We start from the raw sequence: 57,671 nt of genomic DNA on the forward strand, positions 1-57,671 counted from the left end.
CTCCCCGTTGGCCCAATGAATTGAGCCAACAAGCAGTAGGTTTGGAAGTTATTAACCTAAGTTAATTAACCCCAGATTGCGTTTTTAGAACCACGGTATGCAACACGCTCACGGAAGATTGCAGAAACAATTTCAGCATCACCCGCTAATAGCGACTTAGTTGCACACAGTTCGGCACACATAGGTAGCTTGCCTTCTGCAACACGGTTTGCACCGTACTTCTGACGCTCTGCATCAGAATGGTTCTCTTCAGGACCACCAGCACAGAAAGTACACTTGTCCATCTTACCGCGAGCACCGAATGCGCCGCCTTGAGGGAACTGAGGCGCACCAAATGGGCAAGCATATAGACAGTAGCCACAACCGATACAAGTATCTTTGTCGTGCAGTACAATGCCGTCTTCGGTCTTGTAGAAACAGTTTGCAGGACAAACAGCCATACAAGGTGCATCGCTACAGTGCATACATGCTACTGAGATAGACGCTTCGCCTTTCTCACCATCATTGATAGTCACTACGCGACGACGTTGGATTCCCCACTCAAGAGCAGAGTCGTTTTCGTTCTTACATGCTGTGACACAACCGTTACACTCGATGCAGCGCTTGGTATCACATAAAAATTTCATTGTAGCCATTCTGGCAATTCTCCTAGCTAATTCTGCAATTACGCTTTAACGATCTGACAAAGCGATGCCTTGGTTTCCTGCATCTGAGTCACAGGGTCATAACCATAAGTCAATGCAGTGTTAGCTGATTCACCGATAACGTAAGGAACAGTGCCTTCTGGGTAGTTAGGCGCAAGGCTTTCACCGTGCATCTCACCCGCGAAGTGGTAAGGCATCCAAGTTACACCAGGCTTAACGCGTGGAGTGACCATAGCCTTGATCTTAATACGACCACCTTCAGCACCCTCTAGCCATACTGTGTCGCCATCGCGGATTGCGCGATCTGCCGCATCAGCAGGGTTCATTTCAACAAACATCTCTTGTTGAAGTTCAGCCAACCATGGGTTTGAGCGAGACTCTTCACCACCACCTTCATACTCAACTAGACGACCAGAAGTCAGACCTAGTGGGTACTTAGCTGCCGTGTCTTTCTCTTGGATTGACTTGTACAGCGTTGGTAGACGATGAACTTGCATGTCGTCATATGTTGGGTACTTAGACACAAGATCACGACGTGGCGTGTAAAGCGGCTCACGGTGAACAGGTACTTGGTCAGGGAAAGTCCAAACAATACAACGCGCTTTAGCGTTACCGTATGGGATACAACCGTGCTTCATAGCCACACGCTGAATACCACCAGAGATATCAGTCTTCCAGTTTCTGCCTTCTGCTTCAGCTTTTTCTTCAGCAGTTAGGTCGTCCCACCAGCCAAGCTGCTTAAGCATGTCAGCGGTGAATTCTGGGTAACCGTCTTGGATTTCGGCGCCTTTAGAGAAGCTGCCTTCAGCAAGTAAGTTCTCACCTTTGTACTCAACACCGTAACGAGCACGGAAGTTACCGCCACCCTCAAGCACATGCTTGTGTGTGTTATACAGGATTTGAGTACCAGGATGCTTCTGCTCTGGAGTACCCCAACAAGGCCAAGGTAGACCGTAAGTGTCACCTTTAGCAGGACCGCCTGCAGCTTCAAGCGTCTTATTGCTGAAGGTACCCCAGTTTTGGGTGTGTAGCTTCAAACGCTCAGGGCTTTGACCTGACATACCAATGGTCCACATACCGCGGTTAATTTCGCGAGTAATGTCTTCAATCACTAATACGTCGTTAGCATCTTTTGCGATACGCTTAGTGTATTCATCAGCAAAACCAAGCTTTTGAGATAGACGGTACATGATCTCAAGGTCAGTTTTAGATTCGAATAATGGCTCGATTACCTTTTCACGCCACTGCTGACTACGGCCAGAGTTAGATACAGAACCTTCAGTTTCAAACTGAGTCGCTGCAGGTAGCAGGTAAACGCCATTTTGACGACGATGCATAACACCTGCCATTGTAGGGAAAGGATCCACAACAACTACAGTGTCCATCTTGTCTAGTGCTTCACGTACATCGCGCTGACGTGTTTCAGTGTTAACTGATTGGCCCCAGAAGAATGCCATACGAACGCGATCTTTCTGCGCTAGTTTTTCAGGCGTTTCTAAAACACCATCATGCCAGCGAGAACAAGGAATACCAGGAGTGTTCATCGGAACACGGCCTAAGTACTCGTTTTGGTCGAAGCGGTTTTTAACCCAATCGAACTCTAGATCCCAAACGTGGCTCCAGTGCTTCCAAGAACCGGTCTTAAGACCGTAGTAACCAGGAAGAGTATCGAATAGTAGGCCTAAGTCAGTTGCGCCCTGTACGTTATCGTGACCACGGAAGATGTTTGTTCCGCCGCCTTTAACGCCCATGTTACCTAGCGCTAATTGCAAGATACAGTAAGCACGAGTGTTAGCATTACCTACGTGATGCTGAGTACCACCCATACACCAAACAACTGTACCAGGACGGTTATCAGCCATCATCTTAGCGGCTTGGTAAACTTCTTCTTCGCTACAACCTGTGATGTTCGCCACTTCTTTAGGTGGGAACTTCTTCACTTCTTCGCGAATTGATTCCATTTCGAATACACGTTGCTCGATAAATGTCTTATCTTCCCAACCGTTTTCGAAGATATGCCAAAGCATACCGTAGATGAATGGAATATCAGTACCCGGACGTAGACCACAATGTAGGTCAGCGTGCGCTGCTGTGCGAGAGAAACGTGGATCAACAACAATGATCTTAGCGTTGTTTTTCTCTTTCGCGATCAAGATATGCTGCATGGCAACTGGATGCGCTTCAGCCGGGTTTGCCCCGATGAAGAAGATTGCGTTCGCATTCTGGATATCGTTGAAAGAGTTGGTTTGCGCACCGTAACCCCAAGTGTTAGCAACACCGGCTACCGTGGTAGAGTGACAAATACGTGCTGAGTGATCGACGTTGTTGGTGCCCCACATAGCCGCAAATTTACGGTACATGTAACAGCCTTCGTTCGAGAACTTAGCGCTACCCATAAAGTAAAGTGAATCAGGACCTGACTCTTTACGGATATCTAGCATCTGGTCGCCAACTTCGTTTAAAGCTTGCTCCCAAGATAGTTTCTTCCACTTGCCATCAACAAGTTTCATTGGGTACTTAAGACGCTTCTCACCGTGACCATGTTCACGTAGTGCAGCACCTTTAGCACAGTGACCGCCCGCATTGAATGGGTGATCGAAAGCTGGTTCTTGACCTGTCCATACGCCATTTTGTACTTCAGCATATAAACCACAACCGACAGCACAAGCACTACAAATAGTACGCTTGATCTCAGTTGGCGCATCATGTGGGATATCTTTGGCTTCTGCTTTACGCATCATGCCTGTACCCAGCAGAGAAGCTGCAGCAATACCACCAGATGTGATACCAGCGTGCTTCATAAATTGACGACGGCTAATACCTAGAGTTTTTTTCTCTACGGTAGGTGCCGCGTTGGATTTGCGAGTTAATTGCATCGCTTAAATTCTCCTAAACTAGCCGCGTAAGCTATTGTAATAACTACGAACGTGCGCAGTTTCTTGATAGCCATTTGCACTCTTAGTGCTGACAGTGTTTTCACTTGCTTGAGCTACACTCACGCCTGTTGCGGCGATTGCGACACCTGCGGTGCCACCAATGGTGAGCGCTTTCAGCAAAGATCTGCGGTTCAGATCAGGCTGTTGCTTCTTCATCTTTACTCCTGGTAGAACGGAATACTCTGGTTATATATCAAGGTGCTTTATATTTTTTGCCACGTCTGCCGCGTTAACAGCATGTTAATAAGTGACCTTAAAAAATGGACCATATCCATCGATAAAAAACACCCAACAAATTGCCCGCTAAATATAAAGAAAAATGTTGTTATAAAAGTTGATCTAAACAGGGTAAAAACGGCGGATATGAGCAGATTTACTAAGAAGTGTTAAGCAGAACATGTTTGTCAAAAGCAGGCTGATAAACGGCGCTAAAGTTGACGCTTTAGTAGTGCAAAAAATGTTTAACAAAATGTAACAACTACAGCAGGTTATTAAGCATTGTCAACTGAGAATGATTAGCAATTAACAGCCTGTCAACTCATCTTATGGTGTCAGAAAACAGACAAACTTTAACGCTAAATATAGCTTGGAGTTGTTCACTTAAAAAAACTAAAAATAGTTGATGATTAAGCGGCGATAAATCGAGTGATTTTTGGGTGAGTTTTTCGCGCAAATACTTCGACTTGGCAGGTACCATTATCATTCAAGGAAAATCCAATTTTTACAGCGTTAAAAACAAAAATGCCTCGACACTGTCGAGGCATTTTTATCAACGAGCTCTAATTAATCTTTATAGACAATTGAGTTGTTCTCTTTGATTTCATCGTACCAAACATTGTGGTGCTGGGCAGCCCAGTTTTCATCACAATAACCAGATACCATACACTCCATACCACCTTCACTCAGTACCGTTGCCATCCAAATATGAACGATAGTAAATGCAATGATAATGATGGCACTAATCGAATGTATCAGTAGTGCAGCCATTGAAGCTTCACGTGGCAGATCAAGACCAGGTAATACCAGCATTAACCCTGAAGCGGCAATAAATAAGCCGAATATAGTTAATGACCAGAACCACATTTTCTCACCGGCGTTAGCAAATCCACTATCAGGATGTTGACCTTTAAATGGCCCGAAATTGATGTAACCACCAACGACGAGGAACCACTTTAAGTCATACATTTTGAAGGTTTGCATTGGCATCCATTTAACAACACATAAGACCCAAGACACTATAAATAGTGGTCCAGCCCAGTCATGTATTGTTTTACTACCGTAAATCAGTGCAGCCCAAAAGCCTTCTCCGATATACGGTTGCAATACATATTTGCCTAACATGATATTTAAACCTGTAAATATCAGTACCATGCAAGATGATGCCATCACCCAATGGATCCAAAGGTCGGCTTTAGTCCAACGCAGAACCATTTTGCCTGAAAAGCCTTTGCTAAGCTTTGAAGGACCATTTACTAGGTAGAAAAATAGAAACGCAACAAATACACCAACAACGGTTATTGCCATAACTGGAGTTAAATACTGGTTTCTAACATCTTTACCTTGGTTACCAACAACGTTGATCAGTACACCTGGCTCAATACCTTGAGCCGTGGTAAATCCTGAGTCACCCGCTTTTACCGCGCGCCAAAGATCAGCTTCGCTGGTTTTACCCGCTTGCTGTTGGCTATTTTGATCATCCGCTGCTATTGCTGATGCACTCAATCCCAGCCCCATCGATAGTACGAGAGGGATAACTAGCATTGCGAACAAGCTGCGCAGTGATTTCATAGACATATTCACTCCTTAATTGGGCTATGCACCAAAGTGCATAACCCTATTCAGCCCTAGCCAGTCGTTGGGGTGTAACCCCATATCGCACCAGGGTTTCCTCTAGCAGCAATACGCTCACGGTAGATATCAGATACCACACCAGCATCACCCGCTAGCAGTGCTTTGGTTGAACAAAGCTCTGCACACATAGGTAATTTACCTTCGGCGATTCGGTTAGCACCGTACTTCTGGCGCTCAGCATCTGAATGAGTCTCTTCTGGGCCACCGGCACAGAATGTACACTTATCCATTTTACCGCGGCTACCAAATGCTGTTTTCTTAGGGAACTGCGGCGCTCCGAAAGGACATGCGTAGAAGCAGTAACCACAACCGATACAAGTATCTTTATCGTGCAGGACAATGCCATCTTCTGTGCGGTAGAAACAATCTGCAGGACAGACTGCCATACAAGGTGCATCAGTACAGTGCATACAAGCCACTGAAATTGACGCTTCACCCGGCTCACCATCATTGATAGTGACTACGCGTCGACGTTGAATACCCCACTCTAGAGCGGCATCGTTTTCGTTTTTACAAGCAGTGACACAACCGTTACACTCGATGCAGCGTTTGGTGTCACACAAGAATTTCATGACTGCCATAATGGCTTATCTCCTCATCAAGTTAATTAGGCTTTGCTGATCTGACACAAGCTAGACTTAGTCTCTTGCATCTGAGTCACCACGTCATAACCGTAAGTCATTACAGTATTGGCTGCTTCGCCAATAACGTAAGGAATTGTACCTTCTGGGTAGTTCTTCTCTAGGCTCTTACCTTCGAATACACCCGCGAAGTGGTATGGCATGAAACATTCACCAGCGATAACTCGTGGAGTTACCATCGCCTTAACTGTGATTTTTGCCCCTTCAGGACTGTGAACGAACACATCATCACCATCACGTAAACCGCGATCAGCTGCATCGGCAGGGTTGATCTCGATAAACATCTCTTGCTGCAGTTCAGCAAGCCATGGGTTACAACGCGTTTCTTCACCACCACCTTCGTACTCAACTAAACGACCCGTTGTTACTGCAAGTGGGAAGTCCTTAGCAAAGTCTACGTCTTGAATAGACTTATAAAGGGTTGGTAGACGTGCAACCATACGATCTTCGTACGTTGGGTATTTAGAGACTAAATCACGACGCGGCGTATAAAGTGGTTCACGATGCAGCGGAATATCATCAGGGAAGTTCCATACGATACAACGCGCTTTTGCGTTACCGTAAGGCATACAACCATGCTTGATTGCCACACGCTGAATACCACCAGAAACATCTGTTTTCCAGTTTTTACCTTCAGCGTCAACTTTCTCTTCTGCAGTTAGATCATCCCACCAACCAAGTTGCTTAAGCATCTTGTCGGTAAACTCAGGATAACCGTCTTGGATTTCACTGCCCTTCGAGTAAGAGCCTTCAGCCAGAATGTTAGTTCCGTTATGCTCAACACCATAACGTGCACGGAAGTTACCACCACCGTTTTTAACTTCACGACCAGTACGGTACAAGATCTGCGAACCAGGATGTTTCATCTCTGGCGTGCCCCAACAAGGCCAAGGTAAACCGTAAGTTTCACCTCGTGCAGGGCCACCCGGAGCTTCAAGCGATTTAATATCGAAAGTGCCCCAGTTTTCTTGGTGCATCTTCAAGCGCTCAGGACTTTGACCTGTGTAACCAATTGTCCACATACCACGGTTGAATTCGCGGGTCATATCTTCAATCAATGGCTCGTCGCCATTCACTTTAATATTCTTGCAGAATTGACCTTCAATGCCCCATTTCTTCGCCAGCTTGTACATGATCACATGGTCAGGCTTAGATTCGAATAGTGGCTCAATGACCTGCGAGCGCCATTGCAGAGAGCGGTTAGATGCTGAAACAGATCCGTAAGTTTCGAACTGTGTTGATGCAGGCAGTAAGTAAACACCATCAGTACGCTCGTGCATTACACCCGCCATAGTAGGGAACGGATCAACCACCACCACGGTGTCCATCTTGTTCAATGCTTCACGCACTTCACGGCCACGAGTTTCAGTGTTAACAGATTGGCCCCAGAAGAACGACATACGAATGTTATCTTTCTGGGCAATCTTAGATTTGTCTTCAAGTACACCATCATGCCAACGTGAACATGGGATACCCGTAGAGGTCATTGGATCTTGGCCTAAACGCTGCTCCTGATCAAAGCGGTTTTTAACCCAATCATAATCTAGGTCCCAAACTTTACACCAGTGCTTCCAAGAGCCAGTCTTCAAGCCGTAATAACCAGGTAATGTATCAAACAATAGACCGAAGTCCGTTGCACCCTGTACGTTATCGTGACCACGGAAAATGTTGGTACCACCACCAGACACACCCATGTTACCAAGGGCTAGCTGCAAGATGCAGTATGAACGGGTGTTGGCGTTACCGACGTGATGCTGAGTACCACCCATACACCAAACAATGGTACCAGGCTTAGTTTCAGCTAATAGTTTAGCTACGCGGTACATCTGCTCTTTTGGTACACCAGCAACATTTTCAACTTCAGCAGGATCATACTTCTTAACTTCTTCGCGAATACGTTCCATGCCGTAAACACGTTGGGCAATAAATGACTGATCTTCCCAACCATTTTCAAAAATATGCCAAAGCAAACCGTAAATGAAAGGAATATCCGTACCAGGACGAATATGCACGAACTCATCAGACTTAGCTGCAGTTCGGGTGAATCGAGGGTCGACAACGATGACTTTCGCGCCGCGCTCTTTACCTTCCAAAATATGTTGCATAGCGACAGGGTGTGCTTCACACGGGTTAGACCCGATGAACAACATCGCTTTAGAATTACGCATATCATTGAAAGAGTTGGTTTGCGCACCATAGCCCCAAGTGTTTGCAACACCAGCTACAGTGGTAGAGTGACAAATTCGTGCAGAGTGATCGACATTGTTAGTGCCCCACATAGCTGCAAATTTGCGGTACATATAAGCTTGTTCGTTTGAAAACTTTGCACTTCCCATGAAGAAAATTGAGTCAGGACCTGATTCCTTACGGATATCTAGTGCCTTTTGGCCAACTTCTTCAATGGCTTGATCCCATGAAAGACGCTTCCACTTTCCGCCTTCAAGCTTCATTGGATACTTAAGACGTTTCTCACCATGGCCATGCTCACGCAGCGCCGCGCCTTTGGCACAGTGTCCACCTGCATTGAATGGATGGTCAAATGCTGGCTCTTGCCCAGTCCAAACACCATTTTGCACTTCAGCATAAATACCACAACCCACTGAACAGTGAGAACAGATAGTACGTTTAACTTCAGTTGGGGCATCGAACGGAACATCTTTTGCTTCTGCTTTACGCATCATTCCAGCGCCAAGCATTGATGCCGCTGCAATACCACCTGTCGCGAGGCTCGCAGACTTGAGGAATTGGCGGCGGTTTAAACCTAAGACAGCCTTACTACTTGCAGCTGCTTGGTCTGTTTTGCGGGTTAATCGCATCACACACTCTCCTTTAATTATTGACTACGTCGCGCTTACTTACTGCGTAACGAGGCGTAATAACTACGAACATGATCGGACTCTTGGTAGCCATCGCCTTTAGCAGCGGGGGCAACTTCAGGTGTCGCTGCCATTGCTTGACCACTCGCTGTCGCTACAACGCCTGCGGCGCTGCCGATAGCCAATGCTTTTAGCAATTGACGACGACCCATGTCGGAAGCTTGCTTCTTCATAGTGTCTCCTTTGGATTACAGATATTGAGATGAATGGTCTAGGTAACTAAACGTATCACTCGATTAAATTAGGGATAACTCCCTGTTTTTGTCTACGCCTGCCAAGCTAATTGCTCAACAGGCGTAAATACTGGCAACACTAACAAAAGCTTAAGAGGCTAACTCGTTAGTGCTTGGCTCAACTTTTTCCGCTTCACTGCCTGGGCAATTCACTGGAATATTCAAACTTAACTGTTCAAATTCATTGGCTTCGATAACAAAAAATTCTTTTGCAAGTTCAGCAACCGTGGCATAAAACGCCGCACTTGGTGTTTTTGCTAATGAATCACAAAAACGGGCTATCCAACTGCCCATATGACGCTGATAAAAAGCTAATTGGCGGTAACCAGGGGCTTCTAAAATCAAGGTGCCCATCACTTCGCATAATGCAGCAACGTGATCTTCAGGCTCTTTGACTTCCTCTTCGCGTTCGAAACCAAGCTGCATAAGGTCATTACGTAACAAAGCCAATGGCTTATCCATCAATGAGCCTGTCATGAACCAGCTACCGTATGGCAGGATTTCACCGCTGCCCACGCCAAGGAAGATATTGAAATATTCATCCTCTAGTTGTTCTGAAGTGAATTGCTCTGCTGCCAACTTGAGTCCAACCCAAGCTTTAGTCATGTCACTGTCATCGTTAGCGTCAATATCCAAACCTGCTAAGAACTGCAATAACTCGGTGCTTGGCTGGCGACGTAATAGTGCCGCTAATAACTGATAAATATCGGCTCTTAGCTGGTCATTCTCTGAAACTTCTCTTACTAATTCGGTCATGGCTAAACTCTTATCGCAGTTGCTTTTCAGGATCTTGAAGTATGTCTTCAAACATGTCTTTTACTCGACAGTCGCCACACATTTTTAAACGCTCTGTATTGGCACTGAAGGCACTGTGGGTTCCTACCACTTCTAACATCCGCTTGATCATCGATTGCGTTGCGAACGGTGTGCCGCAACTAATACATTCAAACGGGGCTTCCTCATGTAGGGTTTGACGCTCTTGGCGAGCAGCTTTATCGAAATTAACCTGTGGGGTTAAGCTGATGACCTTTTCAGGACAACCTGCCTCACATAAACCACATTGCACGCAGTCTTGTTCAACAAAGTGTAGTGCAGGTAAATCACCACCGTCGGTTAACGCACCAGTAGGGCAAGTCGCGACACAAGACATACACAAGGTGCAACTCTCAGTATTAACACTGACTCGGCCATAAGGGATATTGCTTTGAGACAAACAAGTATCGACTGATGCCGCTTGCTCATTAAGGTGGTCGACAGCGGCGAAAATGGTTTCACGCTTAGTCGTCGCGTTAAATTCTGCCGGTACAATCACTGGCCAGCTTGCACTCGTGGTGAGTAGCTCAGCAAGCTCATCTGCACCCGCTTCTGTTAGGTGGTTTTCGGTGATTAAACTAATGCGACGCGGCTGACCCATCTCATCGAGAATGTCATTGGCTAATGCAAGTTCACCATTAAGCATCTGCGTCAATGTTGGCGCTGTTGCGTCAGTATTGAGGATCAGGATTTGACGTGCGCCCCAAGCAAGAGACGACATCCAATGATCGATGCTAGCAACAGTAATCTCTTCCAACTCTACAGGAATGATATCGCCTGCTAATTGCTCAGTGACTAGCTCGGCACCTTTACCAATATCATGGAATAGCACCACTGGAGCTACTTGCGCTTGAGAGCGGAAGCGTGTCACTAATTTATTAAGGTAGGTGTGCATCGACTGTGGAGTCGGCAGGTCATAACTGATTGCGCCAGTTGGGCAAGCATTAGTACAACTACCTGCACCATGACAAAGGTATGGATCAATTTCGATTTTCTTTTCTACGCTGGCAATCGCATCTGCTGGGCAGAAGTTCAAACAACGATTACAACCTTCGTTACCATTGCGACTATGAGCACAGATCTCGCTATTGACCTTTACATAGCGCGGCTTGTCGAACTCACCTATAAGATCAGGCAGTTGTGTCAATGCTTCTGCTAGTTTTGCTTCATCTTGGCCAACGTAAAAGTAGCCTGGTGGGAGCATCTCTAAGTTAATGCATGGGCTCATGCTTAAATCGAGGATAAGATCAAAGTGCGCCTTTCGAATCGCCACAACACTTAAATCAGCATTACTGTCTTCGTTTTCGACTTTAACCTGAAATTGACCTAGGAAGCCTTTGATCTCGATAAGCTTATTGTAGAAGCTCTCAACATCTTCAGCCGCATTCATGACTTGCTCAAGATGAGCTTCATCTTGGCTGGTGATGGCTTCATTAGCCAAGATGGCACACTGGCCCATATGGGACAATTTGTCGGCTGCTAAACGAGCCAAATCTTCTGGCCCGATTACGAGCACATTGCCCTCGGTGGTGTAGCTTACGGTCGGTGGAATTAGGTTTTGGATAACCTGGGTTCCAGCAAGGACCTGTTGTCGAACTTCTTTGAGTCCAACTTGCGTTTCACGATTGCTCACATTGCGTTCCTGAACAGTTCTTTGGCTGTTTCTGTACGTAGAGTCGCTGTTTATTATATTGCGCTAAATTAATGCGCCAGCTTTACCTTAAGTACAGCAATTCACATACCAAATTTGTGGAATTAAAAGCACTCTATAGTGACGTTAAACAACTTTGTTATTAATGTCGTCATGGTGCTCTGGTTCATTTTGGGACAGTTGCTCATCATCCCCGTCCAAAATGTCCGATACCATTTCGGTATCGTTAACAGCTTCAACTTGAACAGTTTCTTCGGTACTGGTCATCTCATCTGACTCTAGTGCCAAAGCTTCTTCGTTCTCCTCCTCATCGTCTTTTTCTTTAACAACATGGCGGAATACTTTCTTTGCGAGTTCAGCCGATACTTCAGCAGATAGTTTAGGCTGATTACTGTAATCGAGGGCATATTCGAGCAAACCATCGATCTCGCTATAATGTGGTTGCTTCCAAAGGGCCTTCAACGCCGCAGACTTAGCCGCAGGGTCAACATTCGCGCCCATAAAGCTGGCAAAGCTGCCACCGACTTCAATTTTTTCCGGATCAGGTAAATCCTCTGCCGTTAGCAGCTGCGCCTCATCAGATTCAACAACTTCAGCAGTGGTATTTTCTGCTGCAGAAGTTGGCTGAATTACGGCATCTTCTGTTTCGAGCTGTGTCTCAACTGCAACAGAAGTTTCTATATCAGCTTCAGCTTCCTGCTCAACCTTTTGTCGACGCAAATTCCAGCGCGACAGTAAGCCACTCATGAGTTACCTGCTAAATGATTAGTGCTAGGACCTTCATTTTTGCGACGATTCACATGCTTCTGACGACGATGCGCTCTAATTTCAACTTCACCATGGCGAGTTATAAAGGCTTCAATCCAGCAAGCAATCGCTTGTGGCATAGGAATGTTGAGCACAGGGGTATCACCCTCTAGGCAGCCCGCTGCGACATTTTGGTCGGCAGAGATAGCAGCAGGGATCCAATCACCAGCAAGGTTTTCGTCACAAACGATGTATAACATGGCGTTATCCATGTCGATGTTGATACGGTAGCTACCGCGCTCGTCTTTATGCAGCTCAAGCAAGACAAGTTTTGCACCTTCTGGTGCGGCGTGGGTTGCAGGAAGCATTTGGTCAACTTCCCACGTTACTGAGGTCCATCTTCCGACTTGCTTCTCAATCTTTTTAAGAGAAACGTACATTGGCCATTGGCTTTCGGTATGTTGCATTCAGTCTCCGTCTTGCCTGAGGTGGCTGCCTGGTTGGCAGTCCAACTAAATAGTTACCCTCTAGTAAAGCAATATGTGTGCCACACAATATCAATATAATAATTTGAACTAGATCAACTATTCCCACCAAAGATTAGGACATTTTGTCTAAAACGCAATCTACAATAGGACATAAAAGGGCGACACCAACCCCATAAGTGTGATCTGTAGCTAACTTATATCCCTCTAAAATTAGGTACAGATATTGCTTACTAATCACGGTAACTAAAATTCCATAACTGATGACGGGTCCTATGACAGCAAACAAAAGCAACCCAACTTTAATTAAAACCGACACCGAAGTACCGCTAACAATTGCGGTTAAAGCCGTCAATGAGAAAGGCGAACAGGTTGATAAATTTATTGCTTGTGAGCGCCCATTAACTGTTTATTTAAACTGGCGCCCAATCGTAACCTTAATGACCTTGGGGGCTAGAGCTGAAGCTTTATCATTGGGTTACCTTAAAAATCAGGGCTTTATATCAGACTTAAGTCAGCTCGAATCAGTGATTGTCGACTGGGATGTTAACTCGGCTGCGATTTTAACCAGTGAAAAGACCGATGACTTAGATGAAAAACTATCAGAAAAAACCGTCACCTCAGGCTGTGGTCAAGGGACGGTTTATGGTGGCTTCATGGCCGGTCTCGATGAGATAAACCTACCGACACCTCAAATAAAGCAAAGCATGATCTATAGCCTACTCAAAAACATCAGTGCTTATAACGAAACCTATAAAAATGCCGGAGCAGTGCATGGTTGTGGTTTATGCCAAGGTGATCAAATCAAAGGCTTCGTTGAAGATGTGGGTCGCCATAATGCGGTCGATACACTGGCTGGCGAGATGTGGTTAAATCAAGATATTGGCCACAACAAACTGTTTTACACCACTGGGCGACTCACTTCTGAGATGGTCATTAAAGTCGCTAAAATGGGCATTCCAGTACTCCTTTCCCGTAGCGGCGCCACCCAGATGGGGCTTGAGCTGGCACAGAAACTTGGGATTACTATGATTGCACGTGCTAAAGGCCGTCATTTCTTGGTTTATAACGGCGCAGAGAATATTGAATTCGATGCTATTTAGTCATTCGCGTCAACAAGCTAAGACGATTTTTTGCCACAAGGATTCAAAATGACTGAGCCTACAGAGCTTATCTACATGAGTGCCAGACAGGTATCTGAGTATTTAGATCTGAATGAGAAAAAAGTTTATTCAATGGCCAATGACCGTATTTTACCTGCGACCAAAATCACTGGTAAATGGTTGTTCCCTAAAATATTAATCGACCGCTGGGTAATGGATTCTTGCCATAGCGGTATGCTCTCCGATCGTATGCATATTACCGGTAGTGACGACCCTCTGTTATCCATGCTAGTTGCGCGCATGATGTCACAAGTCGGTAAGAGTGAACTGATTAGCTATAGCTCTACTGGCTCTCGCTTAGGCTTAGATCTACTTTCTCGCGGCTATGCCGATGTGTGTACACTGCATTGGGGCAGTGTTGAAGAGCGTGGCGTACGTCACCCTGCATTACTGCAGGGATATGCAAACCACCAACAATGGGTAATGGTGCATGGCTATACCCGTAAACAAGGTCTGATGATGCGCGCCGATATGCATCATCGCTGCCAAGAGTTGGACAAAATATCCCAACAGTCTTGGCGCTGGGTAGCAAGACAAGCTGGTGCGGGTAGTCAGCAGCATTTAGAACAATGGTTAATGAAGCAGGGCGCGACATTTGACCAATTAAACTCAAGTTTAGTTGCTCAAAGTGAACGCGAATTGGCTGGATACATCGCTCGTAATGACGCTGATATTGGGTTTGGTTGCCAGTCTGTAGCCCTTGAAAGTGGCTTGAGCTTCGTGCCATTAGTAACAGAGTCTTTTGACTTTGTTATGCCACAAGGGATCTACTTTAGACGTCAGCTGCAGCGGTTATTCAACTTACTCGCTGAGCCCCAATCACAGCAACTGGCGGCAACATTAGGTGGTTACGACTTAACAGACTGCGGAAAAATTCTTTGGAATGGACAAGCATAAGCCATCAGGCTAAAACATTAAAATGGCTTACAAGCTGTGCCTTGGTGAAACACCATTTGCCATACATCTTTATGTTTGCGCCAGATTGAGCTTCGCATAGAAAAGCTAGTGATGTTTTCATCTGCTTTTTTTAATTTAGCACGATAGAGAACCTGACAAACACCTTCATTCAGCTCTCTAACTTCAAAGTGGCTGGTTTCAATTAATGGAGCCCTTTCATCTGGCAGGCGTGATAACACTTCACGCTTGCCAAAGCTGCATCCTGAAGCGGCAAACTCCAAAAAGTCATCACTGATCAAGCGCTCTAATTCTGCCCGAGACGATCTCACCTCCGGCTTTTGCAAATACAGCTCTAGTTCAACCAGTAAGTTTTCCAACTTGAAGTTCATAATGCTACCCAGACGACTAAAATAACTGCGCTTCGAGCCAGTTGCGCGCCAATCCCCATACATTGAACACAAAAGTCACTGAATTGATAACAGATATTACCCATTAAGCAAATAATCCATTCAAGTCAGTTATATTGCTATGAGTTTAGGATAAGATTTAAAAAAATTGAAATCATTCAGCCAGTTATTTTGGCAGTCCGTTGCAATATTGAGAAGACTGCGGCGCTCTGCTAACGCAACTCACGGTATTTTTGCCATAACAGCTGCTGCTCTGCCGTTAAAAAAGTCCAAGCTAAAATACGGGTGATTTTGTTGCCTTGGTGCATATCAATCACCTTCACCTCATGGGCTTTTAGTTTCTGCAACATCGCTTGCGCGGGCTGTAAATTTTCTTTTTTAGAAACTAAAGTGGTGAACCATAAACATTGGCTAGCAAATAATTGGCTTTCGTTAATCATGTTATGAAGAAACTGCCTTTCACCGCCATCACACCAAAGCTCTGCTTTTTGGCCGCCAAAGTTAAGGACTGCAGTATCTATATTGGTTGGTTTCGTTGCCCCTTTTTGACCCGATTTAGCGGCACGATTGGCCGCCAAATTAGTCAGTTTTCTCGCTGTGCCTGCATTGGCTTCGGCAAGCGATGCATGAAAAGGTGGATTACACAAAGTGACATCAAAACGATCGTCTGGGTTGATAATCCCACTAAATACATGTTGTGGATTACTTTGTAATCGGCAGCGTAATTTACGACTTATTTTAGGGTTTCGAGCAAATATCTGCTGTGCATTCTCTATGGCTACAGGGTCAACATCACTACCGACAAATTGCCAACCATATGATTGGACTCCAAGTAACGGATAGATGACGTTTGCACCAGTGCCAATATCTAATGCGCTAATTTTATTTCCTTTAGGGATCTGGCTTTTAGAGGATTTCTTTACTGCTAAAAGATCTGCAATATGGTGTATGTAATCGGCGCGCCCCGGGATCGGCGGACACAGGAAGCCCTGCGGAATATCCCAGTAGTCAACGCCATAATGATAGGTAAGCAAGGCGGCATTAAGCGCTTTTACTGCATTAGGAGAGGAAAAGTCTATCGACAGGTTGCCAAAATCATTTGGCTTAACAAACGGCTTAAGTTCATTATAGCTGTCAATAAGCGCCTCAAAGTCATAACCCGCATTATGGAGATTACGAGGGTGCATTCCCTTATTTAGGGTTGCTGCCGCTGTAACTGGAATATTTGGGTTCCGATTATTGTCTGTTTTATTCATGTTCACTCAGCGCAATGCATTGGCTATGACAAGGTAGATAATTGAAGCTTCAATCTGGGTATTCGATCCTTTAAAGGGAGCCACCGATAGTCGTTATTAATACCGATATAAAGCTCATTAAGCTCCCAATGTAGGGTGGAGAGATTAATCGTACAGATATTTAGTAAATAGCAGGTTCACCACCAGCTCTTTACCGGTTTCTTGCTCTAACAGGCGATTGACCATTTGATAGCATTCGCGCCTAATCTCCTCTTTACCTGTTAGTGATTTCACCTTGTCTTCAGTTTGATTGCCTAAAATCTCTACGATTGCAGCACGCAGCAGAGGATCATGCCTTTCTAAACTAACCAAATCTTCTGGCTTTTTAACCATTAACTCAACACTAAGTCTAACATAGCCTAGCTTGTTTCGATTCGAGATATAGTTAGTGACGATTTCAGGCTCGAAACCATAATAGGCGTACTCCTCTAGCGGCTTTTCGTCTGCGGCAAATAGGCTGAAACTGCTACTCAGGCCTAAGAGTAATATCGCAATAAATGTTCTCATTTGAAAAATGACTCCGTCGTCAACAAAAGATGAGATAGCTTCTCAATCAGTTTTCTTATCAAGTCTTGCCATCAGTTCAAGCCAGCAACGGCTATCTGAGTCGGCATTCACATGCTAGACTGCTTCGGTTCTAGCATTGTACCGAGAATTAGATGACTGTGACTAGGTTAAGCTTTCCTTATGGTGAATCAATTAATTGGATTTCACCAGACAAAATGACCAACTTGCCCTCCCCACCTTTTAAAGACTGGCTATTAAGCAGCGGCAGTTTAACCAAAAGGCTAAAAACACAATGCCAAGTGTTTGAAGTAAAAGTGCTTGGTGAAGACACATTATCACCACTGACCGATGAATACCCAACACAGCAACAGGTCTGGATCCGAGAAGTATTATTAGTACTTGATGGCGTACCTTGGATTTTTGCTAGAACGCTTATCCCTGGTCGCTTACTGGAAATAAAACAGCAAGAGTTTTTGGGTTTGGGTGTCAGACCGCTCGGAGAGTTACTTTATTCAAAAGATGAGTTCACGCCAGGAAAAATAGAAGTCGCACATTTTGAAGCTTGTAGCAAAATAGCTAAACTCGCGGAATCGCTAGATCAAGACGTCAGCAGTGAACTTTGGGGGCGTCGACGTTATTTCGAGCATGCTCAAGAGCAGCTGATTGTCAGTGAGATATTCCTTCCAGCAGCTCAGCAAGCCATTACAGCACTCGCTCAATAACCACATGGAACCAATATGGCGCTACTGTTAACAATAGCGCCAGAGCTTACTGTCTAGCGTTGCTGACGGCGATAGCCGGCAAACACGCACAAAAGCAAGAGTGACAAGCTTCCTAAACTCCCCCCACCGGAGCCTGAACTGCTCTTTTGGATGGTTGTTTCCGCAGTAGCGGCAACATTTATGACCGCTGTCATAACACCGCTTTGACCTTGTTCATCAGTCACAGTCAGTGTCACGGTATAACTTCCAGCAGTATAAGTATGTGATGGGGACGCGGCAGTGCTGGTTGCTCCATCGCCAAATTGCCATAGATAGCTAAGCTCGCCACTTCCACCAGATGACGTATTGTTAAATGCGACCGATAAATCACTCGCAGTAAACGTGAATCCAACCTCAAGAGATGCTTGCACAATAACCGTTGTGCTATTAGTGAATTCAGTGCCGTTGCCATCAGTCACGGTAAGTGTCACTAAATAACTACCAGCATTGGCATATGTATAACTAGGCGCGGCGATAGTACTACCAGCATTATCGACGCCAAAATCCCATGCGTATTGATAATTCCCATCCCCGCCACTGACATTGGCAGTAAAGGAAACCTGGCCTCCCTGCTGATTTTGAGAAATAGTCGCACTAAGTTCTTCCGGAGCGACTGCCATACCTTTGTAGCTGAACTTCACCATAGCAGTGCTGCTATCTTCAGCTTGTGCCATCACTTCCATTGAAATGCCAAGCTCAGTCAGCACCATTCCTGATTCTGGTTGCAGCGGTGCCGAATAATCGGTGGAATCTTCAAACAGTTTATGTCCTGACAAATGTTCATCTTCTATCGTTCCGAAGCTATAAAAAGACTGATTAAACAAACTAAATGCCGCATCACGAACTTGCACTTCAGTGCCTAAATTACCAATTAAATTTTGGTCAGCATCCACCACGCCAATCAAGCTATAGCCTGCATGTTTGCTAACTTCATTACTGTTGTAATCTTCATTTTCAAACCAGAGTAATACGCCGGGATCGTAGCGCTGGCTGAGTAAACCTTTATCTACCCCCTGCTGACTTCGTAATTGCACGATGTAACGGCGATCTTTACCGGGTCTAGTATCAGTAACACGTAAAAAGCCTGCATATACTGTGTCGGTAGCATTTTCAGCACCGTCAAACAGCACTTGAGTCTCAGCCTGATTAATGCTGATATCATCAATCACAATGCCATAGTCACCAACAGCCTGATCCGTCACGTAGTTGATAGAGAGTCGTACAGTGCGGCCGGCATATGGACTAAGGTCATATTCCAACTCAACCCAGCTCTCACTCCCCTCTGCTGCCGCGAGAGCACTCGACTTTCCAGTGATAATATTACGTGCGGAGTTTTGCGGATTACTTGCTTTGGTGTAATTACCAGCCAATGCAGTACCATCAACCATTACCTGAGCATAGTCATAATCAAGCTCTATATTCCAATGCGCCTTCATCAGCAATGTTAACGGGGTTACCGCCGGCAGAACCACATCAAATGACATTGCATGATTGATCATGTCGCCCTGTTCTGAATAGAATTGATACTCGCCGTTGTAGGGCGGTGTGAATGCTAATGGCGCAGCTGGAACAGCCATAGAGATCTGGTTGACCTGCTCATGATTTACCGCTTCAACTAGCGCAACATCCAGTCCGCTTGAATCTAAGGTGCTGAGTTGTACTTTTTGCTCTGAAACCCAATTACCTTGATATCGCTCTTGTAAATACGAACGTGCATAGGGACTAAACCCGGTAGGCTCAGTACCTCTTATTGCCCCACCCCAACTGCCCGAAGCCATCACAGACCAATAACCGACAGGCGAACCCTTGCCTTCACCGCTGATATCGTATTCATCTGGCAAGCCTAGGTCATGGCCAAACTCATGGACACAGACACCAAGAGCAGCATCGATGGGTTGAATGGTGTAGCTACTGAGCATCATGCTACTACCAGGAATGGTAAAAGGATTAATCGATGCACGGTGGGACCAAATAGCATCGGCACCTAACATACCGCCACCTGTTTCCTCACCAATACTCGAGTGAAATATCATCACATGGTCAATGGCGCCATCTGGCTCATCAAAGTTGCCGTTACCATTGATATCATAGGGATCTTCAATGTCATAAGTTGCCAACTCACTACTACTCATCTGTGCGATCGCTGCAGTTACAGCCTCTTTCACTAAATCAAGCGCGCCAAGGTCATTGTCAGTACTGTCATTACCGCCATATGTCGCCGCGTTACTTGCGGCGCGGTACCAACCTTTGACATCGCCTGTAAAAAAGAAGCTCCCGCCAGATTCAGCTTGATAATATTCATAACCCGTCATCAATGTTTGCCCAGACGGTCCGGCGTAACCGTTAGTCGAGAACAACAAATTTTTATAATGCTCTGCCGGATAAGCGCTGTAATACATCGAGGTATCGCTACTACTTAGACCGTTATCATCATGAGGGAGATCGGGGAAATCAACCAGGACAGCTAATACCTTAACCGTTTTATTAGTAATCGATTGAGCTTGCGGTGCGGCAAAACTGACAAGTTTATTAGTTGGTTTACCTTTTGCTGCACGTGCAGCTTCAAAGCTGGCTTCTTGTAAAGATATCCTTTTAGGCCCTTTCGAGCGAGCAATGAACGCTTCAACAGCCTGTTCTTTTTCTGTACTAGAGGCGTTACTGGCGACCTCACCTCGTTTGATAAGCCAATAGAGCACTCGCTCTTTATCAACGATATTGGCATCAGCCGTTATGCTATTCAACGGTGCGGCTAAGGCGATATTCATCATAAAGAAGCTACTAACAAGAAAGCTAATAATGACACTTTTTCGGACTAAAACTTTCATGTTATCGACTCCATTTGTTGCGATTTATAACGGCCTGCTCAGCGCAATAAAGACAAAACCTTAACACCCCATCAACAATCAGACCGCATTATTGCGCAATAGTTTTCAACTTTATTTATCTATTTCGCCATACCTTATGCCAGCAAAGGCTTACAACATAGAACAGCCACCCAAAATAAAGTGTGAAATGGTTAGGGGCTATACGTTTGTATTGCGCAAATGGATTAACCACTCAGGTATAACCATGGTTTATCAACAAGTGAATATTGGTCCCACGCTCATCAACGGTCTCTGTAATACTATTGCGTTTGCTTCAACCAAGTGTCGTAGATCAGCAATAGTACCGATGCTGACCAACTGAAATTAGTGCAATGCAGGCCTTCGCCGGTGATTGGGTTATAGTTTTCTCGGATAGGGCTTTGACCAATAATACCCTCTCCCTCTGTGACTAATTGCAATGCTAATGAATGCGCCTGCTCGTGATAGCCGTAGCGTGCAATACCTTGTAAACCAAACAGTGCTTGATCTAACCAAACGGGACCTCGCCAGTATTGCGCTGCGGCAAAATTAGGACTATCTACACTAACGGTTGGGAATGGAATTTTACTGCCAAACTCATTAGCAGTGAGATGTCGCTCAACCATGATTTTAGCTTGTGCTTTGGAAGCTACACCCGCCCATAAAGGCAACCAGCCTTCAACGCCTTTACCCTTGTCGATCATCAGCTCGCTGCCTGTCGCACTATAGCGAATATCATAGAAGAAGCCCGACTCTGGATCATACATTTGCATTTGGATCTGCTTGGCTAGCCGCTCTGCCTCAACATCCCACTTTTGGATATCAGCATTACGCTCAAGTACTTCAGCCATCTGTTGTAAAAAACGCTTTTCAGCATACAAATATGCATTCAGGTCAACAGACTCTTGCGATACAGAGTAGCCCACTAACTCGCCAGCTTGATGGTTTTGCCAAACCTGTAAGCTAGTGTCCGCATCAAATCTCGGCGCATTATCCATGCCAGACTCCCATGCCGCCGCCTCGATAATCGCCTCCACATTTAGTGAGCCATCTTCATTAATGTGAGCAGGGTGAAGATTAGCGCCATACTCCGCTAATCCGTTATCATTATTATCGCGATTTCGATACCACCACTGGTGATAAGCAACCAGTTTAGGGTACATAGTTTTAATGAAATCAATATCATCATCTTGTTGATAAATTTGCCATACCGCCCAGGCAGCTAATGGAGGCTTGCCATTACGTTCGTTCCAGTTGCCACCTTCACCACCTCGCTGTGGATCTTTATTATAGAAAATGGCATCGGGAAGGTTGCCAGCATCTTGCGGTCGCTCTTCATCTTGTTCTGTAAATTGATAATCAAACATCGCCAGTACGTTCGATTTGGCCAATTCTGGCTCAAACCTAGCGACAGCAACGGCCTGCTTCCAAGTATCCCACGCCCAAACGCCGTTAAACCACTTATAAGTAATTGACGGGGTTATACCATCGTGCAACAAAGCACCAGCTGGGCTACGCCAATTATGTATGATGGTTTGCATGCTCTTAACTGCAAGTTGACGAGCAGTTTTGTCGCCACCATCAATTAGCTTATCCAATCTGTCCTGCCAACGGCGCTTATTGTCCGCAAGCTGCTGTGTTATCAAGCTCCAATCTGGCTCGCCGTGAGCTTTTTCCTCTTCGCCAGTATGGAAGTAACGTTGTGCACTTTTGAATAGATGAGATTTTTGAGCGGGGATCGTGACTGGCTCTGCGATAGCTAAGTATCCTGACTGGGCATTGACTCTTATCGACATGTCACGGTCAAACCACAATTGATACTGTGCATCAGCCAATTGCATACGCCAAGTTTGCATTACAGGTTTAAAATGCCAACTCACATGGTTATCAGTTGTTTCTACCTCTGCGATAAGTGATTGCTGTGGTTGCTCAGGGTGGCTAGCAAAAGGCTGGCCTCGCCACACGAGCTGCCATTGTTGCTCACGATTTGAAAGGTTGGTTAGCTCAGTCATCACTGTGGCGGTGCGGTTATCGCTATAATTGAGTGTTAAACTGACTTTCTTATCAGACCAAATATAGGTCTGCATTAATCCATCAGGCTGGCTGTGTATATCGATACTCGTCGCACTATCAAAAGAGATGAACTCATCTGTAGTTACATTAATCAACTGCAATCTCTGCAAGCTGTCACTCAGGTGTAAACTATATTCTTGGGCAATGAATAGCGGACCAGTAAAGCTGCCGTAGTAATCAGCAGTATTAGGTAGATGAAAGCCATGCCAAGCACCTTGATCAACATATACTGAGCCTATGTTGAGGTTTTTCTTGTTATCTCTTTGCTCCATTGAAGTTGGCACACCTTGATAGGGCAGCAAATTATGATAGTCGGTGGAATCGATTGAAGTCAGACTAGCAGCACAAAGAAACAGACAAGTAAGCATAATTATTATTGTTTTTGAATATTATATTCAGAGTATTACAGTCTAATAATTGTTCTGCAACATTTGTATCTTGGGTTAGTTTGATCGCGGGTGATTGAAATGGCCTATGACCACATCAATCACTCTGGTTTAGCTGTTATAGTGCTTTCATGTAGCTTGCTACGCCATCTAGGAACATCTGCACCGAAATCATCACCAGTACCATTCCCATTAAGCGCTCAACAGCTGTTAGCCCTTTCTCACCTAATACTTTAGTAAAGACTTTATAAAACAGCAAAATAATAGCACTCATTCCCCACGCAGCAAGCAGAGCGACAGTCCAGTCCATCATACGAGTACCGTCGGTGTGAGCCAGCAAGATAAGCGCTGCAAGTACTGATGGTCCCGCCATCAGAGGGATTGCCATCGGCACAATGAAAGGTTCTTCTCCTGCTGCTAAACCAACAACGCCACCAGGTTGCGGGAAAATCATCCGTATCGCGATTAAAAATAGTATGATACCGCCAGCAATACTGACAGACTCTGAGCGCAGGTTCAGAAAGTTAAGTATCGCTTCACCAGCAAACAGAAATAGCAGCATGATGACTAACGCAAATAAAAGTTCGCGGATCAATACCCGTCGACGCTTTTTCGGCTCTATATGACGTAGTATAGAGGCGAAAATAGGCAAGTTACCTAAGGGGTCCATAATTAGAAACAGCATGACGGCGGCAGAGAAAGTATCCATAGATGAAAGGATGCCTAGTTACTTGAGTTAAGTGAATATTCTATTATGTTTTACAACAAAGCTAACAAAAAGTTATAAAATATTTGCACTTGCTCCTAATCCGCTCACAATTAACATGAATTTATCAGTAGCAAGATATCAATGTAAATTCAGCTTATCGCTCTGCCAATTAACCTTAACACTGGTATACTATGTCGCTTTTTTCGCTCTCGCGGTTTGAATTGGAATCTCCATGCTGTATCTCTTAGCTAGCTGTATCGCACTACTATTAGGGCCTTTGTTTTACCGATTTTTCTCATCGGGGACAGGGTTACAAAAGGGCCTAGACGGATTTATTTTCGTTTCTCTGGGTGGCTTGGTGCTGATCCATATTTTGCCAGAGTTACTTGAACATGGCGGATTTCTAGCGATTGTGTTTGTGATTATTGGGATCTGGGGCCCGACCCTCAGCGAGCGCTTATTTCATCGCTACTCAGAAGTGACCCACAATTTAACCCTTATCCTCGGTATTGGCGGCTTGCTACTGCACACGATCACCGATGGTGGGGCGATGATTTTAGCCCAGCAAGATGGTAATTCACCGTTGCTCGCACTCGGTATTATTCTGCACAGATTACCCGTAGGTGTCGCGATTTGGTGGTTATTGAAACCGCAAGTCGGTAGCCGCTGGGCAATGGTCGTTTTAGCTGGGATGATGCTATTAACCGGAGTCGGTTATTTTGCCGGCGAGCAGCTGCTATCTCACTTAAGTCTTGAAAATACAGTTTATCTGCAGGCCTTTGTCACCGGTTCAATTTTACATGTTGTGTTGCATCAGCCCCATGGTCACCCCAACACTGATAAGCAAGGTCAATTTGAGTATCAAGCCGGTATTGGCAGCTTACTCGGCATCGGCTTGTTGTTTTTACTATTGATGATGGATTCTGGCGGCCATGATCATCACAATCATAGTCATTCAACTGAGCATCTATTGGATTGGATGCTGACTATCGCCCCCATCCTACTGCTTAGTTATGCTGTTGCCAGTCTTAGGTTTCACTTTGGCTTATCGCCACAAAATAGCTCGCTAGGCCAACGCTGGCTGCAGCGGTTATTAGGTCCAGAAGCTATCATCATCACCGGCCTGTTGCTCGGGCCTACTTTTGCACTGATTCAAGCCGTTGCCGTACTCTTGATAGGTGCACTGCTGACCATGAGTAAAGTCGAGCCAACTGACCCACATGACTCGCTACCAAGTTCAGCCATTCGTTTTGGTTTTGCCCACCTAGTGGATAGAAGCGCTCCTTGGATTGTGTTGAGCCTCATTTTAGCTAACCTAATCGGCCACCCTGCCGTGCCTTTATCTAGCCCAGTAGTGCAGGTTATAGTGCTACTTTTGGTCTTTTTACCAATGCGTTTTTGTAACCTAGGCGCAGCAGTGCTATCACTTTCTTTGGCCTATAGCGGCTGGACAACAACCGCGGTAATGCTGCCATTGATTGCAGCTCCCATTATTAATTTTGCACAATTAAAACTGATGAACTGGCCACAAAGAGCGGCACTTTTGCTGCTGCTATTGGCACTCTTAGCTATTATCGAGTGGATTCATCCGCAATGGCAAGCACTTGGGCACTTACCCAACATGATTAACACGATAAGTCTTTGGGTAGTTGCTATTCTGTTTGCTGCCAGCTTACTGCGCCTCGGACCACGTAAGTTCATGAGCCGCTTAATGCTACACAAAGCCAAACCACATACTCACGATCACACTCATGAGCATGGCCACCACCATTAGGGTATACGACACAGAGTAGCCATTTACTATCAGCATCAATATTGAGCGAAGTCGCACATATAAACGCCTTCACAACCACTAAATTGCTAACCGCTTAATAGCTTTTCCTACTAATGAGTATTAGTCTGTATTTATCACTCTATTTGGACTTGGCTTATGTGCATTCTATTTGTCGCTTTAAAAGCACACGCTGAATACCCACTGATTATTTGCGCCAATCGAGATGAGTTTCATCACCGCCCTACAGAGGCCGCTCATTTTTGGGATGATAGTAACCAACTACTTGCAGGCAAAGATCTTGAAGCTGGCGGAACTTGGCTTGGTGTCAACCAACAAGGTTCTGTTGCCGGGCTAACCAATATCCGTGACCCAGAACTGATCCAGTCCGATATGAAAAGTCGCGGCGAGCTAGCCATAAAAGCGCTATCTAGCGGTGGATTAGATGAAGCATGGTTGCAGCGATATAGCCCTTTCTATAACCCATTCAACTTGCTCTTTGGTGATGAAAAAGCGCTTTTCTGTTTCGACAGTCGACTAAGGCTTTACTCGCAATTGAGCCCTGGATTTCATTCAATCAGTAATGGCGCCCTTGATGATATTTGGCCAAAGATGGCGCGAGGGAGTCAAGCAATCGAATCCCACATTACTACCAACAAGGAACCTAATGTCGAAGCCTTACTGGCAATCATGACCGATGGCACACAAGCCCCCGATGATGAGTTGCCGCAGACGGGTGTCAGCTTAGAGTGGGAGCGGCACTTATCCTCAATCTACATTCAACACCAAGAATACGGCACCCGTTCAACCACCATCATAATGAAAGACAATCAGGGAAAAGTGCATTTTGCAGAGGTGCGCTATGACGGTAAGGGCAGAAACCTAGGCCGTGACGACTTTACTATTCAGCCAAAGCATATTGGCACAGCGCATTTAACCTAATCAGAAGTATGGTCATGGGTTATCACCCAGCGATCATCTATCTTCTCTACTAACAGAGTGAACACACCATTTGGATTGTCTTTAGCACGCTCAAGAGACCAGCGGCCAACCACGATTGCTGCGTAGTTGCTGAGCATCTTAGTCTCTTTAATGGTGAACGTTAGATGGCCTAACGTCGCCTTATCTGGGTAATGCTTTTTGTAAGCAGCCAGTGTTTCTTCCCAGCCATAACGGAACTTGCCATTAGAGACGAAACGCATCTGTTCGCTGTTCCAATACCCTTGCATATAGGCATCGAGATCACCGCGATTCCATGCTGCTTGCTGCTGCTCTAATATGCTTGCAATATCATCAGTTGGTACTGCATTTGCACTAAATGCTACGCATAACAGTAAAGCGCTAATTCCTTTTTTAAACATGGCTCTCTCCACACTCAGGTGATTGCGTGTACTATACCCAATTATACATCTAAGATCTTGTTACCAATTATGCAAGCTCATTGGTAAAAGTCACAGAAAACAATAATACTTATAAAAATAGCTGGGCGGTTTTAATTATATGTTTCAATCATTTTGCAAAGGTTTGCTAAAACTTAGCGGCTGGAAAATAGCCGGCACACTGCCAACCGATCATCAATATGTTGCCATCGTAGGCCCACACACCAGTAACTGGGATTTTATCATTGGCGTTATTGCCCGTGGCGCACTAGGCGCAAAAATAAACTTTCTTGGTAAGCATCAACTTTTCATTGCACCATGGGGCTGGTTCTTCCGCGCCATCGGTGGCACGCCAGTAGACAGATCTAAAAACAACAACCTAGTAGATGCTGTCGTTGATTTATTTAAATCTAACTCTCACTTTAGTTTAGCACTTGCACCAGAGGGCACTCGAAGCCCAGTCACTCGCTGGAAAACGGGGTTTTACCATATAGCCAGCAAAGCTCAGGTACCAATCATCACCGTCGGGCTCGATTTTGCTAATAAAACGGTCGTTATACCACAAGGCATGCAGACCACAGATAACATCCAACATGACATGGAGCATATCATCGAGTTTTACCGCTCTATTAAAGGTCGCCACCCCAAAGTCATTCCCGACTTTAAAGGTTAATACCAATCCCTATGAGCTTAATTGCTTAAAGCTAAATAGCCCGTTATAGTGCAGCCAGTTTTTAGGACGTGTTGATCTTTCGAGCTTGATTTTTGTTCGAATTCAATGCTTCTAGTACAAGGCTTGAGCGATGAAGCTTAGCTGGCTAAGTGAAAAGCTCATAACACCGTAATAGAAGCATTGAATCGACCCCGAAGGGCCGCGTTTCTTGACTATTTTTACTGTGTTGTAGACTATTTGTGGAGAATAGCTAAACGGCATAGCCTCCGCCTTGTCAAAATAGCCAATAAACTGCGGCAAAAACAACCGTGAAAGATCAACACGTCCTAGGCACTGTATAAAATATTATGAGCATTGATACTTGGCTGCTGTACCTCTTCGCCATTTTACTGATTGCCATCTCCCCAGGCACTATGGCTGTTTTGTCGATGGGCCATGGTATTCATTACGGTAAAAGCCGTAGTGTCGCGACCGCTTTTGGCAGCGTAACTTCAGCACTAATTCTAATGATGGCATCAGCTGCAGGCTTAGGCGCCCTATTAAATGCTACTGAATATGGATTTACTATATTGAAATGGTGTGGCGGAGCCTATTTATTATTTCTTGGGGTAAAATTGCTACTCACGAAAGCAGATGGACAAGGGTTAAAGCTCGAACGTACTAAGGGAACGGGTCAACCTTTTCAATTGTTTAAACAAGCCTTTTTAGTGGGGATCAGTAATCCTAAAGATCTACTTTTTTTTGCAGCTCTGTTTCCACAGTTCATCGATATCACTGCTCCACAAGGCCCACAATTAGCCATTCTTGCAATCACCTGGGCCGTGGTCGATTTTAGTTTTGTAATGATTTATGCCTGTATGGCAAATGTGCTCGCGCCGACACTAAAATCGAGTAATAAGCTACATTGGTTTGATCGCACTAGCGGCGGAGTGTTTATCACTCTCGCCGCCATTTTGCTGATCCGTTAATCCGTTAATCCGTTAATCCGTTACAATATAAAGCCAATGTAACCTTGCAGTACTATCAGGTTAACGATATCGATAAAGAAAGCCCCCACAATCGGCACCACCATAAAAGCTTGTGGTGAAGGACCATTTCGAGAAACCAGTGCCCCCATATTCATCACAGCAGTGGGGGTTGCGCCCATGCCAAAACCACAATGCCCACCAGCAATAACCGCAGCGTCATAATTTGAGCCCATCAACCTAAAGGTGACGAAATAGGCAAAGAACGCCAAAACAATGGTTTGTACTAACAAAATAATAAGCAATGGAATCGCTAGATCAAATATCTCCCACAGCTTTAAGCTCATCAATGCCATAGCTAAAAAGAGTGCCAGAGATACAGTACCCAGAATATCGACACATTCACTATTGGTCTTATACCCTCTCGTCAGTTCGGTCAGGTTGGTGATTATCACGCCGAGAAACAATGCGTAAACAAAGTCAGGCATTTTTAGCCAGCCAATATCAAAGGTTGCTACCAAGTCTCCAACCCAGCGAGCGCCAGCGACACAAAGTAGTAAGATAAATAAGGTTTCCAGCACGCTCTTAGCTGTTACACGGTCTTCTTCTAGTTGGTCATAAGTCACCAGATCGGGATGATCTTTATGGTGGTTACCACCTATACCATAAGATGATTCAAGCTTATGTTTATCAATAAGTCTTTGCGCGACCGGGCCGCCTATGATGCCGCCCATCACTAAACCAAATGTTGCCGCGGCCATGGCAAACTCTAACGTACTCATGCCGTAATTTTCAGCAAAGGTCTGTGACCATGCAGCGCCAGTACCGTGGCCGCCAGACAGCGTAATAGAACCTGCGACAAGCCCCATTAAGGGCTCTAACCCCAAAGCCGTTGCTAAACTTACGCCAACAGCATTTTGAATAACAATGTAAACGGAAGCGATGCCAAGAAAAATGAACACCTTCTTGCCGCCTTTTGCTAACAGCTTATAGCTTGCCGCCAAACCTACCGTACTAAAAAACATTAGCATTAAGGTATTTTGCATCGGCAAAGAAAACTTAAGGGTAATATTCTGAAAATGTAGCAAGGTGGTAATAGCGGCGACCACTAACCCACCTATGATAGGCTCTGGGATATTGTACTTTTTAAAGAAGCCAACATGGCGATTTACGCTATGCCCAATAAATAGTACAAGAATCGCCACTAAAAATGATTCCAGCTCTCCGATTGAATATACGGTATTCATAACACTCCTATCCGTTACTTCGGCTTTAGCTCACAACGCTAAAGCAAAAATTAGCCGGCTATTCTGGCATATCTATTAGGGCAATTAATATTAGCTGCGTCCGAATTATGACTATCGATTGTAATAAAGTTACCGAGTTGCACGATAATCAACCTATTCGACGACTATTGATGCGCCCTCTTGCGCTGCTAACGTTGCTAAACGCTCTCTTTCTGCTTTAGAAACGTACTTAGGCTTATTCGCAGTATTGAGTTTCGCATTGGCTTTTTTGACTTTGCTCATATGTTTCTTGGTGATTTTTTTAGTGCGGTTCATAGATTCTTTACTTTTGAGAGAGGAGCCAGTTAAAGATTATAGTTTAAAGACAACTAACACGAGGAAGAGTGACAAGCTTATTAACTATTAATCTCCAGTCTAACTTAAAGAGCTCGCTGCCATGCAATAAGGCAAAACAGCCAGCCCTCTAGTGATATCAAGCTATTGGTTAGCCATGATATTTTCGATTATTTTGGTAGTCGAAATACCATCTTCAAAACACAAAATTTTAACCAATCCGCCAGCGGCAATAACTTCTTTACCTCCAGCAATATCTTCAATTTTATAGTCGCCCCCCTTAACCAGCAGGTCAGGTAATAAACGAGCAATCACTCGTTGTGGCGTGTCTTCACTAAACGGTAGCACCCAGTCCACAGATGCAAGGCCTGCTAACACGGCCATACGACGACCCACAGGGTTTACCGGGCGACCATCACCCTTCAAACGTCTGACAGACTCGTCATCATTAACTGCAACGATCAACCTATCGCCTTGGGCTTGCGCCTCTTGTAAATAGCTCACATGACCTGCATGTAAAATATCAAAGCAGCCGTTGGTCATCACTACGCGCTCACCGCGTAATCGAGTTTGCTCAAGTGCGTACATCAGCTGATCTTCAGTCACAACCCCAAAGCCTGTCTCGCTATGATGATTATCAGACAATGATTCGATAAGCTCAATGCGGCTCACCGTCGAAGTGCCGAGCTTAGCAACCACAATACCTGCAGCAGTGTTAGCGATAGCACACGCTTCGGCCATAGTACTTCCTGCGGCCAATGACGTCGCTAGTGCAGAAATAACCGTATCCCCAGCGCCAGTGACATCGTGCACTTCCCGAGCAACCGTAGGAATATGCAACTCTTTATTTTCAGCGGTAATCAACGTCATTCCCTGCTCAGAGCGAGTGACTAACAACGCTTCCAAATCAAACTCTTCAAGCAATTTATGTGCTTTTTCAACCAAATCAGCTTCACTGGCTACAGTTCCTGCAACTAACTCAAATTCATGCAGGTTTGGAGTAAGCAGTGTTGCGCCACGGTATTTAGAAAAGTCACTCCCCTTTGGGTCGACTAACACTTTGACCCCTTGAGACTTTGCCTGCTGAATAAAATCTAGCGGCTCGATCAAAGCGCCTTTGGCATAATCGGATAAAATAACCACATCAACATCAGCCAAAGAATTTGCAGCACTATCTAACAACGCCTGACTATCTGCTTGCTGGTAAGGTTCTTCAAAATCGAGACGAATCAGCTGTTGGCTACGCGACATCACCCGTAATTTAGTGATGGTCGGTTTATCTGCAACCACGTGCCATTTAGGCTCAACACCCAAAGCTTGAATGCCGGTCGTTAACGCTGCAGCAGTTTCGTCTTCACCAACAATACCCGCTAAAGAGACTTGGCCACCCAAGGTTGCAATATTTAGTGCTACGTTTGCCGCTCCACCAGGACGGTCTTCTAATTGGTTAATGCGCACAACAGGCACTGGCGCTTCTGGCGAAATACGTCCAGTCGGACCCGTCCAATAGCGGTCAAGCATCACATCACCGACCACAAGAACTTTAGCTTTTTCAAATGCTGGCAGAGAATCTTTCATAACACTCATTACTTTTACAAAATATTAGTCCTTAATTGTACCTAACTTTAGTTCGAGCTGTTACTTTATCTACGTAACTTTCTTGTTGGGGCACTTTTTATTTTTATGGCTTCTCTACACAAAACATCATCCCGAACAGCCCGCTTACTACTAAAACTGATATAATCAGCAGTTAAAGTCAGATTAATTTGACCCTAAAGCCATCTGTGTTAAAAATACTGAAGAGCGCAGAACAAGTTAACCCAATAGTGCGAAGTGATAATGAAGAGAATCCTGGTTTTTAGACATGATAAAATTGGTGACTTTGTACTGCTTTGGCCAGCATTGAGCTTACTCAAAAATGCACTGCCCAATGCCAGTATTGAAGTATTTGTAGCACCAGAATTGAAAAAGTTTGCACTCGCTTGTCCCTACATAGATCATGTTATTGTAGACAATGGAGACGATCGTGCATTACGTAAAGAGATCGCCGAGCGACAGTATGATGCTGCTCTGGTTTCATTATCACAATTTCGTATTTATAAGATCATCCGCAACTTACCTATTCCTTACGTTCTTGCACCAAAACATAACTGGTACCAATACTTTTATAAAAACCGTACCGATGCGCAATATAAAGTAGGAGAAGGCTGCTGGCGTGGTGGCTGTATGTTGGTCGAACACTTTTTAACTAGCCATAACTTAGCAGTGCCTGCGCTTCCTCAACAATATTGGGACGTAAGTGCAGAACGCGCCCACTGGCAGCAATATTATGGTAAACAAAAGGGTGAAAAACTCATTTTTGTTCACCCAGGTACTGGTGGCTCTTCTGGCAGTTTACCTCCAGCGGATTTCGTAAACCTACTTGAATTAGTCGCTAAGGCTACAGAGCAAGACTGTAAGTTTGTGCTAACGTATAACGGCGATGAAATTGTCCTAGCTCAAGCTATTCATGAGCAACTTTCTGAAAAAGGGGTGAGCGTGATCATGGCTCAGCCTTTGAAGGATCTCACCGATTTTGCAAAGTCGATTGTAGCAGCGGATATGTTTATGGCGGGTTCGACAGGTCCTTTACATATTGCTGGATTACACAATGTTCCCACAGTAGGCTTTTACGCCAACCGCGGCTCACAGCCTGTTGTTCGCTGGCAAACACTGAGTCAAAGCCATAAACGCTTGGCCTTTACTCCGCCCAAAGGGAAAAAAACAGGCCGCAACATGAGCCTAATCGACTTTAACAGCACAGCGAAAACCATCGCGGAATTTTTAAACTCTGACAACACATAACAGATACCTTGGACTGCGATACCCAGTGAGGTGTCGCCCAGAATGTGGAAATGAATATGATAGTAGTAACAGGCGCAGCAGGATTTATCGGTAGTAATTTAGTCAAAGCCCTTAACGATATGGGCCGTAATGACATTATTGCCGTGGATGATTTAACCGATGGTACAAAAATGTTCAACTTGGCGGATTGTGAAATCGCTGATTATTTAGATAAAGATCAATTCCTTGAACAGGTAACCGCAGGTCAGTTCGACGGCAAAATTGAAGTTATTTTCCATCAAGGAGCATGCTCATCCACCACCGAGTGGGATGGCAAGTTCATGATGAGCAATAACTATGAATACTCCAAAACACTGCTGCAGTTTTGTGATAGAACAAAATGCCAATATATCTATGCTAGCTCAGCTTCAGTCTATGGCGGTAGCGAGAAATTTATCGAGCAAAGAGACTTAGAAAAGCCACTCAATGTTTACGCTTACTCTAAGTTCTTGTTTGACCAATATGTACGTCAACAGAAGCCTAATTGCCAAGTTGCAGGTCTCAGATATTTCAACGTTTATGGTCCAAGAGAGCAGCACAAAGGCGGTATGGCCAGTGTGGCTTTCCATTTCAATAACCAGCTCAATGCTAACGGGATCTGCCGTTTATTTGAGGGTGTCGACGGTTATGAAAATGGCCAACAACTACGTGATTTTGTATACGTAGAAGATGTTGTCAAAGTTAACCTATGGTTGTGGCAGAATCCTGAGGTTTCAGGAATATTTAACTGCGGAACAGGCCAAGCACAAAGTTTCAATGACGTAGCAAATGCTGTTATCGATCACCACGGCAAGGGCAGCATAGAATACATTCCGTTCCCGGATAAACTGAAAGGTGCATATCAAAGCTACACCCAAGCAGACCTAACAAAGTTACGGGCTGCCGGTTACAGCGCTAAGTTTAAGACTGTTGAGCAAGCTGTTCCCGAGTATTTATCTTGGTTAGCGACACAGCATTTTATTGGTGAGTAACCCTTTAGTTAAAGCCAAGAGTTAACAATTTACCCTTCACATTAAATATTCAACTAGAAATGGCCAGCATTGTCCTGGCCATTTATAAAGAGACACGGTGCATTATGTCCAAAAAAGTTTTAGTTGTAGGTGTTTTCGACCTATTCCACAGAGGCCATGTAGAGTTTCTCAAAAAAGCAGCCACTTTTGGTGATGAATTGATCATCTTGATCAATGGTGATGAGATGACTGAAAAGTATAAACGTCGTCCTATATACTCAGAGCAAGACAGAGCTGCAATATTACTGTCAATGGCTTGCGTTTCTATAGTGGAAGTCACCAACAGCTTTGATGTGAAGCCATATCTAGAAAAACATAACATTGATGTCATCGTACACGGTGATGATTGGGAGCATAGCTCTTATTTGGCGCAGATCCGTTGTACTGAAGAATATTTATTACAGCAAGATATTGAAGTCGCCTATACAGAATATCACTCCTCTGTAAGTACTAGCGCACTACTGAAACGCATTAAGGAATCTTAATTGCTAAATTCAATTGGAAAGCTCAGTACACGCCAGCTAGAATTTCCAGCTCAGCTTGTTGTAAGTTCAAATGCCATCTCTAAGTCTGAAGACTTGTTTCAGCAGCTTATTGCTGAAAAAACGCTCATAGCATTAGACGAAGGCGTTCGACAGCTTGCTGAAAAGTCTCTTGGGCTACTTGAGCATCCAAATTGTATTGTACACGCAGTTAAAGCTGCTGATTATGCAAGCATTAGTGAAATTGATATCTTATGTGCTCAGCAGCAAGTCAAAACCATTATTGCATTTGGTGGCGGTAAAGTTTTAGATGTATGCAAACGGCTAGCAACCCTAAGAAAAATTAGCTTAGTTGTTATTCCGACAGCGTTATCCAGCGACTGCATATCCTCTCCAGTTGCCGTCATTTTCGACGACAATGGCAAGAAATTAAGCTTACCCGCAGCAATTCCTAACTTCATTCTTGTTGATACCGATATATGCTCGCAAGCGCCACTAAGATTAACTCAGGCAGGGGTTGGCGATCTACTTTCGAATTATAGCGCTCTGTTGGACATGGAATACGCTAAGGAGCAGACAGAAATTGATGGCTTCTCTTTTCTATTAGCTAAGTCAGCAGCAAATGAAATTCTCTATATGGAGCAGAAACCTCTCAATACACCAACAGTCATTAAGCAGCTAGCTGAAGGGTTGATATTGTCTGGTTTAGCTATGGGATTCTCAGGAGATTCGCGCCCGTGTTCTGGTGCAGAGCATTTAATCAGCCATGCTATAGACTATCTTCAGTTAGGGAATGGTTTACACGGTGAGCAGGTCGCTTTAGGCACTAAGTACTGCCATTATCTAAGACAACAATTACACCTAACAACCCTTCCCGCTCAAGTTATCGCCACCTTAGATGGTTTCAATATTAACAGTTCGCCTGCGGCATTAGGGATAAGCAAAGCTGAGTTTTTCGAAGCACTAAAAATCGCCCCGACGATGCGTAAAGGCCGTGTAACGTTTCTGGAAAAACTCGAGGATATTCCGTTAGCGACACTAGAAAAAGCTTATTCTCTAGCGTTTACCGATTAACTCAATAGAAAATCGACAATTCGCTTGCTGCATTGACCGTCAACTTTTCCGGCTAGTTCATAAGTGTATTGAGCGCGTTGCTGCGCAAATGATTCAGGTTCTGCAATCTGTTGATCGACAACCGCTTTAAGTTTTTTATAAGACTTAGCATGCTTGGCCACGGCGGCATAACGGTATAGATCTTCATCCATTCGCTTATTAAAGCGAAATTTGAAGATACCGCGATAACTCCAACGCAGATGATAAAAATCACACCACACTACAGGCTTGTCCAGCGCGGCAAACTCAAATAGTGCTGAAGAAGCATCACTGATCAGCAGGTCTGCACTGGCCATAAATGGCAATAAGTTGGTCTGTTCTGCCGTCGCTAAATATGCATTATCAAAAGTCGCCCAATGCAATAAGAGCTTTTTCTGCTTCTTATAAGCGGGTTTACTTAAGGAGAAATAATGCGGTTTCAATAAGATATTATATTCAGCAAACTCTGCCGGCCAATTAGCGGCCATCTTTTCAATACTGCTAGGGTAGAAAGTCGGTGCATAGAGCAACGTGGGTTTAGCAGGATCTAAACCTAGTTTTTCGAGGTCGATACCCGCTTCAATTCCTTGCACAATGGGATCGAGTTTGGCATACCCGGTATCGATAAACTGCTTGTCAGGAAACATTGATTGTAATCGGTTTAAGCGATATTCACCTTCCACAAAACGTACATCAAAGTCTGAATCAGACACTGTGTAATATACCGATTTTGGCCCGATACCATGCTGCATGAGCGCTGTACCGCAAACGCCTTTGAGCTTTTTATCACCATCAAACGTGTTACCAAACACCACCCATTTAGGCTTTTGCTCTAAATAATACGCTAATGCTTGCTCTTGATTATCTACCCAAGTGACAGAGAGCTGATATTCCTTAACTAAGGCATCAAGAGCAGCTTGCTGCTCATCACTACGATAGATAACAAAATGAACAAGCTCGCCCCGTGCTTGCAATTCATGCATCACAGGTAAGTATTGCGGTAAATAGTATGGATGCAGCGCGTCAAAGCAAATCAAAAGTAAGCCTTCAATTTAAGGTCGTATTACGGCCGTAAAGCACGGTTCAATTCTAACAATAATACCATATTCCAATGTTGAAACTATATCAGAGACGGCATCGCTGCCAGTAAATAAAGGTTATAAGTATAAAAAGCTCACATTTGTAGCCAATATTAGCTGGGATATTTTTCAAAGCCAGTAAATTCAAGGTATGCTAAGCCGACTAAAAATAGGAACAATTATTAATATGGCTATCATCACTTCCGATCAATTTGCACAATGCCAGCGCATGCTATTCATGTCGCCTGTAGCATTAGGGGATTTCCTCTATTTAAAGACGTTTCTTGTCGCATTGAAGCAACAGTATCCACATATAACGCTGGATATTTGGTTGGATGATAATCGCTGTAATAGTGATGAGTGGCGCTTGTCGCGCAGTAAAATACTGCAGCAATGGATGGAGGCGGAAGGGGCTTTCAACCTTACCTATGGCTGCACAGATTCACCGCAAGCGATGCAGGCGAACACAGAGAAGGCCAAAAAGCAAAACTACGACATCATCTTTTGCCATACCGTGAGCAAAAGTCGGCAATACTCCCAACTTGCTCGAGAAATATCTCCAACTGCTTTTGTTGTTTCCAGTATCCCTAAAAAAGCGTCTTTTGGCCTACTGAATGCTTGGTTTTTCCGCCATTCAAATGCAACATTTGTTATGCAAGAGGCCTTATTACCAGCATCCCACCATATCACTGATCGCTATCAGTTGATTTTCAACACTGTAACGGGACTATCAGTAACTGCCACAGAGATCATGCCCAACATGGTTATTCCTGAAACCATTTTACCTGTGACAACAAGTTGGCTCGAACATCATTTTAATAATCCCCAACGACAAGGTAAGCTATTATTTGTTAATCACCTGTCTACCAATGTAAAAAAAGACTGGCCTATCAATTACCTTTTTGAACTAATAGAGAAAATCGCTGAGGCAGATAACAGCCAGCGCTTTATTATTAACACCACCCCTGAAAGCTATGCAGAAGTAAAAGCAGCGACTCAAGGGTTCACCGACAAAACGGCACTGCAAGTAGCTGTATTTACGGTAGACAAGCACTTTTTTGAGTTGCCATCTCTTATTGCGAAAGCAGACTTCGTCATTACTGTTGATACTGCCATCTTGCACTTTGCTTTTGCAGCTCAGCGACCATTACTTGCCATGATGCGCCAGAAAAAGCCTTACTGGGCTCCACCTGAGTCAAACACATCTCATGTGATGTATGCCACTGACGGTAAGGGCCATATTGCTGATATTTCCGTTAGTCGCGTTTATGAAAAATATACTCAAATGATTAGCAATTGCTAACAACAAAGGTAGCCTTAATGAAGAAAGCCATTTTTACGCTCGCTATTGGCGACAACCCTATGTACCGCGCAGCAGTCGAGAGCTTTAAGGCTTATGGGAAACGTATTGGAGCTGATGTCATTGTTTCTGATGAGCTTCACTACCCTATCAATGTGCATAATCCTAAATTCGACGCGAGTCCAGCTTGGTCTGAAAAGCTACATATTGCTGAAGTACTAAAAGAGTACGATCGTGTGCTTTATTTGGATGCCGATATTATTGTGACACCTTGGGCGCGAGATATTTTTGCCCAGTACCCAGACAAAGATACCGTCTACATGTTTAATGAAGGTCGCCACAGAGATCGCGCAGCGCAAGCGGAACAGATTAACCAAGTGCTCGGTGAAGTTAGCTGGCCAAAAGAAGATGGGTTAACCGTTTATTATAATTCGGGGATGTTCTTAGTGTCTAAAGAAACCGGCTTATTTGACAACGCAGGTATCGAAGAGATGCAAGCGATATGTAATCAAGTTAAGTTTTATGACCAAACCTACATCAACTATTTAATCAGACGAGATGCCATTAAAAGTGTCGGTGTTGAATCAGGATTCAACCGCATGATGTTACTGGGTTATGATGATTACAAGAAAGCTGATTTCATTCACTATTCAGGCCGCGGCTACCGACAAAAAGTCCCTATGCGCGAATTGAAGTACATCATCGATTACTGTGATATGTACAAAGACAGTTTGACGGCAGCTGAAATCCTTGAGTATAAAAAACAGGCTTGGCACTGGTACATGTTAAAGCAGCAACGAAAAACTAAATTACCAATCCCTCTGCTCAGTTTTGTATTTGGATTGATACACCCAAGTCATAAATACTAACGAACGATTGTTATGTTGATATAATTAAGGAGAGCAATGCTCTCCTTGTTATCAAATAATAAAAACTATCAATTGCTTTTCTTACTATTGCGCAACAACACTACGCTCGCTCATAAATTCAGTAATCACTTCCATCGCAATATCTAAGCCATTGGTCGATTCACACTGCATCAAAGCATGGTCTAGCTGCTGGGCGCTCTCAGGTTGAATAAGATCAAGCAGTGTTGAAGCCATCTCATCAGCTGTCACACGACTGCTCACCGTCAGCCCCCTGTCTTGGCACACTTTAACCCTATAATTCTGATCTTTAGCGACTGCCGCCGATACCGTTGGTTTTTTCAGTGCTATCGCCTGTAAAAGTGTATCTCCACCACTTAGCACTGCAGCTTTAGAAGCATCCAGAAGATCCATAAAATCTACATGGATCAATTCTTTAATATTAATGACACCTTCATACTCTGGCATTGTCTTAGGGTAACTAGGACCGAAAATCACCACGCATGGTATTTTTGTTGCCTGGTAAATACTTGCGGCGGCCATAGCAAACTCCTCAATACAATGGCCTTGCCCATTTTTGTGTCCACCAGAACCTGCATTAAACAATATAAAATTATTTGCGACTAAACTTAGTTTCTTAAGTAACTCTGACTGCCTAAGCGCAACAGGGCTTGCAAACACTGAACCGATAATAGTCGGCTCAGGCTTGTTAATCAGATTAAGTTTTAGCCTATCAAACGGGCTAATCGTGCCGATAATGAACTCAGGTTGCACCACCCAATGACTATCAGTGACACGCGCTCGCAGTACCTTCATTCCTCTACTGCGCTTGCGTTTATGCTGACTAATAAATATCACTTTGGCACCCATTTTATTGGCATGGACTAATTGTGAGCGACGACCAGAAGCATCAAAAATAACAAAATCAGCTTTGAAAAAAGAGATGAAGTCATTTACCGCTTTAATATTTTTTGTCGGCGTATCATCTAAAAGTGCCACAGGATAAGGACATGTGAAGGCATAGGGTGCCTGACGACTTATAATGAATTGGATATTAGCATCAGGCCAACGTTGCTTAACTTCGTTGGCTATGATTAAAGAGCGCATATATTCACCCATACCTTCAGAAGAAGACACAGGAACAAATAGGAATTTTGGGGACAGCGACATATAAGCACCCTTAAAAATACAACAAGCGAAACAACACAGTGCTAACTGTTGTTAAATCTTGTTTGATAGCCCTTAATAATAACATGTTGGCCATCGAATCGGAGACTTGTTAACTCAGGCTAACAAATTAATTTTTGTTCACCATAAACAACAGTGTTTGATCTCGTTATCACAAAGTCTTTATTGCTCGCTAAATAACCCTCACCTATAATTTATAAACCACCAGCGTGAATAAAGTTAGCCTGTGACATCTTCACCTCCAAATTCTCAGCAATCACCGTATTTTCTTGAGATCTATATAGATAGAGCAACACTGCCTACGGTGCAACAAGCAGCAATGATCGCTCACAATCAAAGTCAAAATCCAAAACTTATTTGCTGGCAACGGCATCCAGTTAACAACGAAACCTTATTGAAAGGTATCAATGCCACATCCTTTGTTAGCATTGCTTCACTATGCCAACATGCAACTAAACTGTTGGCAGGCCACTCTCACAGCCATATCACCATTTACGGCAACACCTATTGGAGTAAAGATCTCTCAAAGCTTATTAGGCATCTCAGTCGAATTTCAGGAGTAGAGATAAATAAGCTCGAATTAATTGATGATGGCTCTTCTGAATATCAGAAAATGTTCCACTGGCAGAAATTGAGCTTGTCTACGCAGCTCAATGACCTACAAACAGGTTTAAGCAACCTGAAAAGTTACCTAACAGGCCATGACAATAGGTTAGTAAGGCTGTTGACTCGCCATTCAAACAAATTACCAAGACGCATATCGAGCTTCTTTAACTGGCATCACCTGTTTCCAACCACTTACCATATGTTACGTTTGGACTATTTGGATAAGCCGGAGCTTTCACAATTAAAGCGACACCTGGGTGACAATACCCAGCAGATCCGCTGGAACTACATATCCAATAATATATTCAACGCAGAACAACAATCTCTTTTCTATCAGCTTCTTAATGTGTCAGCAAAAGATCAGGATTTAATACAGGTCAGCGAAAGTCAGCCAAAAGCAGAATTCATATTTATTGGAGTTGACTCAACCAGCGCCAGTAGTGAATTACAAACCAAAGTGATTGCAGATTCTCGGCAGGAGTCAGGGTTAATACCGCAGATAAATGCTAAGAAAATGCAGTTTAAGGGTCACCCTTTTGCCAATTTCAATCAAGCAATTATAGATGCGCACCAAATGAGCCAGATGCCTTCAATGATTCCATTTGAAACACTCATTATGACGGGGAATTTACCGCAGAAAATTGGTGGCATGGCGAGCTCACTCTACTTTTCGCTGCCAGATGACTACCACATTGAGTATATCGTTTTTTCAGGTTCTAAGCTGGATCTCAAAGAGCATGCACTGTTACAAATCATGCTTTATTTAAAAGTAATAACGCCCGAGCGAATTTACTTTTCGGAGCAATTCTAACGCCCTATAACAGTACTACAACAAGGTTATTTAGCATTCAAGCGATCAAAAACTTCAATAACGGCCTCAATAGGGATCAACTGCATTAATTGCTCGCCTTTAGCTCTAACGCCCCAAGGCACATCGTCACCTTTTTGCTCCCGAATAATGGAGTCGTAAACACTCACAACACTATCTTGTGATAAATACGGCCCTGTTCGCCCCGGGTTTGAATGAGCATATAGACCAATAACTGGTGTACCTTGAGTCACTGCCATATGGGCAGGGCCGGTATCAGGTGCCAGTACTATGGTTGCTTGCTTTAACAGTGCTAACAGTTGCAGCAATGATGTTTTGCCCACCTGATCCTCAAGCTCTGACTGAGCAAAACCTTGTATAGCTTCGGCCAGCTTTTTCTCCAATGCAGTAGGTCCGCCACACAACATCACTCGATAGCCACAGGCCACAGCGTGATCAGCCACAGCGGCATAACGTTCGGGCAACCAGTTGCGCTCGGCTTTACTTGCTGCCGCGCAGATAACCAAAACAGGGGTTCCACTTGGGATCAGGTTTTCAGCAAACTCAGTGTCGGCGGCAAGTACCGGGATGTTCCAACTTAAATCGGTATCGGTAACGCCAACCGCCTTAGCAAACTCCATAAAACCATCAAGCACATGAGGTATAGCTTGCGGTTCGATACGGCGATTAGTCACCAACCATTGCCCCTCTTTAGCGCGAAACCTATCAAAACCAATTCGTACCTTGGCTGATATCGCCAGCGATGCAATCGTCGCTCTAAGTGCTATTTGCATATGCAATAACACATCAAACTGCTGCCCTTTAAGCGCTCGCCTTAAATTAAAGTAGCTACGCCAACCTTGTGACTTATCGAAAATAACAAACTCTACCCCAGGAAGATGTTTTAACAGCTGAAACTCAACTTTCCCTAGTACCCAAGTAATTTTGAGCTGTGGATAACGACGTTGAATCGCTTGCACCATAGCAACCGCATGACATACGTCACCAATCGCAGACAGCCTGAGCAGACACAGAGAGTTAGCATTGGTTAAATCCAATGTATTTGCTTGTGATTCAATATGGTTATCCGGGGTCGTTAAGCTCATAGGACTCGAAGGTTGTTTGGCGTATTCCACCGATCTTAATGTAGAATGGCTACAGGTTCCACGCTTTAGCGTACAATTCTATCTATGAAGTTTAAAAAAACAGCCACTGGCAGCATCGCTTATTGCGAACATACCTCTGACAATATTGAAACCACTTGGTTTAGTGTGGATTTCTGGCGTGCACGCGAAGCGGTAACGGGTTCATCTAAAGGCCGTTATACCACTTGGTTTGTCGATGCCAGTATTGAACAAGAAAACGCTCAACAATGGGTGCTACGCCACTATTATCGTGGCGGTTTAATAGAGAAGATCAGCAGTGATAAATACCTATTTACCGGTTTAACACGTACCCGAGCAGTGGCGGAGCTTGCGCTACTAGAAACCCTATATGATCAGGGTTTCCCCGTTCCTAAACCTATCGCTGCAAATGTCGAGCGAAGTGGTCTTTACTACCGCGCGGATTTAATTATCGAGCGAGTGCAAGGAGCCGAAGACCTCGTGGCAAGACTGAGTAAAACAGCAATGACCACCGAGCAATGGCAGTCATTAGGTCGCTGCATTGCTAGCTTCCATAATCACGGGGTATACCACGCTGACCTTAATGCGAAGAATATTCTGATTGCTGCTGAACAGTTCTATTTGATCGATTTTGATCGTGGTGAGTTAAGAACACCAAAAGCTGACTGGCAAAAAGCCAATATGGACCGTTTATTACGCTCGTTTAGAAAAGAGCTAGCCAAACTGCCACAGCTTGGCTTTACCGAAGCGCATTGGCAACTGCTACACAGTGCTTATTGTGAAGAGTTGGCCCAATAGTAAGCTGCCATTATCGCCACTCACTCTGTCGTGGCGGTAAGCAGATCCCCCCCTTCTACCTAGCTTTCACTTTTCAACATTAAGTCCACCAGTGCAAATTGCTTCGCCAATGCTCCTCGGTTTTGCAGCATAACTTGCTTACCTGCTTCACTTGCAATCTGATAGGCTTGCTTGTCATTGAACATTGAAATGAGTACCTGAGCTAACGCATCGCTGGAGTTGATGATTTGTAACGCGCCCTCCTCCTGCAATAATGCAGTGATCTCTTTAAAGTCCCAATGATGTGGCCCAACAAATACTGGTAAGCCGACAGCCGCTGGCTCTAATGGATTATGACCACCATTTTCGATCAAAGTGCCACCCACAAATGCTTGATCGGCTGCCGCATATAACGTGAGTAGCTCGCCCATCGTATCGCCTACTACAACTTGAGTTTGCGCAGTGACCTCATCATTTATACTGCGTCTAGCCACCAGCATTCCCGCCGCTTTGACCACTGCTACCGCCGCGTCAAATTGCTCAGGGTGACGAGGTACTAGCACCATTAATGCTGTTGGGTATTGTTGTAGCACTCGCTGATGAGCCTGGAGCATAATCTCGAACTCACCAGGGTGCACGGAGCCAGCCACCCAGATAGGACGTTGCAGTGCTTGCCAGCGGCCTCGCATCACCTGAGCCGCATCTATGCGTGTTTGCTCAACATTAAGATCAAATTTCAAGCTACCGCACACGGTGATCTTTTCTTCTGCTACACCTAACTTAATAAACCGAGCCGCCGCTTGCTCCGACTGAGCCGCTATTGCATCCAAACTCTGCAGCATAGGTAGGTTCAAACTAGGACGCTTATGATAAGCATCAGCGGACTTTTGCGATAAGCGAGCATTTGCCAACAATACCTTGGCGCCACTGTGCTTAAGGTAATGAATAAGGTTCGGCCACAGCTCAGTTTCCATAATAATGCAGTTTTTAGGAGCGACTTGTTGCACGAAGCGTTTACTACACCAAGCAAGATCGAATGGCAGATAACAATGTTGTACTTGACCTGCAAATGCTCGAAGCACTTCAGCTGATCCCGTTGGGCTGGTTGTAGTGACCGTGATAGATAGATTTGGGTAGGCGGCTTGAATTTGTGTTATCAGTGGAATAGCTGCGAGCGTTTCCCCCATCGATACGCAATGCAACAACAAATCAGTTTGCTGTAAACGCTTAATCCCGAAACGTTCACCCCAGCGGCGACGATAATCAGGGCTTTTAAACCCACGCACGATTAGGTAAACCATTAGCAAAGGAGAGATAAGATAAAGCAAAGCGGAATAGAGGCTACGATTCATGAATTTATTTACTTTCGTCAGTTTTGCTTGAAGAATTGCCTCAATGCTAACATGATAGTCACAACTTAACGTAGATGCCTAACCGCGAATATGTCGAGTTGCGCGCGCATTTTTTATCACCAAGCCTAATTAGTGATAGCAATTAAGGATGGTGATTTCTTGGATATTAAGCATTTAGGATGAATATGAAGACCCGTGACAAAATCGTACAAGCCAGCTTAGAGCTGTTTAATCAGCATGGCGAAAGAACAATCACAACCAATCATATTGCAGCACACCTAAGCATTAGCCCAGGGAATCTCTATTACCATTTCCGCAATAAAGAAGACATTATTCGCTCGATATTCAGTCTTTATGAGCAACATTTAGAGTCAGGCTTCCAGCCTTATGTCGACAAAGAGGTCGATGTCGATCTTCTCGTTGGTTATTTTGATGCTATGTTCTACACCTTGTGGCAGTTCCGTTTTATGTACGCTAACTTAGCCGATATCCTCAGCCGTGATGAAGCATTGAAAAACCGCTACCTGCAAGCTCAACAAGATGTACTCGCTCGCTCAAGTAACGTGCTCATTAAGCTGACTCAAGATGGTTTTTTGAAGGTAAATGAAGCTGATATAGCGCCACTTGCTGATACCATAAAAATGTTGGTGAGCTTTTGGATAAGCTATAAATTAACCCAAACACAATCTAGTATTGGCTCAATTACTAAAGAGTCACTCTATGAGGGGTTACTGCGAGTGATCATGATATTTAAAGCTTACGCAACCCCAGAGTCTGCTGCTACCTTCGAAAGACTAGAAGAGTATTATACCTCCATGGCAAGTGGTGCTGAAACCGCAGCTTAGACAACCCAATTTCAACAAGGTGTTGGCTAAATGCCTTGTTGAAAACAGAGCTAAGAGCTCAAAGTGTACAATCTTTGTAACCACAGCCTCCTCCAGTAGATTCAGCCAATCACTCATTATTTAGATAAGATCTTAGCGCCTCCCTCCTGTGCTTGATACCAATAGCTGAATCCACTAATAGTCATGCGCCCACTCAACAAAATTACCACGCCCCAAAATACAAACTTTTAATTAGTTTAACTAATCTGAAACATTCCCTAGGCCTAATCTCACTTATCAGGAGACAGCTGCAGAAAAAAAGGCTGTAGGACTGGGCTTTTTAAGGTTAAAATGCCGCCACTCCAATAATCAAAACAATGCTAATTAAGGAGAATTCGGGTGGCAAAAACCTCATTCTACGACCAAATAAATCAACAGCTTGCCGATGTAAAAGCGGAAGGCCTTTATAAGAGCGAGCGCGTAATTGTTTCTCCTCAACAAACAGCAATTAAAGTTAATGGTGATGAAGTTATTAACTTTTGTGCCAACAACTATTTGGGTTTAGCTAATCACCCAGAGCTAATCAAGGCAGCACAAGGTGGACTCGACGCCCATGGTTTCGGCATGGCGTCAGTACGATTCATTTGTGGCACCCAAGATATCCATAAAACTTTGGAAGCTAGCCTAAGCTCATTCTTAGGCATGGAAGACACCATTCTTTACTCTTCATGCTTCGATGCCAATGCAGGCCTGTTTGAAACTTTACTAGGCGCTGAAGATGCAATTGTTTCTGATGCACTCAACCACGCCTCAATTATTGATGGTGTGCGCCTTTGTAAAGCTAAGCGCTTCCGTTATGCCAATAACGATATGGCTGATCTTGAAACCCAGCTTAAAGCAGCAAAAGAAGCTGGTGCTCGTAATATCTTGATCGCCACCGATGGCGTATTCTCAATGGACGGCGTGATTGCTAACCTAAAAGGTGTGTGTGATCTTGCTGACAAGTACGACGCACTAGTGATGGTTGATGACTCTCATGCTGTTGGCTTTGTCGGCCAACAAGGCCGTGGTACTCATGAATTCTGTGAGGTGATGGACCGCGTTGATATTATCACCGGTACTTTAGGTAAAGCACTGGGTGGCGCTTCAGGTGGATTCACTTCCGCTAAAAAAGAGGTCGTTGATTGGTTACGTCAACGCTCACGCCCATACCTATTCTCAAACTCATTAGCACCCTCAATCGTTACAGCTTCTATCCATGTGTTGGAAATGCTAAAAGATGGCCAAGAGTTGCGTGAAGCGGTATGGGAAAACAGCCGTTACTTCCGCGAAAAAATGTCAGCAGCAGGCTTCACCCTTGGCGGTGCCGATCATGCCATCATTCCAGTAATGATTGGCGATGCCAAACTAGCTGGTGACTTCGCCAACCGTCTACTCGCAGAGAATATCTATGTGATTGGTTTCTCTTTCCCTGTGGTACCGAAAGGTCAGGCGCGTATTCGAACGCAAATGTCAGCTGCGCATACTAAACCGCAAATTGACAAAGCCATTGAAGCCTTTACCCGTATCGCGAAAGAGATGGGAATTATCAGCTAGAATTAAATCAATTGGGCTACACAGTGTTGTAGCCCTTTTTGTATCAATTTGAAGACCAATGACTGTTGGTCTGGCATAGGTTCTAAAATGAAAGCGCTAAGCAAACTAAAGCCTGAAGAAGGCATCTGGATGGTTGATGCCCCCAAACCTGAAATGGGCCACAACGATCTGCTGATTAAGATCCGCAAAACCGCCATCTGTGGCACCGATGTGCATATCTATAACTGGGACGAATGGTCACAAAACACCATTCCAGTGCCTATGGTGGTTGGCCATGAGTACGTAGGTGAAGTTGTCGATATGGGTCAAGAAGTGCGTGGCTTTACAATTGGTGACCGAGTATCAGGCGAAGGACATATTACCTGTGGTCATTGTCGTAACTGTCGCGGTGGTCGTACTCATTTATGCCGTAATACCTCTGGCGTAGGTGTTAACCGTGAAGGTGCATTCGCTGAATATTTAGTGATCCCAGCCTTTAACGCTTTTAAAATCCCGGATGATATTTCAGATGATCTGGCTTCTATCTTTGATCCATTTGGCAATGCCGTTCATACCGCATTATCATTTGATCTTGTCGGTGAAGACGTGCTGATTACTGGAGCTGGCCCGATTGGCATTATGGCTGCTGCTGTTTGTCGCCATGTAGGTGCGCGTCATGTGGTGATCACAGACGTCAACGAATACCGTCTCGAACTAGCTGAGAAAATGGGCGCCACCCGTGCGGTCAACGTTGCCAAGGAAAGCTTGGATGATGTCATGAGTGAACTTGGCATGACTGAAGGTTTCGATGTCGGTCTTGAGATGTCAGGTGTACCTGCAGCATTCCATTCAATGCTCGATACCATGAACCATGGTGGTAAAGTTGCTATGCTAGGTATTCCTGGCGGCGAAATGGCGATTGACTGGAGTAAGGTGATCTTTAAAGGATTAATCATCAAAGGTATTTATGGCCGTGAGATGTTTGAGACTTGGTACAAGATGGCCAGCTTAATCCAATCAGGTTTAGATATATCTCCAATTATCACTCATCACTACAAAATAGATGACTTCCAGCAAGGCTTTGACGCTATGCGCTCAGGACAGTCTGGCAAAGTGATCCTAAACTGGGATTAAATACTCCTTGAGGGCTGGCAGAATTTCAGCCCTCTATTTATCTCCAAATTATCGCCAACAACACATTCAATTAATGCAGGTTTTCTATGTCAGCGTTTCAACATTTAAGTGTCAATCAACTTATCCACATGCAAGAAGCTACAGCCGAATTGCAAATTGTCGACATTAGAGATGCTGCCAGCTTTGAAGCTGGGCATATTAGCAGCTCATTTAACCTCAATAATGAAAACATCAGCCATTTTATTGCAGGAGCCGACATGGATCTGCCATTGGTTGTTGTCTGCTACCACGGCATTAGTAGCCAAAGCGCTGCAACCTACCTAAATGAGCAAGGTTTTGATAATGTTTATAGCTTAGATGGCGGATATAGCGCCTGGCATCAAGCTAACGCGTAATACTCGTTTGATTAATTACAGCAGGAGAGATCGATGATTGAGATAGGCAGCTTACCCAATGGCAGAGCAGCACAAGCTCTCATCGACTATCTCAAAGGGCAGAACATCACCTGTAGCATTATGCCTGCTGAGCAAGGGGTATTGCTGGTACTGCACGATGAAGCTCAACTATCTCGAGTTCAGCAAGAATACCATGCGTTTCTTAGTAACCCCTATGATGAGAAGTATCTCGCTGCCTCATGGGAAAATGGCAGCACCCAGACTCAACTAGACTACGGTAACCCTGGCCTGCAGTTAGTCACACAATTTATCACTGGAGCAGGCCCGCTCACTCTAGCGGTATTTTTTAGCTGTGTGGTTATTTATGCAGCCATGAACCTCGGCTTTGCTAGCCCCATTTTTGAGAGTTTATCTTTTTTTGGCGCCACCTCTCCCGCCTCACTCAGTGAATTCTGGCGACTATTCACCCCAAGTCTTATCCACTTTTCGGCGATGCACATCATTTTTAACCTATTATGGTGGTGGTACTTAGGCGGTAAGATCGAGAATAAAATAGGCTTTAAACCGCTATTTATACTGCTATTAGTCGGTGGTACATTACCGAATATATTGCAGTACTTTATGGCAGGGCCAAATTTCGGTGGACTATCAGGAGTGGTATACGCGGTCGTCGGCTACACCTGGATTATGGGGGTCAAGCGCCCTGAATCAGGAATAGGACTGCCACCTGCTTACATCGGCTTTATGTTGTTGTGGCTTGTTTTTGGTTTTACCGACATGTTCGGCCTGTCCATCGCCAATGGCGCCCACCTCGGTGGATTACTGGTCGGCGTGATACAAGGCTTTATAGATAGCCAAAAACGACGCGTATAGTTCATTAATCCTAAACGATACGCGACGAAATTTAGCTATTTTCTAAGCCATGTTCAGCACACTATTGACCAGTTTAGCAATGCCCTTATGGGCGTCGAGAATATTATCAGCAAGCATATAAGCAGGTGTGCTCACCACTTTATTGGCCTCATCAATTACAATATCACTAACTGCAGCAACTTGATGACAGCCTCCTTGCTGCTCAAATGCCGCAGCAGTGTTGCTATCGGAACCAATGGTTCCTTTAACACCAGCACCATAAAACTGCGGGATCATTATCGGTGATATGCAGATAAAACCAACAGGCTTTTTAGCTTGAGCAAACTGGCCAATAAACTGTTTTACACTCGAATCCACAACATGCTCTGCTCCCGCCACTGCAAAATTGCATAGATTTTTTGCGGCGCCAAAGCCCCCGGGGATAATCAATGCATCAAACTCGTTAATATCTAAACCAGTCACAGCCATAATATCACCGCGCGCGATCCTTGCTGACTCAACCAAAACATTACGACTATCGCTTTCATCCACCTCTCCAGTGAGATGATTAACCACATGCAATTGAGCAATATCAGGAGCAAAACACTGGTAACAAGCCCCTGCTCGGGCAATCTCCAACAAGGCTAAAACAGACTCATGTAGTTCCGTGCCATCGAAGACGCCACTACCACTTAAAAGAACTGCGACTTTTTTCATTAAAATCTCCATTTATATATCATATTGTTTTAACAAAATTGCAATAAAGCACTTGATCAGATTAATTATCGTGCTAAGTTATGACTGCACTTTAGCAAATGGCGATAATTTGACCAAGGATTAGGTTTATAAAGCGAATAAAAATAAAAAGTCCACATTTATAGTTTATTTATTCAAAATAACACCCACTTCACACAATTAGAAAATACAACTAATTTTCAATAGCTTATGCCTGCACCATTTTCCTCTATAAGTTCATGCAGTTTAAGTTAACCTGTTCCATGCACAGAGTTATCCACAGGCACTCTATTATTTATCCGTAGCTGAAATTGGCTTGATATGGCATGCTAGCGCCATCATCGAAACGCGATAAACGAATACCTATTATGCCAAAAATTGCCGACAACCCTTTAGTACTTGTGGATGGATCCTCCTACCTTTACCGCGCCTATTACGCTCCACCACATTTGACCAACTCTAAAGGTGAAGCAACGGGTGCAGTATATGGCGTGATTAACATGCTTCGTAGCCTGCTGAATCAATACAAACCTAGCCAAATGGCGGTTGTATTTGATGCAAAAGGTAAGACATTCCGTAATGATATGTATTCGGAATACAAGGCTCAGCGCCCACCCATGCCTGATGACCTGCGTACACAGATCGCTCCTCTGCACCAAATAATCAAAGCACTTGGTTTACCGCTAGTGTGTATTCCCGGCGTAGAAGCTGATGACGTCATTGGTACCATCGCCACTCAGGCCAGCAAAGAGGGCCGCGCGGTGCTCATTAGTACTGGTGATAAAGATATGGCGCAGTTGGTAGATGAAAACGTCACCTTAATTAATACCATGACGAATACAGTGATGGGCCCTGCTGAAGTCACCGAAAAATTTGGAGTCGGCCCAGAACTTATCATCGACCTACTTGCTTTGCAGGGAGATAAGGCCGATAACATTCCCGGCTTGCCGGGTGTCGGTGAGAAAACCGCACTGGCAATGTTACTCGGTGTCGGCGGCGTTGATAATATTCTCGCTGCTCCAGAAAAAATGCCGGCGCTAGGTTTTCGCGGCTCGAAAACCATGCCAGCAAAAATTGCAGAGCATGGCGATATGCTCAAACTAAGTTACGAACTTGCCACCATTAAGCTTGATGTAGAGCTCGATCAAGATTGGCGCACCATGGACATAGCACCAGCCAATAAAGATGAGCTAGTTAAATGCTATGGTGAAATGGAGTTTAAGCGTTGGTTAGCGGAAGTACTAGATAACAAATCTAGCGCTAGTGCGGGTGAAGACAATGATGAAGTTGTCGTTAAACAAGATATTGAAACTGAATACGACACCATTCTGTCTGTTGAGCAACTCGACAACTGGATTGCAACACTTAGCAAAGCAGATCTTATCGCTATTGATACCGAAACCACTAGCCTCAATTACATGGAAGCGGAATTGGTTGGGATATCATTTGCAGTTGAAGCGGGCAAAGCAGCTTACTTACCTCTATCTCATGACTATGTCGATGCACCAGCGCAACTTGATAAAGCAATGGTGTTTGAAAAGCTAACACCGTTACTAGAAAACCAAGCGATTAAAAAGGTTGGTCAAAACCTTAAATACGATATCAGCATTTTTGCTAATGCAGGGATCAAGCTCAAAGGTGTGCAGTTCGACACTATGCTTGAGTCATATGTATTTAACTCCGTTGCATCGAAACACAATATGGATGACTTGGCGCTTAAATATCTTGGCCATAAAAATATTAGTTTTGAAGAGATTGCCGGCAAAGGGGCAAAACAACTAACGTTCAACCAGATCCCACTTGAAACCGCAGCACCTTATGCAGCAGAAGACGCTGATATCACCCTTAGACTGCATCAACACCTATGGCCTCGATTAGAGAAGCTGCCTGAACTTGCCAGTGTGTTCACCGATATAGAACTGCCGTTGATCGATATACTGTCAACAATAGAACGCCAAGGTGTATTGATCGATAGCATGTTGCTAGGTCAGCAAAGCGAAGAGCTGGCTCGCAAAATAGATGAACTGCAAACCAAGGCGCATGAAATTGCAGGCCAGCCATTTAATTTGGCCTCACCAAAACAGCTACAAGAGCTATTTTTCGAGAAACTGGGTTATCCTGTTATCAAGAAGACTCCAAAAGGTGCCCCGTCTACAGCTGAAGAGGTGTTAATTGAGTTAGCACTTGATTATCCACTGCCAAAAATTATTCTTGAGCATCGTAGCCTGGCTAAGTTAAAGAGTACCTACACTGACAAACTGCCTTTAATGGTCAATGCCAAGTCTGGACGCGTCCACACTAGCTACCATCAAGCAAATGCAGCAACTGGCCGACTGTCTTCTAGTGAACCAAATCTGCAAAATATTCCTATTCGCACCGAAGAGGGTCGCCGTATTCGCCATGCGTTTATTGCACCAGAGGGCAGAAAGATTCTTGCCGCCGATTACTCTCAAATCGAGCTAAGGATTATGGCGCACCTGTCACAAGATAAAGGGCTGTTAACTGCTTTTGCTGAAGGTAAAGATATTCATAAAGCCACAGCTGCCGAAGTGTTCGATGTGGACTTCAGTGAAGTCACCAGCGATCAACGCCGCCGCGCAAAAGCCGTCAACTTCGGCCTAATTTATGGTATGTCGGCCTTTGGTTTAGCCAAGCAGTTAGATATCCCTCGTGCTGAAGCACAACGTTATATCGATACTTACTTTAAGCGCTACCCAGGCGTACTCAACTACATGGAAGAGACCCGCGCAATTGCTGCTGATCTCGGTTATGTGTCGACACTATTTGGTCGCCGTTTATATCTACCAGCCATTAAGGATCGCAACGCGATGCGCAGACAAGCTGCAGAGCGCGCAGCGATCAACGCACCTATGCAGGGAACGGCTGCCGATATAATCAAAAAAGCCATGATTAATGTCGCCAACTGGATCGAAACAGAAACCAGTGGTGAAATTACCATGATCATGCAGGTACACGATGAATTAGTGTTTGAAGTTGACGCAGATAAAGCAGATAGCTTGCAAGTTAAAATTTGTGAGTTAATGGCTGCGGCAGCGACACTTGACGTAGAACTACTTGCAGAAGCGGGTATCGGTGACAACTGGGAGCAGGCGCACTAACCAAAGCCGCCAGCCAAAGTAAAGAGCTGGCGCTACCACCACAATTATGAGCTTATCATAGAGCTGGTTGGCCTCAGCCAGCTCTATTACACCAACTATCTCTCCTGCCAGCTTGGTCCGTTAGCTGCAAGCCTTATATGTACAACCCCAAAATCACCTTGACCATTGCTCAATAATAAACCGATGCAAGCTTATGTTTTTAAATAAGTAAACTGAAATATACTGATCAGAATATGTATTTTTATTGAGCAAATCTTGAGATCATCGTCACATTATTGTTCGTTTTTTACAAAAACAGTTTTTCATAATACGGTTAATAGGGTATTATTCTCTGCGTAGGGTACAGAGGTTAAGATGTTCTATCTTTCAGACCTTTTTTTAAATTCGCTGATTTGAAGTGAATTGCCAAATTATGGCGCCCCAGCAGATCTAATCTGCTGGGGCTTTTTTTCGTCTAAAATAAATTTTAGAGTAAATACTTTAATTCGGTCAAAAAAACGGTTATGCTGTGTTCATTAAGCACTATCAACATAGTTTGGTAGGTCTTGAGTCTTGTTGAATTTAGCTTCTCCCCAAAAGAGCTAATTTACGCCGATGGTTTATTCCGTCGGTTTTTTTTTGCCTAAAAAAAACGCCCCTAAAATTAGGAGCGTTATTCATATTAGAATTCTTACAGTGACTAGATTGCTACTTACCTGATTCTATTTGCGCTTCAATCGCTTCTGCAGTCAACTGCTCCTGCAACCATTGCGGCTTACACCATTGATCAAGAATGCCTAATACCTTGCCTTTGCCAATCCCTTTCAATGATGAGAAAGCTTCTACTTTCACTGCATCATCAAAGTTACTCAGCTTTTTACGCACTTCATTGACCATTTTCATTCTGGCACTTTGACCCAGCTTATCAGCCTTGGTTAATAGTGCTAAAACCGGAATATCACTTTCAACCGCCCACTCAATCATCTGCATATCAAGATCTTTCAGTGGATGACGAATATCCATCAATACTACAACGCCACTTAAACATTCTCGCTTAAGTAAGTATTCACCTAGCGCTTGCTGCCACTTCTTTTTAAGTGCCAATGGAACTTGAGCAAAACCATAACCTGGCAAATCCACCAAGCGGCGATGTTTGTCTAGTTTAAACACGTTAATCAACTGCGTTCGACCAGGCGTTTTACTGGTACGTGCAATTTTTTGCTCAGTTAATAGATTTAGCGCACTGGACTTACCTGCGTTCGAACGACCCGCAAAGGCGATCTCTACCCCAACGTCACCAGGGAGATATTCATTTAAGTGCGCAATGTCCGGCGCACTAATTAAAAACTCTGCTTTACGGAAATCGATACGAGATTCACTCACAATTAACTCCAAAATTTTCTCAACTAACTCTGTTAAATATCGAAGAGTTGCTTACATTTTCACAATTTCGTGTAAAATATTACCCCGATCACATAAAATACATTTTATCACGCTTGCGGGTCTTCCTAGTAAGCTCAGGACAAATATTTTAATAAGAAGTTGGAACGCCATGAAAAAGTTAGCTCTTGCGCTGTCTGTTTTAGCCACAATGTCTTCACCTGTAATGGCTGAAGGTAATGCTGAAGCCGGAAAAACTAAAGCCATTGTTTGTTCTGCTTGTCACGGTGTTGACGGCAACAGCATGATAGACATGTACCCTAAACTTGCAGGTCAACAAACGACCTATCTCGAAAAGCAACTACATGATTTCCGCAGCGCGGCTAAATCAGGTGGTAAAGAAGGCCGTGCAGACCCAATCATGGGCGGTATGGCAATGATGCTTAGCGACGAAGATATCTCTGATATCGCAGCATTCTATGCAAGCCAAACCAAACAAGTTATCGAAGTTAAAGACGTTCCAGCATTAGGTGAACAGCTTTACAAAGGCGGTGACTCTGCTCGTGGCATTACAGCATGTATTGCTTGTCACGGACCTGAAGGTAAAGGCTCTGAAGCTGCAGGCTTCCCTGATGTTAGCGGACAACACGCTAATTACATCAAGATCCAGCTAAATAAGTTTCACGATACAAATCGTAACAACGACTTAAATGGCATGATGCAAGATATCGCCAAGAAGCTAAATGCGGACGATATGGACGCATTATCTAAATATATATCAAGCCTTAAGTAAATATTAGTTAATACTAAAAGGACAGCAAATGCTGTCCTTTTTTATCCCACAAGCTTAACGTTTACGTAAACTACCCGCAAAAACTTACTTGACAGTGATCACAGATTTCGGTTTAATGAGCCCCGTACCGAGATGAACCCAACTGTAAGTACAAAAATTATTTAATAATAACTCGCAGATTTTGGTATTTTTACATTTAAGATATAAGAATAAATTAACGAAATAATAATAATATTATTGAGACCACTCACTAAAAATAATAAGAGTAGAGATTTCAGTTTGAAGTCCCGGTCGTAAGAATTTTAGTAAGGATTTGGTTAGGAAGGCCAAAGCGCTATTTAGCATTTACCCTTACATTCAGAGAAACGCGCACCAATAGGAGAATGTTTGTAGGATACAAACATTGGCATAGGAAGCTAATTGCTTTGGATGCACTCGCTGGAAGCTTGTTATCACTGGAAGATACTTAGATACACCTAACAAGGATGGTTACTTAGGCGTCATAGATAGACGATAGGATTGTGATGTGTCATGAAGACCATCTACGGAAGCTGTGGTCAGGAAGACAACAGGACTAAAAATAAAGTGTCGGGAAGACCATAAACTAAAATAATTGCACGGAAAGCAATAAAAATAAGACGGATATTGACCGGGATAGTCACTAGCAAGTATGGATACTTGAAATAAGAATTGGTGCTAATTGCACTTTTATAGGCGACAGTTTATCTGTCGCCTTTTTTATTGCCTAAAATACTCCAATCTTTATACTGGTTTATCCCCCCTCAAATAATTGGTTTATATGTTAATATCAATTCAAGTTGTTGAGTGGTTACTCTCTCTTATCTGCAACAGCCTTGGCGGCTATTCTCACCATTAATGTAGCTGGAGTCGTTTTAATGCGTCGATGTCCATTATGCTTTAGTGATAACAATCAGCTATTTTTTGAGAATAAAAAACGCTGCCTATACCGCTGTCATCAATGTGAACTGGTGTTTGCAGACGCAAATTCACACCTGCCACACACCGCAGAACTGCAAAAGTATCGCTTAGCCAACAACAAGCAAAAATCGCTATCGCAATTTCTATTCGATTTAGTATTGCAATGTGAAACCACAGACAACTCTCTACTGGGGCTCAATTTTGGTAGAACACTTAATCCCAAAAGTCTACGAAGAGTGATTGAACGCGGCCACCAAATAAATCAATATGATCCCAGCCTTGCCCCGTGGACTAAGCAATTAAAGCAGCAATACGATTTCATCTGTTGCTATCGCGTATTTGAACATTTCAGGTTTCCACATAAAGAGTGGACCTTACTATGTGAGCTAGTTAAACCGGGGGGATGGATTGCGATTAACACACCATTACTCACCAATTTAGCTGGGTTTGATAAATGGCATTATAAGAACAACCTCACCCACGTAAGCTTTTACCAACAACAAAGTTTCAAATATCTGGCTGAAAACGTCGGTTTTAAGCTATTATTTGCAGCAAACGATCTCATTCTGGTGCAAAAACCATCAGGATCTGGTATAACACGCGACCAAACTTCAATTGTTGATAGAGACGAATAGTTCTGTCAGCAGCAGAGTCATTTAAGTTATCGAGATAAGCGAATCATGTCCCGTAGTAAGAAAACGCGTAAGAGCAACGAAAATGCTCCAAAATTAGCTCCAAGAACCAAGAAGCACGAACGAGTTCTTGCGGGTAAAAAACAGGTTGCTGGCAATAAAGCGGGAAGCCGTCATAACGCTTCGATGATTGAAAACCAAGCCAATGGTGGCAGCGCCAAGAACAGCGATCCTCGTCATGGCAGCAAGAAACCTGTTCAGCTCAATATCGTTAAAGAGAAACAGGTAGAGAGTAAGCCTAAAGCGCCGAAACTGACTGATGAGCAGAAGTTATTAAAGCTTGAGGAAGATCCACGACTCAATAGCCTGCTAGATATGCTTGAAGAGGGTAAAAATCTTAATCAAGATGATCAGAAATGGTTAGATAAGCAATTAACTCAAATCGAAACTCTGTTAGATAA

51 protein-coding genes (1 of these 51 only partly in view) are annotated in these 57,671 nt (G+C 44.2%); 24 read left to right on the forward strand and 27 right to left on the reverse strand.

Annotated features, from left to right (window positions below; translation table 11 throughout):
- Window positions 1–65: 65 nt before the first annotated feature.
- From fdh3B (AB4135_RS15255) to AB4135_RS15305, 11 genes are all read right to left on the reverse strand, one after another.
- The gene (fdh3B, locus tag AB4135_RS15255) at window positions 66–635 is read right to left on the reverse strand and encodes a formate dehydrogenase FDH3 subunit beta (RefSeq protein WP_220737173.1); all 570 of its coding nucleotides are present in this window, start codon (window positions 633–635) and stop codon (window positions 66–68) included.
- A gap of 29 nt (window positions 636–664) precedes the next feature.
- Window positions 665–3,520 carry a molybdopterin-dependent oxidoreductase gene (locus AB4135_RS15260; protein WP_371994186.1) on the reverse strand — a complete coding sequence of 952 codons (2,856 nt, stop codon included), beginning with the start codon at window positions 3,518–3,520 and terminating at the stop codon, window positions 665–667.
- An 18-nt stretch (window positions 3,521–3,538) separates the two neighbouring features.
- Window positions 3,539–3,736 (reverse strand): twin-arginine translocation signal domain-containing protein, encoded by a 198-nt coding sequence (locus tag AB4135_RS15265; protein ID WP_220737175.1) that lies wholly within the window; start codon window positions 3,734–3,736, stop codon window positions 3,539–3,541.
- 627 nt (window positions 3,737–4,363) lie between these two features.
- Entirely contained in the window at window positions 4,364–5,374 is a 1,011-nt protein-coding gene (locus AB4135_RS15270; RefSeq protein ID WP_371994188.1) for a formate dehydrogenase subunit gamma, read from the reverse strand.
- Between the two features lie 50 nt (window positions 5,375–5,424).
- Complete coding sequence (gene fdh3B, locus AB4135_RS15275) at window positions 5,425–6,012, reverse strand: formate dehydrogenase FDH3 subunit beta (RefSeq protein WP_220737177.1); 588 nt, start codon at window positions 6,010–6,012, stop codon at window positions 5,425–5,427.
- Window positions 6,013–6,038: 26 nt separating this feature from the next.
- On the reverse strand, window positions 6,039–8,888 hold the full coding sequence (locus tag AB4135_RS15280) for a formate dehydrogenase subunit alpha (RefSeq protein WP_371994303.1): 2,850 nt from the start codon (window positions 8,886–8,888) through the stop codon (window positions 6,039–6,041).
- A 35-nt stretch (window positions 8,889–8,923) separates the two neighbouring features.
- Complete coding sequence (locus AB4135_RS15285) at window positions 8,924–9,121, reverse strand: twin-arginine translocation signal domain-containing protein (protein WP_202287348.1); 198 nt, start codon at window positions 9,119–9,121, stop codon at window positions 8,924–8,926.
- Window positions 9,122–9,271: 150 nt separating this feature from the next.
- The gene (locus AB4135_RS15290; protein ID WP_371994190.1) at window positions 9,272–9,937 is read right to left on the reverse strand and encodes a molecular chaperone; all 666 of its coding nucleotides are present in this window, start codon (window positions 9,935–9,937) and stop codon (window positions 9,272–9,274) included.
- A 10-nt stretch (window positions 9,938–9,947) separates the two neighbouring features.
- Window positions 9,948–11,627 (reverse strand): 4Fe-4S binding protein, encoded by a 1,680-nt coding sequence (locus tag AB4135_RS15295; protein WP_371994192.1) that lies wholly within the window; start codon window positions 11,625–11,627, stop codon window positions 9,948–9,950.
- Window positions 11,628–11,771: 144 nt separating this feature from the next.
- A complete protein-coding gene (locus AB4135_RS15300) occupies window positions 11,772–12,392 on the reverse strand; it encodes a DUF3306 domain-containing protein (protein WP_371994194.1) in 621 nt (206 codons plus the stop codon).
- On the reverse strand, window positions 12,389–12,859 hold the full coding sequence (locus AB4135_RS15305) for a DUF3305 domain-containing protein (RefSeq protein WP_371994195.1): 471 nt from the start codon (window positions 12,857–12,859) through the stop codon (window positions 12,389–12,391). The genes AB4135_RS15300 and AB4135_RS15305 overlap by 4 nt, the downstream gene beginning before the upstream one ends.
- A 293-nt stretch (window positions 12,860–13,152) precedes the next feature.
- On the opposite strand from AB4135_RS15305, the gene AB4135_RS15310 reads away from it, so the two are divergent.
- Both AB4135_RS15310 and AB4135_RS15315 read left to right on the forward strand, forming a co-directional pair.
- On the forward strand, window positions 13,153–13,980 hold the full coding sequence (locus AB4135_RS15310; RefSeq protein ID WP_371994197.1) for a formate dehydrogenase accessory sulfurtransferase FdhD: 828 nt from the start codon (window positions 13,153–13,155) through the stop codon (window positions 13,978–13,980).
- Window positions 13,981–14,028: 48 nt separating this feature from the next.
- A complete protein-coding gene (locus AB4135_RS15315) occupies window positions 14,029–14,937 on the forward strand; it encodes a substrate-binding domain-containing protein (RefSeq protein WP_371994199.1) in 909 nt (302 codons plus the stop codon).
- Window positions 14,938–14,954: 17 nt separating this feature from the next.
- Here AB4135_RS15315 and AB4135_RS15320 read toward each other — a convergent pair whose 3' ends face one another.
- From AB4135_RS15320 to AB4135_RS15330, 3 genes are all read right to left on the reverse strand, one after another.
- Window positions 14,955–15,326 (reverse strand): DUF4440 domain-containing protein, encoded by a 372-nt coding sequence (locus AB4135_RS15320; protein ID WP_371994201.1) that lies wholly within the window; start codon window positions 15,324–15,326, stop codon window positions 14,955–14,957.
- 230 nt (window positions 15,327–15,556) lie between these two features.
- Entirely contained in the window at window positions 15,557–16,600 is a 1,044-nt protein-coding gene (gene rlmF / locus AB4135_RS15325; RefSeq protein ID WP_371994203.1) for a 23S rRNA (adenine(1618)-N(6))-methyltransferase RlmF, read from the reverse strand.
- 144 nt (window positions 16,601–16,744) lie between these two features.
- Complete coding sequence (locus tag AB4135_RS15330; protein ID WP_220737188.1) at window positions 16,745–17,146, reverse strand: flagellar basal body-associated protein FliL; 402 nt, start codon at window positions 17,144–17,146, stop codon at window positions 16,745–16,747.
- A 152-nt stretch (window positions 17,147–17,298) separates the two neighbouring features.
- Between AB4135_RS15330 and AB4135_RS15335 the strand changes: the two genes are divergently transcribed.
- A complete protein-coding gene (locus AB4135_RS15335) occupies window positions 17,299–17,868 on the forward strand; it encodes a chorismate lyase (RefSeq protein ID WP_371994205.1) in 570 nt (189 codons plus the stop codon).
- Between the two features lie 53 nt (window positions 17,869–17,921).
- On the opposite strand, the gene AB4135_RS15340 is transcribed toward AB4135_RS15335, so the two are convergent.
- The 3 genes from AB4135_RS15340 to AB4135_RS15350 form a co-directional block, all read right to left on the reverse strand.
- A complete protein-coding gene (locus AB4135_RS15340) occupies window positions 17,922–20,732 on the reverse strand; it encodes an immune inhibitor A domain-containing protein (RefSeq protein ID WP_371994207.1) in 2,811 nt (936 codons plus the stop codon).
- A gap of 299 nt (window positions 20,733–21,031) precedes the next feature.
- Entirely contained in the window at window positions 21,032–23,191 is a 2,160-nt protein-coding gene (locus tag AB4135_RS15345; protein ID WP_371994209.1) for an MGH1-like glycoside hydrolase domain-containing protein, read from the reverse strand.
- Between the two features lie 136 nt (window positions 23,192–23,327).
- The gene (locus AB4135_RS15350; protein WP_371994211.1) at window positions 23,328–23,918 is read right to left on the reverse strand and encodes a YhgN family NAAT transporter; all 591 of its coding nucleotides are present in this window, start codon (window positions 23,916–23,918) and stop codon (window positions 23,328–23,330) included.
- Between the two features lie 232 nt (window positions 23,919–24,150).
- Between AB4135_RS15350 and AB4135_RS15355 the strand changes: the two genes are divergently transcribed.
- Together AB4135_RS15355 and AB4135_RS15360 are read left to right on the forward strand one after the other, a co-directional pair.
- The gene (locus AB4135_RS15355; protein WP_371994213.1) at window positions 24,151–25,692 is read left to right on the forward strand and encodes a metal transporter; all 1,542 of its coding nucleotides are present in this window, start codon (window positions 24,151–24,153) and stop codon (window positions 25,690–25,692) included.
- Window positions 25,693–25,848: 156 nt separating this feature from the next.
- A complete protein-coding gene (locus tag AB4135_RS15360; RefSeq protein WP_371994215.1) occupies window positions 25,849–26,631 on the forward strand; it encodes an NRDE family protein in 783 nt (260 codons plus the stop codon).
- On the opposite strand, the gene AB4135_RS15365 is transcribed toward AB4135_RS15360, so the two are convergent.
- On the reverse strand, window positions 26,628–27,050 hold the full coding sequence (locus AB4135_RS15365) for a DUF4440 domain-containing protein (RefSeq protein ID WP_371994216.1): 423 nt from the start codon (window positions 27,048–27,050) through the stop codon (window positions 26,628–26,630). The genes AB4135_RS15360 and AB4135_RS15365 overlap by 4 nt on opposite strands.
- Window positions 27,051–27,189: 139 nt before the next feature.
- Here AB4135_RS15365 and AB4135_RS15370 point away from each other — a divergent pair, with 139 nt between their 5' ends.
- Together AB4135_RS15370 and AB4135_RS15375 are read left to right on the forward strand one after the other, a co-directional pair.
- Window positions 27,190–27,741 carry a lysophospholipid acyltransferase family protein gene (locus AB4135_RS15370; protein ID WP_371994218.1) on the forward strand — a complete coding sequence of 184 codons (552 nt, stop codon included), beginning with the start codon at window positions 27,190–27,192 and terminating at the stop codon, window positions 27,739–27,741.
- Between the two features lie 347 nt (window positions 27,742–28,088).
- Window positions 28,089–28,709, forward strand: coding sequence for a LysE family translocator (locus AB4135_RS15375; RefSeq protein ID WP_371994220.1), 621 nt, complete (start codon window positions 28,089–28,091; stop codon window positions 28,707–28,709).
- Window positions 28,710–28,729: 20 nt separating this feature from the next.
- Here the strand turns inward: AB4135_RS15375 and gltS are convergent, their stop codons facing one another.
- From gltS to hldE, 3 genes are all read right to left on the reverse strand, one after another.
- Window positions 28,730–29,953 (reverse strand): sodium/glutamate symporter, encoded by a 1,224-nt coding sequence (gene gltS, locus AB4135_RS15380; RefSeq protein ID WP_371994222.1) that lies wholly within the window; start codon window positions 29,951–29,953, stop codon window positions 28,730–28,732.
- A 153-nt stretch (window positions 29,954–30,106) separates the two neighbouring features.
- A complete protein-coding gene (locus tag AB4135_RS15385; RefSeq protein WP_371994224.1) occupies window positions 30,107–30,268 on the reverse strand; it encodes a DUF2986 domain-containing protein in 162 nt (53 codons plus the stop codon).
- A gap of 162 nt (window positions 30,269–30,430) precedes the next feature.
- Window positions 30,431–31,864 carry a bifunctional D-glycero-beta-D-manno-heptose-7-phosphate kinase/D-glycero-beta-D-manno-heptose 1-phosphate adenylyltransferase HldE gene (hldE, locus tag AB4135_RS15390; protein ID WP_371994226.1) on the reverse strand — a complete coding sequence of 478 codons (1,434 nt, stop codon included), beginning with the start codon at window positions 31,862–31,864 and terminating at the stop codon, window positions 30,431–30,433.
- A 261-nt stretch (window positions 31,865–32,125) separates the two neighbouring features.
- Between hldE and AB4135_RS15395 the strand changes: the two genes are divergently transcribed.
- From AB4135_RS15395 to AB4135_RS15410, 4 genes are all read left to right on the forward strand, one after another.
- On the forward strand, window positions 32,126–33,130 hold the full coding sequence (locus AB4135_RS15395) for a glycosyltransferase family 9 protein (protein WP_371994228.1): 1,005 nt from the start codon (window positions 32,126–32,128) through the stop codon (window positions 33,128–33,130).
- 56 nt (window positions 33,131–33,186) lie between these two features.
- Complete coding sequence (rfaD, locus tag AB4135_RS15400) at window positions 33,187–34,140, forward strand: ADP-glyceromanno-heptose 6-epimerase (protein WP_371994230.1); 954 nt, start codon at window positions 33,187–33,189, stop codon at window positions 34,138–34,140.
- Between the two features lie 104 nt (window positions 34,141–34,244).
- A complete protein-coding gene (locus AB4135_RS15405; protein ID WP_220737204.1) occupies window positions 34,245–34,664 on the forward strand; it encodes an adenylyltransferase/cytidyltransferase family protein in 420 nt (139 codons plus the stop codon).
- The gene (locus AB4135_RS15410) at window positions 34,665–35,735 is read left to right on the forward strand and encodes an iron-containing alcohol dehydrogenase (RefSeq protein WP_371994232.1); all 1,071 of its coding nucleotides are present in this window, start codon (window positions 34,665–34,667) and stop codon (window positions 35,733–35,735) included.
- Here AB4135_RS15410 and AB4135_RS15415 read toward each other — a convergent pair.
- Window positions 35,732–36,790: a CDP-glycerol glycerophosphotransferase family protein gene (locus tag AB4135_RS15415; RefSeq protein WP_371994233.1), complete on the reverse strand. Its 1,059-nt coding sequence runs from the start codon at window positions 36,788–36,790 to the stop codon at window positions 35,732–35,734. The genes AB4135_RS15410 and AB4135_RS15415 overlap by 4 nt on opposite strands.
- Before the next feature lie 229 nt (window positions 36,791–37,019).
- Between AB4135_RS15415 and AB4135_RS15420 the strand changes: the two genes are divergently transcribed.
- Both AB4135_RS15420 and AB4135_RS15425 read left to right on the forward strand, forming a co-directional pair.
- Window positions 37,020–38,135, forward strand: coding sequence for a glycosyltransferase family 9 protein (locus tag AB4135_RS15420; protein WP_371994235.1), 1,116 nt, complete (start codon window positions 37,020–37,022; stop codon window positions 38,133–38,135).
- A 17-nt stretch (window positions 38,136–38,152) separates the two neighbouring features.
- Window positions 38,153–39,001, forward strand: coding sequence for a glycosyltransferase (locus AB4135_RS15425; protein ID WP_371994237.1), 849 nt, complete (start codon window positions 38,153–38,155; stop codon window positions 38,999–39,001).
- 84 nt (window positions 39,002–39,085) lie between these two features.
- On the opposite strand, the gene AB4135_RS15430 is transcribed toward AB4135_RS15425, so the two are convergent.
- Entirely contained in the window at window positions 39,086–40,168 is a 1,083-nt protein-coding gene (locus tag AB4135_RS15430) for a hypothetical protein (protein WP_371994239.1), read from the reverse strand.
- Window positions 40,169–40,412: 244 nt separating this feature from the next.
- On the opposite strand from AB4135_RS15430, the gene AB4135_RS15435 reads away from it, so the two are divergent.
- Entirely contained in the window at window positions 40,413–41,603 is a 1,191-nt protein-coding gene (locus AB4135_RS15435; RefSeq protein ID WP_371994241.1) for a hypothetical protein, read from the forward strand.
- A 26-nt stretch (window positions 41,604–41,629) separates the two neighbouring features.
- On the opposite strand, the gene AB4135_RS15440 is transcribed toward AB4135_RS15435, so the two are convergent.
- Window positions 41,630–42,583: a glycosyltransferase family 9 protein gene (locus AB4135_RS15440; protein WP_371994305.1), complete on the reverse strand. Its 954-nt coding sequence runs from the start codon at window positions 42,581–42,583 to the stop codon at window positions 41,630–41,632.
- Window positions 42,584–42,790: 207 nt separating this feature from the next.
- Between AB4135_RS15440 and AB4135_RS15445 the strand changes: the two genes are divergently transcribed.
- Window positions 42,791–43,522, forward strand: a complete 732-nt coding sequence (locus AB4135_RS15445) for a 3-deoxy-D-manno-octulosonic acid kinase (RefSeq protein ID WP_371994243.1) — start codon at window positions 42,791–42,793, stop codon at window positions 43,520–43,522.
- Window positions 43,523–43,581: 59 nt separating this feature from the next.
- Here the strand turns inward: AB4135_RS15445 and waaA are convergent, their stop codons facing one another.
- Window positions 43,582–44,853 (reverse strand): lipid IV(A) 3-deoxy-D-manno-octulosonic acid transferase, encoded by a 1,272-nt coding sequence (gene waaA, locus AB4135_RS15450; protein WP_371994245.1) that lies wholly within the window; start codon window positions 44,851–44,853, stop codon window positions 43,582–43,584.
- A gap of 185 nt (window positions 44,854–45,038) precedes the next feature.
- Here waaA and AB4135_RS15455 point away from each other — a divergent pair, with 185 nt between their 5' ends.
- The 5 genes from AB4135_RS15455 (at window position 45,039) to glpG (ending at window position 49,654) form a co-directional block, all read left to right on the forward strand.
- Window positions 45,039–45,698 (forward strand): TetR/AcrR family transcriptional regulator, encoded by a 660-nt coding sequence (locus AB4135_RS15455; RefSeq protein WP_371994247.1) that lies wholly within the window; start codon window positions 45,039–45,041, stop codon window positions 45,696–45,698.
- Window positions 45,699–46,076: 378 nt separating this feature from the next.
- On the forward strand, window positions 46,077–47,273 hold the full coding sequence (locus AB4135_RS15460) for a glycine C-acetyltransferase (protein WP_371994248.1): 1,197 nt from the start codon (window positions 46,077–46,079) through the stop codon (window positions 47,271–47,273).
- Between the two features lie 87 nt (window positions 47,274–47,360).
- Window positions 47,361–48,386 carry an L-threonine 3-dehydrogenase gene (gene tdh, locus AB4135_RS15465; protein ID WP_220737215.1) on the forward strand — a complete coding sequence of 342 codons (1,026 nt, stop codon included), beginning with the start codon at window positions 47,361–47,363 and terminating at the stop codon, window positions 48,384–48,386.
- Between the two features lie 86 nt (window positions 48,387–48,472).
- A complete protein-coding gene (gene glpE / locus AB4135_RS15470) occupies window positions 48,473–48,781 on the forward strand; it encodes a thiosulfate sulfurtransferase GlpE (RefSeq protein ID WP_371994250.1) in 309 nt (102 codons plus the stop codon).
- Window positions 48,782–48,814: 33 nt separating this feature from the next.
- Entirely contained in the window at window positions 48,815–49,654 is an 840-nt protein-coding gene (gene glpG / locus AB4135_RS15475) for a rhomboid family intramembrane serine protease GlpG (RefSeq protein WP_371994251.1), read from the forward strand.
- A 42-nt stretch (window positions 49,655–49,696) separates the two neighbouring features.
- Here the strand turns inward: glpG and elbB are convergent, their stop codons facing one another.
- Window positions 49,697–50,350, reverse strand: a complete 654-nt coding sequence (gene elbB / locus AB4135_RS15480) for an isoprenoid biosynthesis glyoxalase ElbB (protein WP_371994252.1) — start codon at window positions 50,348–50,350, stop codon at window positions 49,697–49,699.
- A gap of 386 nt (window positions 50,351–50,736) precedes the next feature.
- Here elbB and polA point away from each other — a divergent pair, with 386 nt between their 5' ends.
- Entirely contained in the window at window positions 50,737–53,487 is a 2,751-nt protein-coding gene (polA, locus tag AB4135_RS15485; RefSeq protein ID WP_371994253.1) for a DNA polymerase I, read from the forward strand.
- Between the two features lie 687 nt (window positions 53,488–54,174).
- Here polA and yihA read toward each other — a convergent pair.
- Window positions 54,175–54,849, reverse strand: a complete 675-nt coding sequence (gene yihA, locus AB4135_RS15490) for a ribosome biogenesis GTP-binding protein YihA/YsxC (protein WP_371994255.1) — start codon at window positions 54,847–54,849, stop codon at window positions 54,175–54,177.
- Window positions 54,850–55,018: 169 nt separating this feature from the next.
- On the opposite strand from yihA, the gene AB4135_RS15495 reads away from it, so the two are divergent.
- From AB4135_RS15495 to yihI, 3 genes are all read left to right on the forward strand, one after another.
- A complete protein-coding gene (locus AB4135_RS15495; RefSeq protein ID WP_371994257.1) occupies window positions 55,019–55,639 on the forward strand; it encodes a cytochrome c in 621 nt (206 codons plus the stop codon).
- Window positions 55,640–56,535: 896 nt separating this feature from the next.
- Window positions 56,536–57,213, forward strand: a complete 678-nt coding sequence (locus AB4135_RS15500) for a class I SAM-dependent methyltransferase (RefSeq protein WP_371994259.1) — start codon at window positions 56,536–56,538, stop codon at window positions 57,211–57,213.
- A 45-nt stretch (window positions 57,214–57,258) separates the two neighbouring features.
- Window positions 57,259–57,671, forward strand: the 5' portion of a protein-coding gene (yihI, locus tag AB4135_RS15505; protein WP_371994261.1) for a Der GTPase-activating protein YihI. It continues 118 nt past the right edge of the window; the window shows 413 of its 531 coding nt (coding positions 1–413); its start codon is at window positions 57,259–57,261; its stop codon lies beyond the right edge, outside the window.

This window comes from Shewanella sp. 10N.286.54.B9 (genome assembly GCF_041468565.1).
Taxonomy (GTDB): Bacteria; Pseudomonadota; Gammaproteobacteria; order Enterobacterales; family Shewanellaceae; genus Shewanella.

Excerpts from the sequence above, each read along its gene's own strand:
- fdh3B (WP_220737173.1), bottom strand. The coding sequence starts at position 635 with ATGGCTACAATGAAATTTTTATGTGATACCAAGCGCTGCATCGAGTGT.
- AB4135_RS15260 (WP_371994186.1), bottom strand. The coding sequence starts at position 3,520 with ATGCAATTAACTCGCAAATCCAACGCGGCACCTACCGTAGAGAAAAAA.
- AB4135_RS15265 (WP_220737175.1), bottom strand. The coding sequence starts at position 3,736 with ATGAAGAAGCAACAGCCTGATCTGAACCGCAGATCTTTGCTGAAAGCG.
- AB4135_RS15270 (WP_371994188.1), bottom strand. The coding sequence starts at position 5,374 with ATGTCTATGAAATCACTGCGCAGCTTGTTCGCAATGCTAGTTATCCCT.
- fdh3B (WP_220737177.1), bottom strand. The coding sequence starts at position 6,012 with ATGGCAGTCATGAAATTCTTGTGTGACACCAAACGCTGCATCGAGTGT.
- AB4135_RS15280 (WP_371994303.1), bottom strand. The coding sequence starts at position 8,888 with ATGCGATTAACCCGCAAAACAGACCAAGCAGCTGCAAGTAGTAAGGCT.
- AB4135_RS15285 (WP_202287348.1), bottom strand. The coding sequence starts at position 9,121 with ATGAAGAAGCAAGCTTCCGACATGGGTCGTCGTCAATTGCTAAAAGCA.
- AB4135_RS15290 (WP_371994190.1), bottom strand. The coding sequence starts at position 9,937 with ATGACCGAATTAGTAAGAGAAGTTTCAGAGAATGACCAGCTAAGAGCC.
- AB4135_RS15300 (WP_371994194.1), bottom strand. The coding sequence starts at position 12,392 with ATGAGTGGCTTACTGTCGCGCTGGAATTTGCGTCGACAAAAGGTTGAG.
- AB4135_RS15305 (WP_371994195.1), bottom strand. The coding sequence starts at position 12,859 with ATGCAACATACCGAAAGCCAATGGCCAATGTACGTTTCTCTTAAAAAG.
- AB4135_RS15310 (WP_371994197.1), top strand. The coding sequence starts at position 13,153 with ATGACAGCAAACAAAAGCAACCCAACTTTAATTAAAACCGACACCGAA.
- AB4135_RS15315 (WP_371994199.1), top strand. The coding sequence starts at position 14,029 with ATGACTGAGCCTACAGAGCTTATCTACATGAGTGCCAGACAGGTATCT.
- AB4135_RS15320 (WP_371994201.1), bottom strand. The coding sequence starts at position 15,326 with ATGAACTTCAAGTTGGAAAACTTACTGGTTGAACTAGAGCTGTATTTG.
- rlmF (WP_371994203.1), bottom strand. The coding sequence starts at position 16,600 with ATGAATAAAACAGACAATAATCGGAACCCAAATATTCCAGTTACAGCG.
- AB4135_RS15330 (WP_220737188.1), bottom strand. The coding sequence starts at position 17,146 with ATGAGAACATTTATTGCGATATTACTCTTAGGCCTGAGTAGCAGTTTC.
- AB4135_RS15335 (WP_371994205.1), top strand. The coding sequence starts at position 17,299 with ATGACTGTGACTAGGTTAAGCTTTCCTTATGGTGAATCAATTAATTGG.
- AB4135_RS15340 (WP_371994207.1), bottom strand. The coding sequence starts at position 20,732 with ATGAAAGTTTTAGTCCGAAAAAGTGTCATTATTAGCTTTCTTGTTAGT.
- AB4135_RS15345 (WP_371994209.1), bottom strand. The coding sequence starts at position 23,191 with ATGCTTACTTGTCTGTTTCTTTGTGCTGCTAGTCTGACTTCAATCGAT.
- AB4135_RS15350 (WP_371994211.1), bottom strand. The coding sequence starts at position 23,918 with ATGGATACTTTCTCTGCCGCCGTCATGCTGTTTCTAATTATGGACCCC.
- AB4135_RS15355 (WP_371994213.1), top strand. The coding sequence starts at position 24,151 with ATGCTGTATCTCTTAGCTAGCTGTATCGCACTACTATTAGGGCCTTTG.
- AB4135_RS15360 (WP_371994215.1), top strand. The coding sequence starts at position 25,849 with ATGTGCATTCTATTTGTCGCTTTAAAAGCACACGCTGAATACCCACTG.
- AB4135_RS15365 (WP_371994216.1), bottom strand. The coding sequence starts at position 27,050 with ATGTTTAAAAAAGGAATTAGCGCTTTACTGTTATGCGTAGCATTTAGT.
- AB4135_RS15370 (WP_371994218.1), top strand. The coding sequence starts at position 27,190 with ATGTTTCAATCATTTTGCAAAGGTTTGCTAAAACTTAGCGGCTGGAAA.
- AB4135_RS15375 (WP_371994220.1), top strand. The coding sequence starts at position 28,089 with ATGAGCATTGATACTTGGCTGCTGTACCTCTTCGCCATTTTACTGATT.
- gltS (WP_371994222.1), bottom strand. The coding sequence starts at position 29,953 with ATGAATACCGTATATTCAATCGGAGAGCTGGAATCATTTTTAGTGGCG.
- AB4135_RS15385 (WP_371994224.1), bottom strand. The coding sequence starts at position 30,268 with ATGAACCGCACTAAAAAAATCACCAAGAAACATATGAGCAAAGTCAAA.
- hldE (WP_371994226.1), bottom strand. The coding sequence starts at position 31,864 with ATGAAAGATTCTCTGCCAGCATTTGAAAAAGCTAAAGTTCTTGTGGTC.
- AB4135_RS15395 (WP_371994228.1), top strand. The coding sequence starts at position 32,126 with ATGAAGAGAATCCTGGTTTTTAGACATGATAAAATTGGTGACTTTGTA.
- rfaD (WP_371994230.1), top strand. The coding sequence starts at position 33,187 with ATGATAGTAGTAACAGGCGCAGCAGGATTTATCGGTAGTAATTTAGTC.
- AB4135_RS15405 (WP_220737204.1), top strand. The coding sequence starts at position 34,245 with ATGTCCAAAAAAGTTTTAGTTGTAGGTGTTTTCGACCTATTCCACAGA.
- AB4135_RS15420 (WP_371994235.1), top strand. The coding sequence starts at position 37,020 with ATGGCTATCATCACTTCCGATCAATTTGCACAATGCCAGCGCATGCTA.
- AB4135_RS15425 (WP_371994237.1), top strand. The coding sequence starts at position 38,153 with ATGAAGAAAGCCATTTTTACGCTCGCTATTGGCGACAACCCTATGTAC.
- AB4135_RS15430 (WP_371994239.1), bottom strand. The coding sequence starts at position 40,168 with ATGTCGCTGTCCCCAAAATTCCTATTTGTTCCTGTGTCTTCTTCTGAA.
- AB4135_RS15440 (WP_371994305.1), bottom strand. The coding sequence starts at position 42,583 with ATGGTGCAAGCGATTCAACGTCGTTATCCACAGCTCAAAATTACTTGG.
- AB4135_RS15445 (WP_371994243.1), top strand. The coding sequence starts at position 42,791 with ATGAAGTTTAAAAAAACAGCCACTGGCAGCATCGCTTATTGCGAACAT.
- waaA (WP_371994245.1), bottom strand. The coding sequence starts at position 44,853 with ATGAATCGTAGCCTCTATTCCGCTTTGCTTTATCTTATCTCTCCTTTG.
- AB4135_RS15455 (WP_371994247.1), top strand. The coding sequence starts at position 45,039 with ATGAAGACCCGTGACAAAATCGTACAAGCCAGCTTAGAGCTGTTTAAT.
- tdh (WP_220737215.1), top strand. The coding sequence starts at position 47,361 with ATGAAAGCGCTAAGCAAACTAAAGCCTGAAGAAGGCATCTGGATGGTT.
- glpE (WP_371994250.1), top strand. The coding sequence starts at position 48,473 with ATGTCAGCGTTTCAACATTTAAGTGTCAATCAACTTATCCACATGCAA.
- glpG (WP_371994251.1), top strand. The coding sequence starts at position 48,815 with ATGATTGAGATAGGCAGCTTACCCAATGGCAGAGCAGCACAAGCTCTC.
- elbB (WP_371994252.1), bottom strand. The coding sequence starts at position 50,350 with ATGAAAAAAGTCGCAGTTCTTTTAAGTGGTAGTGGCGTCTTCGATGGC.
- polA (WP_371994253.1), top strand. The coding sequence starts at position 50,737 with ATGCCAAAAATTGCCGACAACCCTTTAGTACTTGTGGATGGATCCTCC.
- AB4135_RS15495 (WP_371994257.1), top strand. The coding sequence starts at position 55,019 with ATGAAAAAGTTAGCTCTTGCGCTGTCTGTTTTAGCCACAATGTCTTCA.
- AB4135_RS15500 (WP_371994259.1), top strand. The coding sequence starts at position 56,536 with ATGCGTCGATGTCCATTATGCTTTAGTGATAACAATCAGCTATTTTTT.